Source organism: Kitasatospora sp. NPDC092948 (assembly GCF_044754805.1).
In the GTDB taxonomy this organism is placed as follows: Bacteria; Actinomycetota; Actinomycetes; order Streptomycetales; family Streptomycetaceae; genus Kitasatospora.
Map to the genome: position 1 here is coordinate 1 of NZ_JBIVPU010000020.1, position 54810 is coordinate 54810.

At 72.0% G+C, this 54810-nt stretch carries 59 protein-coding genes (1 of these 59 only partly in view); 25 read left to right on the forward strand and 34 right to left on the reverse strand.

The genetic code is table 11. From position 1 onward, the window contains the following. Positions 1-2581 precede the first annotated feature (2581 nt). A complete protein-coding gene (locus tag ACIQF6_RS33620; RefSeq protein ID WP_400901970.1) occupies positions 2582-3205 on the reverse strand; it encodes a hypothetical protein in 624 nt (207 codons plus the stop codon). 140 nt (positions 3206-3345) lie between these two features. Here ACIQF6_RS33620 and ACIQF6_RS33625 point away from each other — a divergent pair, with 140 nt between their 5' ends. After that, positions 3346-4071 (forward strand): hypothetical protein, encoded by a 726-nt coding sequence (locus tag ACIQF6_RS33625; protein WP_400901972.1) that lies wholly within the window; start codon positions 3346-3348, stop codon positions 4069-4071. Here ACIQF6_RS33625 and ACIQF6_RS33630 read toward each other — a convergent pair. Continuing rightward, entirely contained in the window at positions 4058-4444 is a 387-nt protein-coding gene (locus ACIQF6_RS33630; protein ID WP_400901974.1) for a hypothetical protein, read from the reverse strand. The two genes, ACIQF6_RS33625 and ACIQF6_RS33630, sit on opposite strands and share 14 nt — an antisense overlap. 653 nt (positions 4445-5097) lie before the next feature. On the opposite strand from ACIQF6_RS33630, the gene ACIQF6_RS33635 reads away from it, so the two are divergent. Then, complete coding sequence (locus tag ACIQF6_RS33635; protein WP_400901976.1) at positions 5098-5427, forward strand: hypothetical protein; 330 nt, start codon at positions 5098-5100, stop codon at positions 5425-5427. Positions 5428-5795: 368 nt separating this feature from the next. Here ACIQF6_RS33635 and ACIQF6_RS33640 read toward each other — a convergent pair whose 3' ends face one another. Continuing rightward, a complete protein-coding gene (locus ACIQF6_RS33640) occupies positions 5796-5987 on the reverse strand; it encodes a hypothetical protein (protein ID WP_400901978.1) in 192 nt (63 codons plus the stop codon). 421 nt (positions 5988-6408) lie between these two features. Between ACIQF6_RS33640 and ACIQF6_RS33645 the strand changes: the two genes are divergently transcribed. The 3 genes from ACIQF6_RS33645 to ACIQF6_RS33655 are packed head-to-tail and all read left to right on the forward strand — an operon-like array spanning position 6409 to position 7185. Beyond that, positions 6409-6633 carry a hypothetical protein gene (locus tag ACIQF6_RS33645; RefSeq protein WP_400901980.1) on the forward strand — a complete coding sequence of 75 codons (225 nt, stop codon included), beginning with the start codon at positions 6409-6411 and terminating at the stop codon, positions 6631-6633. A gap of 32 nt (positions 6634-6665) precedes the next feature. After that, the gene (locus ACIQF6_RS33650) at positions 6666-6953 is read left to right on the forward strand and encodes a hypothetical protein (protein ID WP_400901981.1); all 288 of its coding nucleotides are present in this window, start codon (positions 6666-6668) and stop codon (positions 6951-6953) included. A 28-nt stretch (positions 6954-6981) separates the two neighbouring features. Then, a complete protein-coding gene (locus tag ACIQF6_RS33655) occupies positions 6982-7185 on the forward strand; it encodes a hypothetical protein (protein WP_400901982.1) in 204 nt (67 codons plus the stop codon). Between the two features lie 336 nt (positions 7186-7521). Here ACIQF6_RS33655 and ACIQF6_RS33660 read toward each other — a convergent pair whose 3' ends face one another. From ACIQF6_RS33660 to ACIQF6_RS33695, 8 genes are all read right to left on the reverse strand, one after another. Continuing rightward, positions 7522-8520 carry a hypothetical protein gene (locus tag ACIQF6_RS33660; protein WP_400901983.1) on the reverse strand — a complete coding sequence of 333 codons (999 nt, stop codon included), beginning with the start codon at positions 8518-8520 and terminating at the stop codon, positions 7522-7524. Next, a complete protein-coding gene (locus tag ACIQF6_RS33665) occupies positions 8517-8831 on the reverse strand; it encodes a hypothetical protein (RefSeq protein WP_400901984.1) in 315 nt (104 codons plus the stop codon). The genes ACIQF6_RS33660 and ACIQF6_RS33665 overlap by 4 nt, the downstream gene beginning before the upstream one ends. A gap of 84 nt (positions 8832-8915) precedes the next feature. Next, on the reverse strand, positions 8916-9170 hold the full coding sequence (locus ACIQF6_RS33670; protein ID WP_400901985.1) for a hypothetical protein: 255 nt from the start codon (positions 9168-9170) through the stop codon (positions 8916-8918). 32 nt (positions 9171-9202) lie between these two features. Next, on the reverse strand, positions 9203-11548 hold the full coding sequence (locus ACIQF6_RS33675) for a Helicase associated domain protein (protein ID WP_400901986.1): 2346 nt from the start codon (positions 11546-11548) through the stop codon (positions 9203-9205). A 120-nt stretch (positions 11549-11668) separates the two neighbouring features. Beyond that, entirely contained in the window at positions 11669-12376 is a 708-nt protein-coding gene (locus ACIQF6_RS33680; protein ID WP_400901987.1) for a helix-turn-helix domain containing protein, read from the reverse strand. Next, on the reverse strand, positions 12373-14610 hold the full coding sequence (locus tag ACIQF6_RS33685) for a hypothetical protein (RefSeq protein WP_400901988.1): 2238 nt from the start codon (positions 14608-14610) through the stop codon (positions 12373-12375). Before ACIQF6_RS33685 ends, ACIQF6_RS33680 begins: the two co-directional genes overlap by 4 nt. A 7-nt stretch (positions 14611-14617) precedes the next feature. Next, positions 14618-14947 carry a helix-turn-helix transcriptional regulator gene (locus tag ACIQF6_RS33690; RefSeq protein ID WP_400901989.1) on the reverse strand — a complete coding sequence of 110 codons (330 nt, stop codon included), beginning with the start codon at positions 14945-14947 and terminating at the stop codon, positions 14618-14620. Between the two features lie 94 nt (positions 14948-15041). Further along, positions 15042-15953, reverse strand: coding sequence for an RNA polymerase sigma factor (locus ACIQF6_RS33695; protein WP_400901990.1), 912 nt, complete (start codon positions 15951-15953; stop codon positions 15042-15044). 601 nt (positions 15954-16554) lie between these two features. Here ACIQF6_RS33695 and ACIQF6_RS33700 point away from each other — a divergent pair. After that, positions 16555-16881: a hypothetical protein gene (locus ACIQF6_RS33700; RefSeq protein ID WP_400901991.1), complete on the forward strand. Its 327-nt coding sequence runs from the start codon at positions 16555-16557 to the stop codon at positions 16879-16881. 273 nt (positions 16882-17154) lie between these two features. Here the strand turns inward: ACIQF6_RS33700 and ACIQF6_RS33705 are convergent, their stop codons facing one another. Together ACIQF6_RS33705 and ACIQF6_RS33710 are read right to left on the reverse strand one after the other, a co-directional pair. After that, positions 17155-18378 (reverse strand): response regulator, encoded by a 1224-nt coding sequence (locus ACIQF6_RS33705; RefSeq protein WP_400901992.1) that lies wholly within the window; start codon positions 18376-18378, stop codon positions 17155-17157. Beyond that, on the reverse strand, positions 18375-18584 hold the full coding sequence (locus ACIQF6_RS33710; RefSeq protein ID WP_400901993.1) for a hypothetical protein: 210 nt from the start codon (positions 18582-18584) through the stop codon (positions 18375-18377). The genes ACIQF6_RS33705 and ACIQF6_RS33710 overlap by 4 nt, the downstream gene beginning before the upstream one ends. A gap of 462 nt (positions 18585-19046) precedes the next feature. On the opposite strand from ACIQF6_RS33710, the gene ACIQF6_RS33715 reads away from it, so the two are divergent. From ACIQF6_RS33715 to ACIQF6_RS33740, 6 genes are all read left to right on the forward strand, one after another. Next, the gene (locus ACIQF6_RS33715; RefSeq protein ID WP_400901994.1) at positions 19047-19478 is read left to right on the forward strand and encodes a hypothetical protein; all 432 of its coding nucleotides are present in this window, start codon (positions 19047-19049) and stop codon (positions 19476-19478) included. Positions 19479-19681: 203 nt separating this feature from the next. Next, positions 19682-20770 (forward strand): tyrosine-type recombinase/integrase, encoded by a 1089-nt coding sequence (locus ACIQF6_RS33720; RefSeq protein ID WP_400901995.1) that lies wholly within the window; start codon positions 19682-19684, stop codon positions 20768-20770. After that, complete coding sequence (locus tag ACIQF6_RS33725) at positions 20767-21102, forward strand: helix-turn-helix domain-containing protein (RefSeq protein WP_400901996.1); 336 nt, start codon at positions 20767-20769, stop codon at positions 21100-21102. The genes ACIQF6_RS33720 and ACIQF6_RS33725 overlap by 4 nt, the downstream gene beginning before the upstream one ends. After that, a complete protein-coding gene (locus ACIQF6_RS33730; protein ID WP_400901997.1) occupies positions 21099-23072 on the forward strand; it encodes a hypothetical protein in 1974 nt (657 codons plus the stop codon). Before ACIQF6_RS33725 ends, ACIQF6_RS33730 begins: the two co-directional genes overlap by 4 nt. Positions 23073-23140: 68 nt before the next feature. Further along, entirely contained in the window at positions 23141-23815 is a 675-nt protein-coding gene (locus ACIQF6_RS33735; RefSeq protein ID WP_400901999.1) for a DUF1524 domain-containing protein, read from the forward strand. Positions 23816-24003: 188 nt separating this feature from the next. Further along, a complete protein-coding gene (locus ACIQF6_RS33740) occupies positions 24004-24591 on the forward strand; it encodes an RICIN domain-containing protein (protein ID WP_400902001.1) in 588 nt (195 codons plus the stop codon). Positions 24592-24848: 257 nt separating this feature from the next. Here the strand turns inward: ACIQF6_RS33740 and ACIQF6_RS33745 are convergent, their stop codons facing one another. Beyond that, the gene (locus ACIQF6_RS33745) at positions 24849-25184 is read right to left on the reverse strand and encodes a hypothetical protein (RefSeq protein WP_400902003.1); all 336 of its coding nucleotides are present in this window, start codon (positions 25182-25184) and stop codon (positions 24849-24851) included. 1028 nt (positions 25185-26212) lie between these two features. Between ACIQF6_RS33745 and ACIQF6_RS33750 the strand changes: the two genes are divergently transcribed. From ACIQF6_RS33750 to ACIQF6_RS33760, 3 genes are all read left to right on the forward strand, one after another. After that, the gene (locus tag ACIQF6_RS33750; protein WP_400902005.1) at positions 26213-26962 is read left to right on the forward strand and encodes a hypothetical protein; all 750 of its coding nucleotides are present in this window, start codon (positions 26213-26215) and stop codon (positions 26960-26962) included. A 234-nt stretch (positions 26963-27196) separates the two neighbouring features. Beyond that, on the forward strand, positions 27197-27370 hold the full coding sequence (locus tag ACIQF6_RS33755; protein ID WP_400902007.1) for a hypothetical protein: 174 nt from the start codon (positions 27197-27199) through the stop codon (positions 27368-27370). Between the two features lie 110 nt (positions 27371-27480). After that, positions 27481-28449, forward strand: coding sequence for an ATP-dependent DNA ligase (locus tag ACIQF6_RS33760; RefSeq protein ID WP_400902009.1), 969 nt, complete (start codon positions 27481-27483; stop codon positions 28447-28449). Positions 28450-28981: 532 nt separating this feature from the next. On the opposite strand, the gene ACIQF6_RS33765 is transcribed toward ACIQF6_RS33760, so the two are convergent. After that, the gene (locus ACIQF6_RS33765; RefSeq protein ID WP_400902011.1) at positions 28982-29566 is read right to left on the reverse strand and encodes an RICIN domain-containing protein; all 585 of its coding nucleotides are present in this window, start codon (positions 29564-29566) and stop codon (positions 28982-28984) included. Between the two features lie 567 nt (positions 29567-30133). Between ACIQF6_RS33765 and ACIQF6_RS33770 the strand changes: the two genes are divergently transcribed. Further along, the gene (locus ACIQF6_RS33770) at positions 30134-30622 is read left to right on the forward strand and encodes a hypothetical protein (RefSeq protein ID WP_400902013.1); all 489 of its coding nucleotides are present in this window, start codon (positions 30134-30136) and stop codon (positions 30620-30622) included. 86 nt (positions 30623-30708) lie between these two features. On the opposite strand, the gene ACIQF6_RS33775 is transcribed toward ACIQF6_RS33770, so the two are convergent. After that, complete coding sequence (locus tag ACIQF6_RS33775) at positions 30709-31035, reverse strand: hypothetical protein (protein WP_400902015.1); 327 nt, start codon at positions 31033-31035, stop codon at positions 30709-30711. Between the two features lie 373 nt (positions 31036-31408). Here ACIQF6_RS33775 and ACIQF6_RS33780 point away from each other — a divergent pair, with 373 nt between their 5' ends. Beyond that, positions 31409-31672, forward strand: coding sequence for a hypothetical protein (locus tag ACIQF6_RS33780; RefSeq protein WP_400902017.1), 264 nt, complete (start codon positions 31409-31411; stop codon positions 31670-31672). A gap of 527 nt (positions 31673-32199) precedes the next feature. Here ACIQF6_RS33780 and ACIQF6_RS33785 read toward each other — a convergent pair. The 4 genes from ACIQF6_RS33785 to ACIQF6_RS33800 all read right to left on the reverse strand — a co-directional run bounded on the left by ACIQF6_RS33785 (position 32200) and on the right by ACIQF6_RS33800 (position 36528). Beyond that, positions 32200-33642 carry a transglycosylase family protein gene (locus tag ACIQF6_RS33785; protein WP_400902019.1) on the reverse strand — a complete coding sequence of 481 codons (1443 nt, stop codon included), beginning with the start codon at positions 33640-33642 and terminating at the stop codon, positions 32200-32202. A gap of 104 nt (positions 33643-33746) precedes the next feature. Beyond that, positions 33747-35561 carry a hypothetical protein gene (locus ACIQF6_RS33790; protein ID WP_400902020.1) on the reverse strand — a complete coding sequence of 605 codons (1815 nt, stop codon included), beginning with the start codon at positions 35559-35561 and terminating at the stop codon, positions 33747-33749. A gap of 441 nt (positions 35562-36002) precedes the next feature. Next, the gene (locus ACIQF6_RS33795) at positions 36003-36350 is read right to left on the reverse strand and encodes a hypothetical protein (RefSeq protein WP_400902022.1); all 348 of its coding nucleotides are present in this window, start codon (positions 36348-36350) and stop codon (positions 36003-36005) included. A gap of 7 nt (positions 36351-36357) precedes the next feature. Then, complete coding sequence (locus tag ACIQF6_RS33800; RefSeq protein WP_400902024.1) at positions 36358-36528, reverse strand: hypothetical protein; 171 nt, start codon at positions 36526-36528, stop codon at positions 36358-36360. A gap of 194 nt (positions 36529-36722) precedes the next feature. Here ACIQF6_RS33800 and ACIQF6_RS33805 point away from each other — a divergent pair, with 194 nt between their 5' ends. Continuing rightward, positions 36723-37469, forward strand: a complete 747-nt coding sequence (locus ACIQF6_RS33805) for an endonuclease domain-containing protein (RefSeq protein ID WP_400902026.1) — start codon at positions 36723-36725, stop codon at positions 37467-37469. A 250-nt stretch (positions 37470-37719) separates the two neighbouring features. On the opposite strand, the gene ACIQF6_RS33810 is transcribed toward ACIQF6_RS33805, so the two are convergent. Genes ACIQF6_RS33810 through ACIQF6_RS33820 form a run of 3 tightly spaced genes read right to left on the reverse strand, consistent with a single transcriptional unit; the run spans position 37720 to position 38986 of the window. Beyond that, positions 37720-37992, reverse strand: coding sequence for a hypothetical protein (locus ACIQF6_RS33810; protein ID WP_400902028.1), 273 nt, complete (start codon positions 37990-37992; stop codon positions 37720-37722). Between the two features lie 40 nt (positions 37993-38032). After that, positions 38033-38545 carry an NUDIX domain-containing protein gene (locus ACIQF6_RS33815; RefSeq protein WP_400902030.1) on the reverse strand — a complete coding sequence of 171 codons (513 nt, stop codon included), beginning with the start codon at positions 38543-38545 and terminating at the stop codon, positions 38033-38035. A 6-nt stretch (positions 38546-38551) separates the two neighbouring features. After that, positions 38552-38986 (reverse strand): hypothetical protein, encoded by a 435-nt coding sequence (locus ACIQF6_RS33820; protein WP_400902032.1) that lies wholly within the window; start codon positions 38984-38986, stop codon positions 38552-38554. 225 nt (positions 38987-39211) lie between these two features. Between ACIQF6_RS33820 and ACIQF6_RS33825 the strand changes: the two genes are divergently transcribed. From ACIQF6_RS33825 to ACIQF6_RS33840, 4 genes are all read left to right on the forward strand, one after another. Continuing rightward, on the forward strand, positions 39212-40411 hold the full coding sequence (locus tag ACIQF6_RS33825; RefSeq protein WP_400902034.1) for a ParA family protein: 1200 nt from the start codon (positions 39212-39214) through the stop codon (positions 40409-40411). After that, the gene (locus ACIQF6_RS33830; protein ID WP_400902036.1) at positions 40408-41505 is read left to right on the forward strand and encodes a ParB/RepB/Spo0J family partition protein; all 1098 of its coding nucleotides are present in this window, start codon (positions 40408-40410) and stop codon (positions 41503-41505) included. Before ACIQF6_RS33825 ends, ACIQF6_RS33830 begins: the two co-directional genes overlap by 4 nt. 414 nt (positions 41506-41919) lie before the next feature. Continuing rightward, on the forward strand, positions 41920-42114 hold the full coding sequence (locus ACIQF6_RS33835) for an Imm21 family immunity protein (RefSeq protein ID WP_400902038.1): 195 nt from the start codon (positions 41920-41922) through the stop codon (positions 42112-42114). After that, entirely contained in the window at positions 42081-42371 is a 291-nt protein-coding gene (locus ACIQF6_RS33840; protein WP_400902040.1) for an Imm21 family immunity protein, read from the forward strand. Before ACIQF6_RS33835 ends, ACIQF6_RS33840 begins: the two co-directional genes overlap by 34 nt. Before the next feature lie 83 nt (positions 42372-42454). Here the strand turns inward: ACIQF6_RS33840 and ACIQF6_RS33845 are convergent, their stop codons facing one another. The 3 genes from ACIQF6_RS33845 to ACIQF6_RS33855 all read right to left on the reverse strand — a co-directional run bounded on the left by ACIQF6_RS33845 (position 42455) and on the right by ACIQF6_RS33855 (position 44614). Then, positions 42455-43387, reverse strand: coding sequence for a hypothetical protein (locus ACIQF6_RS33845; RefSeq protein WP_400902042.1), 933 nt, complete (start codon positions 43385-43387; stop codon positions 42455-42457). 304 nt (positions 43388-43691) lie between these two features. After that, complete coding sequence (locus ACIQF6_RS33850; RefSeq protein WP_400902044.1) at positions 43692-44105, reverse strand: hypothetical protein; 414 nt, start codon at positions 44103-44105, stop codon at positions 43692-43694. Continuing rightward, positions 44102-44614, reverse strand: coding sequence for a hypothetical protein (locus ACIQF6_RS33855; protein ID WP_400902045.1), 513 nt, complete (start codon positions 44612-44614; stop codon positions 44102-44104). Before ACIQF6_RS33855 ends, ACIQF6_RS33850 begins: the two co-directional genes overlap by 4 nt. 570 nt (positions 44615-45184) lie before the next feature. Between ACIQF6_RS33855 and ACIQF6_RS33860 the strand changes: the two genes are divergently transcribed. The 3 genes from ACIQF6_RS33860 to ACIQF6_RS33870 all read left to right on the forward strand — a co-directional run bounded on the left by ACIQF6_RS33860 (position 45185) and on the right by ACIQF6_RS33870 (position 49497). Then, the gene (locus tag ACIQF6_RS33860) at positions 45185-45595 is read left to right on the forward strand and encodes a hypothetical protein (RefSeq protein WP_400902047.1); all 411 of its coding nucleotides are present in this window, start codon (positions 45185-45187) and stop codon (positions 45593-45595) included. 355 nt (positions 45596-45950) lie between these two features. Continuing rightward, positions 45951-48761, forward strand: coding sequence for a BTAD domain-containing putative transcriptional regulator (locus tag ACIQF6_RS33865; RefSeq protein ID WP_400902049.1), 2811 nt, complete (start codon positions 45951-45953; stop codon positions 48759-48761). A 169-nt stretch (positions 48762-48930) separates the two neighbouring features. Beyond that, entirely contained in the window at positions 48931-49497 is a 567-nt protein-coding gene (locus ACIQF6_RS33870) for a peptidase inhibitor family I36 protein (RefSeq protein ID WP_400902052.1), read from the forward strand. A gap of 269 nt (positions 49498-49766) precedes the next feature. On the opposite strand, the gene ACIQF6_RS33875 is transcribed toward ACIQF6_RS33870, so the two are convergent. The 8 genes from ACIQF6_RS33875 to ACIQF6_RS33910 form a co-directional block, all read right to left on the reverse strand. Further along, positions 49767-50222, reverse strand: a complete 456-nt coding sequence (locus ACIQF6_RS33875; protein ID WP_400902055.1) for a Pycsar system effector family protein — start codon at positions 50220-50222, stop codon at positions 49767-49769. Positions 50223-50332: 110 nt separating this feature from the next. Continuing rightward, complete coding sequence (locus tag ACIQF6_RS33880) at positions 50333-50863, reverse strand: AAA family ATPase (protein WP_400902057.1); 531 nt, start codon at positions 50861-50863, stop codon at positions 50333-50335. Positions 50864-50986: 123 nt separating this feature from the next. Next, positions 50987-51382: a hypothetical protein gene (locus ACIQF6_RS33885; protein WP_400902059.1), complete on the reverse strand. Its 396-nt coding sequence runs from the start codon at positions 51380-51382 to the stop codon at positions 50987-50989. Positions 51383-51526: 144 nt separating this feature from the next. Then, positions 51527-52390 carry a hypothetical protein gene (locus ACIQF6_RS33890; RefSeq protein ID WP_400902061.1) on the reverse strand — a complete coding sequence of 288 codons (864 nt, stop codon included), beginning with the start codon at positions 52388-52390 and terminating at the stop codon, positions 51527-51529. A 43-nt stretch (positions 52391-52433) separates the two neighbouring features. Further along, positions 52434-52934, reverse strand: coding sequence for an AAA family ATPase (locus tag ACIQF6_RS33895; protein ID WP_400902064.1), 501 nt, complete (start codon positions 52932-52934; stop codon positions 52434-52436). A 76-nt stretch (positions 52935-53010) separates the two neighbouring features. Continuing rightward, positions 53011-53814 (reverse strand): hypothetical protein, encoded by an 804-nt coding sequence (locus tag ACIQF6_RS33900; RefSeq protein ID WP_400902066.1) that lies wholly within the window; start codon positions 53812-53814, stop codon positions 53011-53013. A gap of 149 nt (positions 53815-53963) precedes the next feature. Beyond that, complete coding sequence (locus ACIQF6_RS33905) at positions 53964-54440, reverse strand: hypothetical protein (protein WP_400902069.1); 477 nt, start codon at positions 54438-54440, stop codon at positions 53964-53966. Positions 54441-54533: 93 nt separating this feature from the next. Beyond that, positions 54534-54810, reverse strand: the 3' end of a protein-coding gene (locus ACIQF6_RS33910) for a hypothetical protein (RefSeq protein ID WP_400902071.1). Its footprint extends 2378 nt past the window's final position; 277 of the gene's 2655 nt are visible here — the last part of the coding sequence; its start codon lies off the right edge, out of view; the stop codon is at positions 54534-54536.

The window sequence follows — 54810 nt, forward strand, 5'->3', positions numbered from 1 at the left end:
GCGGAAGCCTGCGGCTTGAGCTCCCGCTGGCGCGGGAGCAGCGCCGCTGACGCGGCGTCAGGCGCGGGGGTGACGGCTGCGCCGTCACCGTGCGTGGTGTGGCCTCGGCTGCGCCTCGGCGGGTGGGTGGGTGGTGGCGGGTATTCGCCTGCGGCGAATACGTCGAGCTTGTGCGGGTGGTTGGTGGCGGGCGTCTGGCGTCGCTGCGCTCCGCATTTCCGGTGGCCTTTCTCCGGGCCTACGGCCCGTCAACCGGTCGGCTTTCCGGTCTTGTTGGGCCGGTGTTTTCACGGCCCTACGGGCCGATTGGCTGGGAGGGTTTCCCGGGCTGCGCCCGGGAGTGGGCGTTGACGATGTGACGCGAAATTCGGGTAGTGGCCCGTCCCTCCGGGCGGGCGGGGTGCCGGCCGGGGCCTGCGGCCCTCGGCGTTGACGATGTGTCGCGGACTTCCGGTATCAGTCACAACCTCCCCCTCCCGGCCCCTCCCCCGGTCCTGGCCGGTGGCCGGTCCGCCGCCTGATTGCTGGGCTGACGGCCCATCCGGCGTCCCTGGGGCGGGGCCTGCGGCCCTCGGGGGCAACCTCCGGGCCGCCGGTCCGGCTCGGTCTCCCCCGGCCCCGGTGGCGGACCCTCACGGACGCCCCGCGCGACGGTGACTGACCGGCCCTCGACCGCAGACTCCAAACTGGAATCAGCAGCGAATACGGAAGCGTTCCCATGGCTTCCGTGCAGCTCTATCATGCCGTTCCCTGGCGGATGTCTGAGGCGAACAGGCAACCTCGCGGAAAATATCCATCACGGCTCTATCCCGCCGCACTCCCGGCAGGAATCCGAATCCCCTCCAGCTCCCTTTCCAGCGGAAATCCGAACCCATTTCCGGGCGCAGCGGTAAGGAATCGAATTCAGGCACACCGGAAAGGGGCCTACGGCCCCCGCCTCCGACACGGCGACCACCCTTCCCGACCGCCCAGAAAACCCCTCCCAGCGCCACCCGGGCAATCCCCGGAACAGCGACACCGAACCGAACACCGGACAAGGGCGGGGCGCAGCGGGGCTCGGCACCGGGCGGCCAGGACGACGGCCAGGGCCCCGGCGACGGACCACCGGGGGCGCGGCACCGGGCCGGACACCACCACGGCGGGCCGAGCACGACCGGCCGAGACGGGCACAGCGGGACGGCCTGACGACCGACCAGAACCAGTGCCGACAACAGGCCGGCCCCGAGCGCGACGGCGGGCGACGCGGGCAGGCAGCAGCGGGCCCCCGCCCGCCACCAGACGACCGCCCACCAGGACCAGCCCACCCGACAAGACCGTCCCTCCCTGACGGCCACCAGCACCCGACCGTGCCCCGCCGACCCGGACAGCGCGCCCCGGACAGCGGCCCGGACCACCAGCACCCGGCGGCCGCCGGCCCGGAGACGGCCACCGCCGAGCAGCAGCCACGGCCCCACCCTCCGACACCCCTGTCGCACCCACCCGTCGCACCCCACCACACACAGGGAAATCAGAGGCATCCGCCCACGTCACAACACACGACAACACCCCGACGCGACAGGCAACACGACAGCAGGGCGCAACAACCCGCCGGCCACCCCAGACCGACCGCCGACCATCCCCAGGACGGCACCCACGGCCACCACCGCGACCTCCAGCGCGGCCTGACGGCCACCCAGCCACCCAGCGAGCGGGCGCAGCCGCACAGCGGCGCAGCAGGACGACGGACGGCCCGGGACGACGGCACAGCCAGGCAGACAGCGCGCCGGCCCCGCTGGACGGCGGCGCGACCCGGACAGCGGCGCAGCACCGCCCGGAGCGCGACGGCGGGCCTGGACCGCGACGCGACCCGGACGGGGCACGGCCCCGGACAGCGGGACGGCGACGGCGGCACAGCCAGGCCGGCAGGGCGCCGGGGACGAAGGGCCCGGAACCGCGGCACAGCGAGGCAGGCAGGGCGCCGGGCACCGGGAACGGCGGGAAGAGCGAGCACGGCCAGGACGGCGAACCCGGAACGGCGGGAAGGGCGAGCAGGGGGCGCACCAGGCCCGGACGACAGCGCAGCACGGCAGTGGACGGCGACGGCAGCAGCAAGCACCCGAACAACGGACGGCCGCCCCGCCCGCGCACCGCCCCGGCGACACAGCACCCGGCCAGACCCGGACGACGGCGCAGCACGGCGGGACGGCGCAGCACGGCCGGGACGGACACGGCCGCCGGGGACGGCGGGACGGCGACGGCGGGCCCGGCCCGGGAAGAAACCGAACACCAACCCCCACCACCACCCCCTGACCCGCAAAACCGACCCGAATCCACACCACCACCCGTCAACCAACCCACCAAAACAACCCGGCAAAATACCAGGCGGAATTCAACCCCGAAAACAGACCCACAACACCCCACCGACCCCCGAGCGGCCCCGACCCCACCCCCCAACCCCACCCACCACCACACACAGTCACCAAACCAGCCACCCGACACCACCCGCCAGACACCCCCAACAACCACAACCAAAGGTCCAGACAACCAAGCCAAAACGGCCATTCCACACCCACACCACCAACAGGTCACACCCCGCAGCCCCTCACCGGGCAGAGCCCCGCGCGCAGCAACCACCAACGGGCCCAACTCCCGCGCGGCACAGGCCCGTACACACCCGGGGCACTCCAACCGGACCGGACCGACCGGCTCCCGCAGCTCCAGCTCCGAGCCCTCCCTCCCCCCGATCGAGCCCCGACACGACCAACACGGACGCAGCACGGCGTTCACCGCCCAGGGCCGCCTCCAACCGCTCCTCGGCCTCCCACTCCAGGCGCTCGGTGTGTTCCTGGTGGCAAGGCCAGCAGCGGCCGCCGGGACGGCGGGTCCACTCCACGCGGCGGCCGTCGGGGCCGTAGTGCCAGGTGCTCTCCTCCTCGGGAACGTCGCCGCAGCCGGCGCAGACCAGGGAGTCCATCAGCTCCTGATGGACCTTGTGCTGCTCGTCCTCGCGGACGGCCTGGCGCAGGTCGTAGGCAGCCCGGTTGTCCGGGTTCTCCAGCGCCTCGATGAGGGAGTGCCGGCCCGAGCCGCCGAAGCGCCACCAGATGGGCCCGAGCGGCCCGTGCTCGGCCAGCAGCTCCAGGATGGTCACGACGACGGGCACGGCGTCGTCGCACTCACGCCACCCGTCGCCGTCCCGGTGCACGGTGTACCGCTGCCCACGCACGGAAGTACGTCCTGCGGCGCCGTTTGGCCGCTTCGGCTCATTCCATCCGGTGGCGAGCGGCCCGGCCGGGATCATGCCGCGCCTGACTTGCGGTACTTGATCGTGCCACACCGTCGGAAACCATATGTTTGGAGAGTGGGATGACCGAGCCCGAGAAGCGCGCCGACTCCGACGCCGACACCAGTGGGGGTGACGACTGCAAGTACTGGCAGGGGGTGCTCGGTGAAGCCCTGAAGGATAAACGCGATTGGGGGAGCGCCGCTGCGGCCTGGATCCAGCTTCTCGCGAGAGGGTGCAGCGACACGTTCTGGTGGAAGGGCAGCGATGTCGACCCGACCTCCGACTCCGTGAAGACGTTCGTCATCGTCGAACCCACCAGCAGCGACCAGCCCGTCGTAATGACTGCGAAGCCCTATCCCCACGGTCCGTTCGAGGGCTTCTTCATGAAGGATCTGCCCGACCGGCCCGACCGGACCAGTGAATGGACCATCGCGGACGCGCACTGGGCGAGAGTCCAGATGGACCTCAACAGTCTGGCCGTCGAGAACCGTCTGCTCTTTCACATCAAGGGTGTCGCGGGCTACCACGACGGGGACTACGTCGTAGGCTCCGACGACGGTTCCGGCTCACACGTGCGCGTCACCAGCGACTGCGACCACGAACACTACTGGTGGACTCTTGTCCCGAAGCAGGACGGCGACGGGCTCGGCTACCTGGTGGTGCGAGTACACACGAGCGATGACTACCCTGGCACGAACACCGGCGCTATGGGCTACAACCCGGTGATGTACGACGAGGGCTACTGCGGATGGGCCGACGTCCTTCCCGAGAACTCTCGACACTGGCGCTTCGTCAAAATCTCGTAGCCGAGCGTCCGGCGAGGGCGGCGTGCGATGTCGCGCCGGCCTGCCACGCCTCGGCGTGGACAACGGGCTCGGGCAGGCCACCGCCGGAGCCGGTGCCGGTGCCGAGGACGATCCGGCCCTCGACCAGGGCCACCCATCCGTCCAGGCCGTCGACGTCCTCCTCCACCCAACCGCGGGCCAGGCCGGCACCATGGTGGAGGGTGCGGATGCCGTCATGCCGGGTCCAGCGCAGCCACACCGCGCCGCGCACCAGCGGGGAATCCAGGATCGGGCGGCCCAGGCCCCGGTCCACCGGCGCGGGCCAGCCGCTGCGCGGAGCCAGCTCCAGCCAGCCAGGAGCGGCAGCGGGGTCGGGGCGGGTGGTGCCGGTCATCAAACGGTGCCTTCCGATGCCGGGTGCGAGGAACAGCTTGCCAGCCGCGGCAGCGGCCTGGTGGTCGTCACGCTCCGGCCCGGCCGAGCCGACCAGGTGCGCAGCGCAGCGCCACCGATCCCGCCCAGCACCACCACCCACCACCACAGCGGAGAAGAGGGGCCAAGACAGGGATGTCAGAATTACCGGCCCCCCGGAAGGGGCCCCGAGCTGCACACACGCCCGGCTCCCACCGAGACCAGGGGACCGGCATCAGGACCCACGCCGGAATGCGCGTCAGGACCCAGCGTCCGGCGGGCCGCCGAGCCCAGGTGCTCGACGGCCAGGCCGCCACCGCCCGGCCGGCCGCAGGCGGGTCGGAGGGGCGCTGCGCGGACCCGTGGCGGGCCGGGCCCGCCGGAAGGGGCGGCTAGGGGCCCGGCGACCGTGTGGGGCGACAGGCGACCGACATCACCGCAGTCGACGCAGGCGAGGGTGCGCATCCAATCTCGGTGAACCCGGCGAGCCCGGTGCCGCACGCCGGACACGGCGAACAGGCGATGTTCGCTGCCGGAGCGCCTCCGTGCGGGTTGGCTCTCCCGCCGGCGCGGAGTGTCGGGCCCGGTCCCGGGAACGAATGGCAACCCACGACTCCGCTCCCGAAGGGAACCCCGATGATCACGCGTGCCGCACTGGCCGGTCTCACCCTGATGACCGCCACACTGACCCCGATGCTGGCCCCGGCCGCCTACGCCGCCCCGGCCGCAGCCCCCGGATACCGCTGCTCCTACCTGGCGTGGGACGGCGGACAGCAGTGGATCGGAACCGACGACTGCGTCGCGGTGGGCGGCGCCCCGGAGAGCGGCCCCATCCAGGGCACGTTCACCATCACCGGCCGATCCCCCGCCTCCACCGTCAGATGCACCCAGCCGGCCAACTCGTTCCTGTCCGGCACCGCCGAGACCCCGGACACCGTCACCGGCTACCAATGCAGCCAGGTATGACCGGAATGCGACACCGGCCAGAACGCCGTCCCCCGCAGGTACCGGCGATCTGAGCGCGACCACGCCGACCCACCCCACCTGAGACGGCGAAGTCGGCCGGCCCGCACGCGCCCCGGCCCCGAGCGGCGCCAGCCCAAAGAGAAGTGCCGGCCAGCACCACGTCGGCCGGCACCTCGCACGTTCCGAGACACCGGGGAGCAGTTCTCCCTACTGGACTTCGGACCGGCTGTTCAGCGGCCCCGCTCGGGATCTGTTCCCGGCTCGAACACAACGGCGCCGGGCACATGATGGTCACGGAAGGCCCCACCACCCGGACGCCGCGGGACCCGAGTCCGGCATAGGCGATCAGGCCGGGCCAGTCACCCGCGTCAACCAGGGCAGCACGACGGGCAGGCATAGAACCGGTCGCCGGACTCCCAGTCGAAACCGTCGAACCGCAGCACGAACTCAACGGTGCGGAAGAAGACGATCGCCCCTGGACGCGAGCAGAAGTCGCAGGCCGGCACCGCCCGCGGGGCCGGTGCCGCGCGCGGGAACGGAGGGTCCTCGCTGCTCGGCATGCGCGGCGTCCTACGCGCGCCCCGGGCCGCCGGCCCCTCCGTGATCGGCAGCCAGCCTTTGCAGGCGTCGGAAGCAGGCGAGCCGGGACTGCCTCAAGGCGGTTGCCGCGATGGGATCCCAGCGTTCGTGGGCCGTCGACGCGACTCGCGTCGACGGCCCACGAACAGACCCGGGGGAAGACGGGTCAGTCCGAACCGCGCGAGGCGCGGACCCTTCCGTTTCAACGCTGACAGGCGCACGGTCTCACCCACCCTACCGACTACGGAGCGCAATCGCGCCACTCCGTACAGGTGCGGGCGGCCACTTGAAATGAGACGCTGACAGCGAGCGCAGCCCTGCTCTGCGGGCATTGAACGCGAAAAGCAGGGGAATGCCCTCAATCGGATCACCAGGATTTCAGCACATAGCGGAAGGTCAACGATGGCAGGCAGCGGGGAAGAAGAGAAACTCGTTTCCGATCTCATGACGCCGAACTACGAAGGAGCTCAAGATGAATTCCTGTCCATGTTGACAGGGGATCGCAAGAACTGGTTCAACCAGCAGCCCAAGGCGACACGGGACGAAATTATCAGAGGCTGGGCTGAAATGAGCGTCAAAATGATGCCCGACGCAGTTGTCGACATGTACCGCAGCGACAATTCCTGACCTCGAAGGCGGTTCCCATGTATCGCATTGGCATGCTTGTCGCGGCATCCCTCGGCGCGGCGCTCCTCGCAGCGAGCACCACCGCGTCGGCGGACACCCTCCGGCGGCCCGACCACGCTCCGGCCGCAGCCCAGACACGGGCGGCCCAGGCAAAGGGCTGCGTCAACGCCGACCGGTTCCCCTTCGTCGTCACCAACGACACGCAGGCGCCCGCCATCGTGTTCGACGAGCCCAACTGCACCGGGGACGTCATCGGCGTCGTACCGCCCGGCCAGACCCAGACCTTCGAATTCGGCCAGAGCGCCTACTTCACCGACTGAGCCCCGGCGCCGAGCAAGGAGGCAAGTAGTGGGAAATCCCCAGCAGGGAGTCATCGACGAGTTCACCGGATGGCTGTCGGACGAGCAGAAGGCATGGTTCCGAGCACAGCCTCGGCAGGCCCAGGAACGAATGGCAGGCCAGCTCGCGGGCAGCTTCAAAACGGCCTCTGACATCGTCGAGGAGAACGGCGGCCCGCAGAGCTCCGGCAACCAACTCCCCTCAATGGAATAGACCGCAGTCGGGCGCGTCTGAACAGGTCGACCACTGATTGAACAGACCAAGGTCGACCCGCGTCATGGCCCTACCGCACCCCGGAATGACTCTCCCCACCGGTCGCCGGGGCAGGCGGGGTTCGGCAACTCTCCGCCCGCCGGGTGGTCTCGTCCGGGCTAAACCGGTAGTCCAGGCTCAGCGGGCCGTCGGCCGGGCGGTTTGCCCCAGCTGTCGGCGGCGTGAGCTTGGCAGGGCGCTGTGGTCCTCTTCTTCGTCGTCATGGCGCCGCCCTGGCCGGGGTTGGCTGGGGCGCGCAACCGAAGGGGCAGCGGGCCCGGGGGCCCGTGCGGTCGGTCAGAACTGGCGGCGCCGTACGACGGGCCGGACGGGCGGGGCCTGCTCGGTGCCGCGCGGCGCGAAGGCCGCGGTACGGGAGCGCTCCAGCCAGCCCGCGACCTGGCGCAGCGTGGCGGGGTCGAGGTGGCGGGTGAGCTCACGGACGGCCTGGTGGTCGTCGTCGGTCAGGTGGTGGAGGCCGGCGCGGTCGAGGGCGGTGTAGAGGGGCTGGGCGGCGGTGCCGGCGAGGCGGCGGTGGGCGGTGTCGGACCTCTGGCGGGCCTGGTGGGCGGCCTCGCGGGCGCATGCGGCGACGTCCTGGCGGTGGCGCTCACGGCGCAGCGCGTGCTGGAGGGCGGTGTCGTGGTCGGGGTCGTAGCGCTCGGCCCGGGTGGCGGCGGTGTGGTCGTGGACGCGCTGCCACTCGGCCAGGGCGTCGGCCGCGGTGGTGTAGGCGGCCTCGTGGCCGGCGTCGGCGTACCGATCCGCGTGGCGCTCGTCCTCCCGGGCGCGGTCCAGGGCCTGCTGGAGGTCCTCCAGGGTCATCCCGGCCGCCCGGCGACGGACCCGGCCGCGGACATCGCCGAGCAGCCCGTCCTCCTGGTCGTCGTCCTGGTCGTCGTCCTCGTCCTGGCTGAAAGGAACGCGGGCGGCGGGGTGCTGGGCGAGGGCGGCGTACAGCGTCACGCTGGCCTCCCATGCCTCACCATGGACGACGGGCTCCGGCAGGGTGCCCGGCTGGGCGCCGAGGACGACCCGGCCCTCCACCAGGACCACCCAGCCGTCCAGGCCGTCGACGTCCTTCTCGGTCCAGCCGCGGGCCAGGCCGGCGCCCTGGTGGAGGGTGCGGATGCCGTCATGCCGGGTCCAGCGCAGCCACACCGCGCCGCGCACCAGCGGGGAATCGAGGATCGGTCGGCCCAGGTCCCGGTCCACCGGCGCGGGCCGGCTGCTGTGCGGGGCCAGCTCCAGCCGGTCGGGTACGGCGGCGGGCTGGGGGCGGGTGGTGTCGGTCATCGCGCGGTGCCTTCCGGTGTCGGGTGCGAGGAACAGGTGGTCGGCCGCGGCGGCCCCGGCGGGACGGCGAGACCGCCGTCGCGGGCCTCGACACGGGCCCGCTCGGCGCGCTCGGCGAGGTGAGCCTGCGCGGCATCGCAGCCATCCATCCAGCCGCTGCCGAAGTCGTCGCCGCGCCCGTCGGGGCAGCGCCAGGTGGTGCTCTCGGCGACGGCCACGGCCCAGTCGAGGACGTCGTACTCCAGCCAGGAGATGGCGGCTGACGCCTGCTCGGGCGTGTGGCCGGCGGCCGTGAGGAGCTTGGTCAGCAAGGTGCGGCCGTAGCCGTGCAACGCGGCCTCCAGAGGAGCGAGCGGGGCGGCCCGGTGTGCGGGCCGCCCCGGGGGGCGGTGGTGCTACTGGTCGGTGGTGCAGTCGTGGCCGGCTTCGACGTAGTCGCCGTCCGCGAAGTCGGTGTCGAGTGTCCAGCCGCACTCCCCGCACTCGGCGCGGCCTGCCCACCCGATCTGGTCACCATCGCAGTCGTGGCCGGCGTCCACGATGGTGGCGTCCTCGAACCAGGCCTCGCCCGTGCTACCGCAGTCGCCGCAGTACCAGTCGGCGCACCAGTTCACGGTCGACGGCTTGTAGGTGTGCTGTCGGATCGTCATGGCCTCTCCTCGGAAACTGGGGCCGGCCCGGGTCAGCCGGCGACGGTCTCGGCGTGCCGGGTGAGCGCGTCCAGGAGCGCGGTCTGCTGCTCGGTCAGCTTGCCGTCGGTGCGGGCCTTCGCCTGCTTGCGCAACCAGGTGCCGGGCCGGAACGCGGGGTCGTCGCCGAGACCGGTGCGGTTCGCCGGGCCGTCGAGGGTGCCGCCGGCGGCGAGGTAGGCGAGCAGGCGCCGGTACGACCTGTTCCAGTCCGGCTCCAGGCGCCACAGCTCGTCCAACGCGTCGAGCTTGGCGACCTGGTCGGTGGTGAGGCCTGCGGCCTTGCGCTGGCGGCGCATCCACGCGCCCACCGCGTAGTCGTCCAGCTTCGCCGTCGCGGGGATCGCGAGGTGGCCGTGCTGGCGGTGGAACGCGGCGGCGTAGGCGTAGCCGCGTTCCCACGCGTTGGCGTTCTTCGACCAGATCATGCCGAGCGCGTCCAACTCGCTGCCCCGGGCCGGGTCGAGCAGGCCCTGTCCGTGGAGGTGACGCTGGCGAGCGAGCCAGGAGATCAGCTCCGCGTAACGCGTCTTGTCGGTGGGGTCGAGGTGGCCGTGCTCGATGTGGAACGCGGTGGCGACCGCGTGCATCCGCTGCCACTCGACCGCGCGCGGGTTGAACGCCCGCAACTTCACGGTCTGGAGGATCTTCGCCGCGTGCTGCTTCGCGTTGATCCGCAGCCACTCGATCGGCGACTCCACCGGGGCCGGCTGCTGCTCGCCCTCACCGGCCTCGGTGGCCTCGCCCTCGGCCGGCTTGGCCGCGGTGGTGTGCGCGGTGCCCTGCGAGCGGGAGGCGCGCAGCTCGGTGATCCGGCCGACCACCCGGGCGTCGTGGGCCGCGAGAGCCCGGAGCACGCGCCAGATGGTGCGGAACGAGCTGGCCTCGATCTCGGCGTCGGCCTCGGCCTTCACGGCCTCGCCGGCGTCGTGGACCTCGGCCGGGTCCGCGGTGGCGGTGTCGTCGCCGACCTCCGGCGTCGGCAGGTACACCGGGATGACGACCCAGGACACCTTGCCCTCGCGGTAGGACTGGCGCAGCGCCCTCCCGACTGCCTGGACGATGTCGATGACCGACGACTTCGGGTCCGCGAAGCAGATGGCATCCACACTTCTGACGTCGATGCCCTCGGTCAGGAGGCGGCTGTTGCACAGGATGCCGCACTCCTCGCCGTCCTCGCCGGTGTGGGCCTTGAAGTCGGCGAACGCGGCCCGGCGGTCCTTGAGCCGGTCCGTGCCGGCCACCGCCTTCGCCCAGATCCGCTCGGGGCGCTCCGCGTCCTCCAGCAGCTCCGAGGCCTCCAGCAGGGTGCCGGCGAACTCCCGCGCCGCCGTGACCCGGGAGTGGAACGTGATGACCCGGCGCAGGCCGAGGTCGGCGACCGCGCGCAGCACGGCGATCTGCAGGGCCAGGCGCAGCAGCTCCTCGTTGCTGCGCTGGGTGCGGAGGTCGGCGACGGCCGGGAGGTTGAGCAGCTCGCGCAGGTCCTCGTCGGTGACCACGGGGACGAGGACGCGGTAGTCGGCGAGGTAGCCGTGCTCGATCCCCTGGCCGAGCGTCCAGGTGAAGCAGACCTTGCCGTAGATCTCCTCCGAGTCCATGGAGCAGAGCACGGGCAACTTCTCGGCGCCGTCGGCGTCGGTGAGGTCGGCCAGGCCGTCCTTCGCGCGCCGGTCGTCCGCGATCCGCGGCGTCGCGGTGAAGTACAGCCGGCGCGCGGCGGGGACCTGGTCGTCGGCGTGGATCGCGGCCCACGCCTTCCCCTCCGCACCGGCCGTGCGGTGGGCCTCGTCGATGACCACCAGGTCCCACTCGGGCAGGCCGAACTGCCGGTGGGCCTGGACGATGCGCTCCAGCGAGGCGTAGGTGGCGTAGACGGTCACCGGCTCGCCCGCCTTCTCCTTGGCGACCAGGTCGGCGATCCGTGGGGCCTGGGTGGTGACCTGGGCGTGGACTCGGCCGCCGGCCTCCGCGCTCTCCAGCGCCTCCTCCCGCGAACACGCCGCCACCGCCAGGCCCCGGCGACCGCCCCGCAGCGACCAGGCCTCGGCGGTCTGCTCCAGCAGCTCGATCGTCGGCACCAGCACCAGTACCCGGCCCTTCGCCGCCACGCGCCGGGCGCAGCCGGCCGCGATCAGCGTCTTGCCGGAGCCGGTCGCGGCCACGACCGTGGCGCGGCCGCCGTCCCTCACCTCGCGCACCGCGGCCGCCACCGCGTCCTTCTGGAACCAGTGCAGCGGCAGCGGGTTCACCGTGGCGGTGCCGGACGGCTGCGCCGGTACGGCCTGGGCTCGGAACGCGGTCGGCACGTCGGCCTCGGTGGCGGTGGTGGTCTCCACGGCGGTGCTTCTCCTTCGGATGCTGAGACGGCGGGGCCGGTACAGGCGGCGCTGTGGAAGGGTCAGGGGCGGTCGGCCTCTCCCCGGGGCCAGGTCATGGATGGGGAGAGGCCGACCGGACTACTGCTGGTCCTCGGGGATCCAACCTCTGACCTCGAGGTAGGCGATGTCGGCGCCCTCGACAGCGCGGCCGGTCTCCACCAGCCAGTCCCGCATCGCTTCGGTGACGTCGCCGTGGTGGTCCGCGACCCGCTGGGACCACTCGGCGGCGTCGAAGCCGCCGGTGCTGGCGGAGCCGTAGGTGCGCTCCTCGGTGCCGTCCGCGCGCGGGATGAAGCCGCGCCGGACGCCGCCGGAGTCCTTCTCCGAGCCCGCGCTGTAGACGTACTGGTCGGCCTTCATCCGAACGGTGAAGGCCAGGCGGCCGCCCGCCTGGCCGGTGGCGTGCACCACCGGGGCGAGGTGGCTCGCGCCGGACCTGATGGCCTGCTTCCCGGCCCGGCCGGCCATCGACCCGCCCGCCTCGCCGACGGTGTCCTTGCCGCGCACCCGGGCTTTCTGGCCGGTCCTGGTGCGGCGACGGCTGGTGTTCGCCCCGGCGATGGAGGACAGCGTCTCGGTGTCGCGTTCTCCGCCGCGTACCGCGCGGACCAGCTGGCGCAGTGCGGCGACCATGCTCGCGCCTTTGCCCTTGGTGAAGAACTGGGAGATCAGGGAGGCGTCGCGGCCGAGCATCTTGGCGATCTGGCGTTTGGTGTAGCCCTGGTCCAGCAACTCCTGGGTCAGCCTCGCGGCCTCGTTCGGGTTGTTCGGGTCAACCGGACTCACTGCGGCTCAGCTCCCTTCTCCGCGGCGGCGAGTTCGGCGCGGCCCAGGCCGCGCAGCTTCAAGTACTGCTCCTGAGAGGTCGGGTGCTCGATGGGGCCGGTCAAGTGGCCCTTGAGGAGGTAGTCGCCCGGCTCGCCCCGGTACGGCCAGGGCTGGCGCTCCGTCAGAGCGATGCCGTCCGTGCCGAAGTACACGACCGTGCCGGGCTTCGCGTGCAGCGCCCCGGCGTAGCCGATGACCTCCTTGCCCTGCCGGTACTTCATGTCCAGCAGCGCCGCCCGCGCCCCCGACCACACGTAGGCGGCCCACTCCGGGTGCGCGTACGGGTCACGGGAGAAACCGGCCTGCCGCTGCCAGGTCACCACCGTGTCGTCCTGGCCGAGGATCTCGACCCCGGCGGGGAGCGCCTCGCCGAGCGGGGTGGTGCCGGAGACCAGGCGCGGGCGCTGCGCAAAGCCGCCCAGGCCGAACAGCAGCACCGACCGCACCGCGCGGGACGCGAGGTAAGCCGCGGTGCGCTGGCGCTCGTCGCCGTGCAGCTTGGAGAGGTTGGTCAGGTCCGCCCACGCGGCTTTGAGGCGCTTGCCCCACTCGTCGAGCGGCTTGCCGTCCTCGAACAGCAGCCCGCCCAAGATCTCGACCTTCCACGGCATCAGGTGGTTCGACAGCGCCAGGTGCACCTCCGCGCCGCCCGCCCACGTCGTGAACGTCGTCCCCGGTGTGGCCGGGTAGATCCAGGCACGGTCACCGGTCACCGGGGCGGGGAGCAGCCCGACGTGATCCCAGCCCTGGGGGACGGTCACGCGCACGTTCCAGTGCGAGCACGACATCAGCGCCTTCACCTGCTCCTGCTCGGTCATCGCGGCGAACGCGGCGGCGGTGATGCGGCGCGGGGTGCCGACCGGTGACTTCCACAGGTGCTTGGCGTAGGCGAACGTGCGGTCGTACTCGACCAGGGCGGGCAGCTGCTCGGGGACGCGCGGCGGCAGGATCAGCTCGGTGCGGCCCTGCCCGCCGGTCGCGTGCAGCAGGCCGCGCAGCTCCTCCGAGAGGACCGGGTAGCCCCCGGCCCACTTGCCCTTGGTGGGGATGGTGCGGGTCCACAGGTCCCGGCCGGTCTGCGACGGGGAGCCCATCAGGACGACGTCGTCCCAGTGCCGGCGCAGCGCCTGCCACAGCAGGGTGAACGCCTGGCGGCAGATGGCGACGTCGGCGCCGTCCGCGTCGAACCACTCCCCGATCGAGCGGATCTCGGTGGTGGCGCTGTCCGGGGCGACGGCCGGGGCGTAGCGGCCGACGGGCTGGCGCTGGTGGACGAAGTGTCCTGCCAACTTGTCGCGACCCGCCCCGACGGCGGTGGTCCACCGCTCGGAGGGGGTGTTCAGCCAGGCGGCGACCGCGTCCTTGAGGGTGGAGTACCGCTCGGCGCCGTCGTGCCAGGGGGCGCCGGCGGTGATGTAGATCCGCTCCGTACCGGGCGCGGCGTGCAGGACGGCGTCCAGGATCTCGCCCGGGGTACGGGCGCCAAGGTCGACCCGGACGACCTGGTCGCGGACCGCGAGCATCTCGGCGGCCGCGTCCAGGAACACCGTCGAGCGGGCCTGCTGCGTGAAGTTGGGGCGTTTGGAGACCAGGCCCGTGGTGACGGCCTCGAACCGGGCACCGGCCGGGCCCTCCAGGAGGGTGGGCAGCTCACGCGGCCCGGCCTCGGCCACCGGGCGCGGCGCGGCAGCGACCGGAGCGACAGAGACCGCCGGGACGACCGGCGCAGCAACGGCAGGCGTTGCCGGGGTGGGCTGCTCGGCGACGGCCTGGTCCTCGACCGGCACCTCGGTCGCCGGGGCGGTCGGGGCCGGCTGCTCGAGGACGGGGGCCGGGCGGGTCAGCGCCGGAGCGGCCGCAGCCGCGGGCTCGTCGACCGGCTCGGGAGCCGGGGCCGGAGCGGGCACGGCGGCGGCCTGGTCGTCGGTCTTGGCGGCGCGGACGGCGGCCGGGGTCGGGTCCAGCAGCGGGGCGATCCGCACGACGTCGCCGACCGACAGCCCGGAGGCCTTCGCGACCGGCGCGGCCTGGGCGCCCTCGTACCCCGCCAGCCCGGCAACGCGGCGCGCGCGCTGGGCGGTGAGCCTGTCCAGCTCCTTCTGCGCGGCGGCGACGGTCTTCTCGGCGGCCGTGATCTCGGTGCGCAGCTCGCGCAGGCCGGCGAGCTCGGCGGTGTACGTCCTGCGGTCCATCAGGGTGTCACTTCCCTTCCGTGACGTCGGCGTTGGTGTCGAGGGGGCGGGCTTGGCGGGCGAGGGTGAGCCAGCCGTCCGGGCCCTGCGTGCCGTGAATGTCGGCCAGGCCCGCGAGCAGGAACGCGTAGGCGCCTCGCTTCGGTGCGCGCGGCTGCGCGGTGCCGTTCTCCCACTTGGCGAACGTCTCCCGCCGGGTGCTCAGGGCCTCGGCCACCTCGACCTGCGTCAGACCCGCGGCCTTGCGCAGCCGCTCCCGCTCCGCCGGCTCCGGCAGGTCACCGCCGTCCCGGGCCCTGGCCAGCAGCGCGTCCACCGCCGCGAAAATCTCAGACATCACATACCTCCTATCCGGAAAGATAGCACAGAACACCGCTGTAAGCGCACATTTTTGATCGCACAGATATCTCACTAATGACCACATGTGGTGCTCATCGCCTCAGGCCGGGGCGGTTTCGGTACTGGGTGAGACCGCGGCGGGACACGCACGCCGGGCGCGGCTCGGTTTCGAGCAGCTGCGCCTGCTGGGCCGGGCCGGGGTCGCGTGGGCCGCGGAACTCGCCCTGGTGCGGCGGGAGACCGAGGAGGCGGCGCAGGGATGAGCGCGGGCGCCGAAACGGCCGGGGCCGCCACCGGATCGGTGGCGACCCCGGCCGTTTCGCGGTGGCCGGCGTGGTGCGCCGACGGGCGGGCCAGCGCTTGATCTCCGCCATCCACACCATGACGTGGTGGGTGACGGAGATCAGCGTCACCGAGCCGCCGACGAGCAGCGCCTTGGCGATCCGCCAGAGCAGCTTGAAGGTACGCAGCTTGGCGATGCCCCTGGCCGCGCTGGTCTTGACGGTGGAGGGGCTGGTGCCGTCCTCGGCGGCGACCTCGGCGGCGGGGCGGCCGTTGGCCTTGTGCTCGCGCACGTAGTGGCGGGTCTTCTCCGGGAGCTGGTCGAGGGCCCACTCCATCTGGTCGCGGTCCTCGACGCGGCGCAGCTGATCCTCACCGGCGGGATCGGGCTGCTCGGGGACCTCGACCCCGCCCGCGATCGGCAGAGACCTCTGCTGCTGGCAGATCCGCTCGGCAACCACCCGGTCGGCGACGGCGGACACGATCTTGTGGCGGTCCTGCTCGCGGTCGCCGTAGGTGCGCAGGATCCGGATGTACGTCTCCTGGGCGAGCTCCTCGGCCTCGGCGTGGCTGACGTTGCCCTTCCGCTGGATGCGCCGGGTCACCTGGCCGAAGGTGTCGGTGTAGAAGGCGCCGAAGGGCTTCTTCGACCTGTCCTGGGCTGCGGCCTCGGCGGGGTCGGCGGGTGCCGAGCGGGAGGGGCTCTCGGGGGCGGTGGTCACGGCTGGCTCCTGTCTTCGGGCCGATTTTCGGCCCTTCCCCCTGTTAGTGGGGTCCGGGAGGGCCCGCGGACGACACCGGAGGGCAGAAATCTTCCCGGCCCCCACACGCTGTGCGCGCGGCTTGCACTGCGGGCCCACCGCCGGGGCCGGTGCTATGGCCCGACGGGGCACTGATTGGCCGTCAGCGGGCCATACAGGCCAGGTGTACTGGCCGAGTGGGAGCAGCGGTTGCAGGCGAGGTTCCCGCCCGATCGGCAGTGGCCGGCGGAGCCGGGCCGGGCCGGGGCGGGCGGCCCGGCATTCGGGGCAGCCGGAGCGCGCAGGATTTGGTGCGGCACCTGCAGCAGAGTGAGGTCGGCGGCAAGCGCGTCCGCGGCGGTGGAGGTGGGTCCCTGCCGACGCCATCGGCACCCAGGCGGCACCGGTGGGAGGCTGGTGGTACAGCACGGATGGTGGTGAGTGCGGTGGACACAGCGGAGGTGCTGCACGTCGCGGCGGAGGTACTGCGGCAGCGCGCCAACGCGCGGCAGGCCGGGACTGGGACCGGGAACAGGACCTGGACCTGGACCTGGACCTGGACCTGGACCTGGACCAGCGGAGGATGGTCGACCAGGACGACGACAGCGGCCTGGTCCTCGCTGCCTACCGGCCGGGCGACGTCCGGCCCGGTGAACCGGTGAGCAGCGCGATCCTGGCGTGGTTCGCCTACCCGGAGAGCGTGGGCCGGCACACCCACGCCCGGGCGCTCGCGACGGCGTCCCACGCGGCGGCGCTCGACCCGCTGGCGGCGACCACGCTAGCCGCGCTGCTGGACGCGCTGGCCGGGTTCGCCGTCCAGGTCGACCGTCTGGGCGGCCAGGACGCGGCGGCACCCCTGCTGGGCCCGGCGCTGCAGTTCACCGACATCTACACCCACCGCGGCGAGTGACCGGTCGGGGCAGCGCAGCATCGGGGGATCCGATGGAGGTGCCTGGCCCATCGCGCGGGCGGCTGCCCCCTGCCGTCCGCTCACGGAACCGCCCCGGGCCGGTTCCGTGTCGGTGGCCGGGTCTTCGCCGGTGCAGGCGAATCGGCGAGCTCATCCGTGTCCGCCCGGCCGGGCGGCCGGAGGGGGCGTCAGTTTCTGTGGCCGAGAAGGACGGCGAGGGTGCGCCGTTCCGTCACTCCTCCTCGGCGACAGGTCCGGTGAGCGGGCGGTGTGTCAGCGCTGCGGGGTGGGGAGACGTCGTTGGAGGTAGAACTCGACAAACACCGCGACCTTCGCGCGCAGCGCCCAGGGATCAAACGGTTTGACGATGAAGTCGACGGCGCCGGCGGCGTAGCCGCGCATGGAGTATTCGGGGTCATTGCCGATGGCGGTGAGGAAGATGATCGGGATGTCGCGGGTGCGGGCGCGGCGTTTGATGTGGGCGGCGGTCTCGTAGCCGTCCATGACGGGCATCTGCACGTCGAGCAGGATGACGGCGAAGTCGTCGGACTCGAGCAGGGCGCGGAGGGCGTCGGGTCCGGAGGAGACGCTGATCATGTCGTAGCCGTGGACCCCGAGGACGGCTTCCAGGGCTAAAAGGTTGGCTCCCTGGTCGTCGACCAGCAGGATCTTGGGGTGGATGCCTGCAACCAGCGCGGGGGTGTCGAGGGGGTCGACGAGGCTGACGAGTTCGGGGGCGGGCAGCACGGTGCCCTGTTGTTGTTCAACTAGGACGAGTTGACGCTCGAGGAGTTCGCAGCGGGCTTCGGCAAGAACGGCTCGGCGGCGGGTCTCCTCGAGCTCGGCGGCCATCCTGGCGAGTCCTGCGGCGAGGGTGTTGCGCTCTTCCAGAATCGCGGCGTGGTCCGCAGCCGGTTCCGGGTGGAGGAAGAACTGGCTCTCGAGGCCCGTCTCCAGCTTCTTGAGTCGGTCGTCCAGGTCCGCGATGAGGTGGCGCGCGTCGCCGACGGCGTGGTCGAGCTGCTCTTCCTTCGCGGTGGTCTTGCGGGCCTCTTCGTCGGCGGCTTTCAACTGGCCTTCCAGCTGCTGGACGGCCTGGCTGATCGACGCGTTGGTGCGCAGGGCCGCTAAGTGCAGTTCCTTGATGCGGCTCAGCTCCATGTGGTCGACATGGATCCCGCGGTCGACGGCAACATGGCCGAGAAGGTCTGCGACGAACTTCCAGTGTGGGATGCGGCTGCCGGCAAGGTACCGGGAGAGCGTCCCGGGATTGATGAAGCATCGCGTCGCGTAGCGGCGCACCGTCACGTCCAGTTCGAGGAACAGCCCGCGCAACTCTTCGGCGAAAGCCCTGCATTCGCTGTTGAGGCCCGCATCCAGCGGTTGGAGCCCGCCCATCCCCACCCTTTCGGCCCGCCCCTTCCGGGCCGGCATGTCCCCCACCTCGGGTGCCCGTTCGAGCACCCGCCCCATGTTCTCGCGATCGTGTCCCGTCACGAGGGGGATCCCGGTTCGTCGTCTCCCGGCGCCGCGACGAGCCCGTCGAAGAACGGCACCGCTAAGCCGAACGCCCCGACCGCGTACAGGGCGCACAGCGCGGCGGGTGCACCCGCCAGGCGCGAGAGCACACCGGCACCGATTCCGGTGAGCACCGCCAACGTGAGAACCAGCGCCGACCTCATGGACAGCAGCGAATGCCGCACCCGGACCTCCATAACATGCCGGCCACCCGGGCCGGTCTCCATCCCATCGGCAGGACCGCCGAGTTGGCAGAAGCATGGCGGAGCCGAATCGCGTTGCGCGCCCCGCAACACATCGCAACGGAGGACGGCAACAAGCGGCAACGGCGATCACAGGGGGGCTCATGGCCGGTCACGTCGCCCCGCCCGGGTCGAACTCGTCGACCAGGATGCCGGTGCCCACCGCGGTGGACGCCTCGGAGACCGGCGCCGTCACCGCCGCCGACGGGCCCGGTGCCGTCAGCGCCCGCCACCACAGTGGACTGCCGGGCGGTGTCCGCTCAGCTGTCCGGCCGCAGATACTCGGCGAACCCTGTGACGGCCCGACGAGCGGTCTGATGCCGAGGGTCAATCCGCAGGCCCCGGCGCGCCCACTATCGGGGGCAGGTCTCGGACACCGGCGGAGGTAACCGGTACGTATGCCGCATGATCGCTCCCCGCCGCTCCTGGCGCCGCGCCTCGGCCGTCCTGGTCGCCCTGTCCGCCGCGCTGGTCCCGGCCGCCGTCCAGCCCGCGCAGGCCGCCACCGCACCGGCCGTTGCCCCCTATCGTGCGCTTCCCGAGCCGCCCGCGCTGTCCGTCGCACGCGACGAGTTGGCCGGCCTCACGGTGTCCGAGCCGCACTCCATGGACGGCTACAGCCGGGAGAAGTTCCCGCACTGGGCGACCCAGCCCGGGCAGTGCGACACCCGCGAGGTCGTCCTCGCCCGCGACGGCCAGGACGTCGTCCAGGACAGCGAGTGCCGCGCCGTCGCGGGCCTGTGGACCAGCCCGTACGACGACAGGTCGTTCACCGACGCCAAGCAGCTCGACATCGACCACGTCGTCCCCCTCGCCAACGCCTGGCGAAGCAAGTAGGCGGTGTTGCGTTGGCTGCATCGATGTCGCGCTGGTTGGGCACGGTGATGACCTGCTCGAAGGCGCGCGAGTAGTTTCTTGTTCGGATGGTGTTTGGGTTTCTGACCTTGGTTGATCACTATCCAACGCCACGATGTTGCACCTGATGCAATCGTGGGGTGGTCGTGGGGGCTATTGATGTGCCGGGGGCGTTCCGGTTGGTCATGCCGGGGAACGTACGGGCCCTGGACCCGGCGCCGGCGATGTTCGACGCGATGCTGCGCGGGTGGGAGAAACAGCAGCAGAGCAGGCTGCTGACGAAGAAGACGATCGGCGATCGGCTGAGCCTGGTACGGCGGTTCGCGTTGTTCACGGCGACGTACCCGTGGGAGTGGACCGCAGAGGACGTCGAGGAGTACTTCTCGCACCAGCTCTCGGGTGCCTCGCCGCTGGCGCACTCGACGGTGCGTGGGCAGCAGGGCGACCTGCAGATGTTCTGCGCGTTCATCACGGACGGCCGGTACGGCTGGGCGGCGGCCTGCGAGGAGGCGTTCGGCCAGGTCCCGGTGCAGGTGTGCCACGACTGGAACACCGCCGACCACGTCGCCGAGTACGAGGGCCGGCCCGGGCGGCGGGCGCTGACCTACGACGAGCTGCAGAACCTTTTCGACGCCGCCGACGACCTGGTCGAGCTCAAGCGCAGGAGCCGCCGCAAGGGAATGCTGGCCGCGTGGCGGGACGCCGTCATGATCAAGCAGGTCTACGCCTACGGCACCCGACGGCGCGAGACGGCCATGCTCGACCTGCCGGACCTGCGGCACAACCCGCGGGCGAAGCAGTACGGGCGCTTCGGCGCGCTGGAGGTGCGGTTCGGCAAGGCGTCGCGCGGCAGCCCGCCCAAGCGCCGTACGGTGCTCACGGTGCCGGAGGTCGACTGGATCGTCCCGGTCCTCGAAGAGTGGGTGGACGAGGTCCGCGCCGGTTTCTCCCCGGGCGGGCACCCGGCGCTGTGGGTGACCGAGCGGTGCGGCCGGATCAGCGTACGGCGCCTGGACGAGGTCTTCGCCGCGACTCGCGACCACGCCGGGCTGCCGGAAGAGCTGGAGCTGCACTGCCTGCGGCACACCTACATCACGCACCTGATCGAGTTCGGATACCCGGAGCGGTTCGTCCAGCAGCAGGTCGGCCACGTCTACGCGTCGACGACGGCGTTGTACACCTGGGTGTCGGACGAGTACCGCAACCGGCTGCTGGAGGCGTCGATGGCCCGACGCCTGGAGCGCACGAACACAGAGGGGTTGAAGCCGCGGTGATGAAGAGGATGGGCTTCGAGTGGAACCTGCGCCGGCTGATGGCCAGCCAGGACATGTACCAGACCACGGACTTGGTACCGAAGCTGGCCGAGTACGGGGTGCACCTGTCCCGCGAGCAGGTGTTCCGCCTGGTCACCCAGCCGCCGCAGCGGCTGTCGATGGACACCCTCGCCGCGCTCTGCGGCATCTTGGGCTGCACTCCGGGAGACCTGATCACGGTGAAGGAGGTCCGCCGCCAGGTCGCGAAGCCGGCGGCCTCGGGCGAGACCGTTTCCGCGGCCGAGGTACCGCCCGCGCGGCGGGTCCGGGTGCAACGCCCGGAGGGCCTGTGAGTGCCCGCCGGGCGGGGCCGCCGCCGGAGTGGGTGGAACTCGCCGACCGGATCACCGCGTTCCTGCCAGGCCTGTCCGGGGAGGCGGCAGCCCGGATCGTCGCCGGGATGACACCGTCCGCCCGCGGCCGCACCCGTGCTCACTTCATCCGCCACCCCGACGCCCTCGTCAGCGGGGCGTCGGACGCCCCGCGCTCCGTCCAGGCCCTGATCATCAGACTCGCCGAGGCCGAGGTTCCCGGCGTCCGGCAGCCGGCCTGCCTGCGCTGCGGGCGCGTCCGCCCGCTGCGGCGCGCGGTTCCCGGCGGCCGAGTCTGCCTCGGCTGCGAGGGCACCCTCGCCCAGCGCGGCAACGTCGGCCCCTGCACGGTCTGCGGCGAGGATCGCCCCCGACCCTCCCACCAGATCTGCGCCCGTTGCCGGCGCCTCCAGGTCGCCGCCACCCGGTCCTGTTCGGCCTGTGGGAAGTCCGCCCCGATGGACCCGTGCGTCACATGCCGCCCCAGGCCACTGGCGCCGTGCGCGCTGTGCGCCACCAGCGCGCCGGTGGACGCGCGCTGGCCGCTCGGCCCGGTCTGCAAAACCTGCTACCGCCAGGCCCGCCGTCACCCCGGCACCTGCCCGGCCTGCGAGAAGACCCGCGTGCTGATCGCCCGCCAGAACGGACCGCGGGTCTGCGGCCCGTGCGCCGGCCACCCCGATCCGTACGCCTGCCCCCGCTGCTCGAACCCACGCTCCTACAACGTCCGGGGTCTGTGCGACCGCTGCACCCTGCACGACCACCTCGCCGGGCTCTTCGACGGCCGGCCTGCGGGGCCAGAGGACCAGTACGCGCGGATGCGCTCCGCCCTGGCCGCATGCGACCGGCCGGCGACCGCGCTTAACTGGCTGCGCAACTCCGGTTCCGCCGCCCTCCTGACGAAAGTCCTCGCCGACGGGCGGAAGCTGACCCACGAGGACTTGGACGGCCTGGCGGCCGCCGAGGATCGCGACGGTGCACGGATGGTCGACTACCTGCGCGGCATCCTGCTCGCCCACCAGGCCCTGCCCGAACGCGACGAGCTCCCCGCCCGCATCGAACGTCACCTCGCCCGCGTCCTCCTCCGACGTCCCAAGCAGCACGCCGTGCTGCTGCGGGCCTACGTCCGCTGGTCGCTCCTGCCCCGCGCCCGCCGTCGAGAGCACCGCGACCACGCCTTCGCCAACCGGCTCAGCTGGGCCCAGCAGAGAATCAACACCGCCGCCGACTTCCTGGCCACCGTGGACAAGACCGGTATCGCCCTGGCCGAGGTCACCCAGCACGACCTCGACCGGTGGCTGACCGGTGGCCGCAGCACCCGCTACGAGGTCCGCGACTTCCTCCTCTGGACCGGCCGCCGCGGCCACAGCCGCGACCTCACTGTCCCGCTCCGGCCCCGGCCCGACCCCGTCGCCCTGGACGACGACTCCCACTGGGAGGTCCTCCACCAGTGCCTGACCGACACCGACCTGCCCCTGGACGTCCGCGCCGCCGGCGCGATCCTCCTGCTCTTCGGACAGGAGGTCACCCGGATCGCCGCGCTGCCCACCAACGCCGTGACCGTGCGGGCCAGCGAGACCGTCCTCGTCCTGGACCGCGTGCCCATCCGCCTGCCCGCCCCTCTGGCCCGGCTCCTGACCGACTTCGCCGACCGGCCGCGGCAACCGGGTTGGGCAGCCAACCACCCCAACCCCTGGCTCTTCCCCTCGACCGACCCCGGCCGACACGTCACCGGCGGTTCACTGGTCCGCCGCCTCACCGCCCACGGCATCCCCAGCCGCCCGGCCCGGGCCGCCGCCCTCGTACAGCTCGCCCAGGACATGCCCCCGGCCGTCCTCGCCCCCATGCTCGGCCTCAACCTCATCACCCTCACACGGTGGCGCGCTCGCGCGGCCACCGACTGGACCGCCTACCTCCAGGCCCGGAGCTCCGGCCGGTCCGCGTCAACGTGAGCGGCGGCGCGCCGACCGCCGGGTGACGGTACAACGACCGTCCCATTCTGGCCGGTAGCCCTTGCATCATGATCACCTCTGCATGGTGGCGCCGCAGCGCCACCACCGTCGCCGCACTCGCCCTCTCGCTGGTCCCCGTGGCAACTCCGGCCGCGGCAGCAGCGCCCGCCGCCGCTGTTGTCCAACACCGTCAGCTGCCCGAACCACCTCCTGCCGAGCAGGCCCGTGCCGAGCTGGACAAGCTGGTCGTCGAGGCCCCGCACTCCATGGAGGGGTACTCGCGGGACCGCTTCCCGCACTGGATCAAGCAGTACGACACCTGCGACACCCGCGAGGTCGTCCTCGCCCGCGACGGCCAGAACGTCGTCCAGGACGACCAATGCCGCGCCGTCTCCGGCACCTGGACCAGCCCCTACGACGACAAAACCTTCACCGACGCGAAGCAGCTGGACATCGACCACCTGGTCCCGTTGGCGGCGAGTTGGCGGGCGGGCGCCGACACCTGGACCACCGACAAGCGCAAGGCCTTCGCCAACGACCTGGAGCACTCGCAGCTGGTCGCGGTCTCCGCCGCCTCGAACAGGGCGAAGGCCGACAAGGGACCGGACCAGTGGCGGCCGCCGCTCAGGTCGTACTGGTGCACCTACTCCCGCGCCTGGACCGACATCAAGTACATCTACGGCCTCTCCACCACTCAGGCCGAGAAGAACGCGCTCACCGAGATGCTCGACACCTGCGCGTAGCGGACGTGATCGGCCTGCTCCGTCGGTCCGGTCCTACGACTGGGGCGCCCGCGTGGTCGCGATGGGCCGGACGGGGGCAATGCGGTGACCAGCATTCCAGGGGGCCACCGCAAGCAGTCAGGATGTGCGCGAACCATGGGGCTGCTTCCGGCCTCCTGCCCACGCCTTTGAACGATCGAGGACTCGCCATGCATTCGCCCCGCTCCACCCACCGTCGCCTCGGCGCCCTCGCCGCCGCGACGCTACTGCTCACTCTCGCGGGTACGGCACACGCGGCCGCGGCCGGCACCGCGAAACCGCGCGGCACCTCCGAGAACGCCAAGCGGGACGCCTCGCTCTCCGCACCCGCAGCTGCCGGCCCCTCCTGCCTGGATATCGGCAAGACCCGCAACAACGGCGACCGCGCTCACCTGTGGCAGTGCGGTCCCACCAACAACAACCAGTTCTTCGTGATCGCCGGCGGCATGGTCTACGTGGCCGACACGGTCGCCACCGCCCGGGAGATGTGCCTGGACGCCGGGAGTACCCGCAACAACGGTGACCAGGTCATCATCTGGCAGTGCGGCAGCACCAACGCCAACCAGAACTGGGTCATCCGCGACGGGCAGTTCGTCATCGCCGACACGCTCGGGACCAACCGCGAGATGTGCCTCGACATGGGCAAGACCCGCGGCAACGGCGCTCTGGTCCACCTCTGGCAGTGCGGCAGCACCAACTCCAACCAGCAGTGGGTTGTCCAGGGCGGCTCCATCGTGGCCGCAGACACCCTGTCCTAACGGCTCCGCGGCGCCGACGGGTACCACGAGCGCAGCCCTCTCCGCCTCCATCGACAGCAAGGCGGCCGGCCGGTCCGACACAGTGTCGCGTTGACCGGCCGCTTGGGATCGGTCGGTCGGAAGAACAGCGACAGTCCCGGTGGTGCAAGCCTGAGCGCCGCCCGCCCTTGGTGCCGGTGGGCGGGCGGGCCGGCGTGTCCGCGCTCACGGTCGCCGCTGCGTGCGCGGACGTCGTTCAGTCGGCCGTCACATCCCGGTCACGCCGGGGCGCACTGGTAGCCGGTGACGCTCTCCGGGGTCTCGGCGGTGCCCGACAGGAACGACGCGGGCGGCTGAGTGCATGTCACGGTCGTGCCCGACGAACGACCGGTGATGGTGAAGGTGCCCTGGATGGGGCCGGTCTCCGGTGCGCCGCCCGTCGGCGTGCAGTCATCGGCTCCGATCCACTGGCCCCCGCCGTCGGACGTGAGGAAGGAACAGAGGTAGCCGGGGGCCGCGGCCGGGGCGGCGGAGGCGCAGACGGCCGGAGCCAGCATCGAGGTCAGTGCCGCGGTCATCAGGGTGAGACCGGCCAGTGAAACGCGCTTGATCATTTGAGGTTCCCTTCAGGAGCGACCCGGTGGAATCCGGGTTGTCACTCGTTCCCGGGACCGGGCCCGACACAGCGCGCCGGTGGGCCGAGTCAACTCGCACGGCGGCCGCCCTGGCGGTGAAAGCTCCCCGATCGCCGCGTCTTCGTGGCCTGGCCCGGCCCCGACGCGGAGGCCGAGCCCGAGGGCGCCCGCGAGGCCGTCCTCGAAACCGCCTCATCGGGATCGGGCACGCAGACCGTCCGCCCGGCCTTCGGGAGCCCTGGCCCCTGCCGGCAACCGGGGCCTCGGGTGCGGGATCAGCGCCGGCGCGGTCGCGGGTGGGGGCGTGGGGACGGTCGCTCGTTGCGAGTCATCGTCCTCACGCCCTGTGGCGCCTCTTCGCACGGGGGCCGGCAGCGCCCCGACCAGAACGCCGTCCACAGCACACCGCACCGCCGGGGTAGCCGGTGCGCCGTTCGGCACCGGCTGGAGTACGGCCTGGTCGGCGCGCGTGACCACGGCCGGTTGCGGCAGGGTTCTTCGCCCTCACCCGGGCGCTCGTCGACGGCCCGGCACCGGGTCCGTCGAAGGCCGCCGGCAGGCAGCGGCGCGGGCACTGTGTCGTGGGGGCCTTCGTGCGGCGTGGACGCGACCTGGGGAGGGAATTCCGGTCGCAGTGCCGAAGGGATGTGGTGCAGGTGATGTCGGGCCGGGTTCGGGTTGCGGGGTTGGGGGCCGCGGTGGCGGCCGTTCTGGGATTGACGGGGGTTCAGGCACCGGCTGCTCAGGCGCAGGTGCGGGCCGTTCACAGGTACAAGCTGTTTGGTGTCGGCGCGCACACGTTCACGGTGCCGGCCGGGGTGATCACGGTGACGGCATGGGTGTGGGGTGCGGGCGCCGGGGGTGGCGGCGGAGCGGGTGGCGGGGGCGGCGGGGGCGGCGGCGGTGCGGGCGGCTCCCGTAATGGAGGCGTCGCCGGTGGAGGCGGGGGCGGTGCCGGCGGCGGGGGCGCCGGAGCCGCGGGCCAGACCGGGAACTACGTCAGGTGCGTGCTGTCGGTGACGCCCGGCCAGGTGCTGCCGCTCGCCGTCGGGAAGGGCGGCGCCGCCGGGGCGAAGGGCACCGGCGGAGCAGCCGGCAACGGTGGCGTGAGCCGCTTGGGGTCGAAGTTCGGGGCGGACGGCGGCGGGGGAAAAGCGGGCGCGGACGGGAAGCCCGGCGGTGCCGGCCAGGCCAGCTCGGTCGGCGGTCTCGTTGTCGCCAGCGGCGGGCAGGGCGCTTCGGGCGGCGGCAAGGGCGGCAAGCCCGGCGGTGGCGGCAGTGGCGGAGGTGCGGGCGGCGGGGGCGGAAAGGGCGGTGCCGGCGGGGTGGCGGCGACGGCCAGGCCCGTCGCCGGGAAGTGCAACGCCGCAGTCGTTCCGGCCACAGCCGCTCTCGGCAATGCCGGCGCATCCGGAGGCGACGGCGGAAACGGAGGCAGCCACCAGTCCGCCCCTTCAGGCGCGTTCGACTTGGGCGGTGCGGGAGGAACGTCCGCTGAGGGAGGAGCGGCGAAGGCGGCGCAGGCCTCGGTGCAGGTCAGGATTCCCCACGCCAAGTGCAGGACTCTCAACAGCGTGTGCTCGGCGGGCCGCGGCGGAGGCGGGGGCGACGGTGGCGACAGCAACGGCGACCGAACAGCCTACGGTGCAGCGGTCGATCGTTTTGGCGGTCAGGGGAGTGGTGCCAACGGCCTCTCCGGTGACCCCGGGGAAGACGGAGCAGCCGGGCACAACGGGCTGATCGTCCTCACCTGGTGACACAACCCGCCCTGTCGATCCGATTTCGTCCCCGGACGGCCGCGACGGCCACTGCCGACCGAGCCTGCTGTGTAACGATGCCCGGCCGGAACCGTTGGCCCGAGCCTCACGGCGGGGAATACCGCACCTCCGCAATGACGCTCCCCGCCAGTCGGAGCGGACCTGTGGGACACCAAAACCCGCAAGGCCTTCGCCAACGACCTCTCCGAACCCCAGCTGGTCGCCGTCTCCGCCGTGAGCAACCGGTCCAAGGCCGACAAGGGCCCCGACGCGTGGAAGCCCCCGCTGCACTCCTTCTGGTGCACCTACTCACGGGCATGGATCGAGGTGAAGAGCCACTACCGGCTCAACATCACCGCCACCGAGAAGCAGGCCCTGACCGAAATGCTCGACACCTGCAACCAGTAACAACCGAGCGAGCAGCAGACGCTGACGTTCCGAAGGCCGCCCGAATCCCGCCGCCCCAACCGGGGCGACACCGGCTGCGCACGCCGGCTTGCGCCCTGATCCTGGGAGCCATGACGTCGTGGGCGCTGCCCGAGCCGATGCTCACCGAGCCGGTGAGCAGCCCCGACCTGCCCGCCGGCTGGGCGGCGGAGCCGAAATGGGACGGGTACCGGGCGCAGCTGGCGACCGGTCAGGGCGGTCGGGTGGTGCTGCGGTCGCGGCGCGGCGCGCAGATGGCGGCGGCGTTCCCGGAGATCGTGCGGGCCGCCCGGCAGTTGGATGAGGGGTGCGCGCTGGACGGTGAGCTGGTGGTGTGGGAGGGCGGGCGGTTGGCGTTTGAGCGGCTGCGGCACCGGCTCGCCTCGCGCGGGGCGCGGGCGGAGCAGGCCGCGAAGGAGTGGCCGGCGCACTACGTCGCCTTCGATCTCCTGCACGACGGCGAGGAGGACCTGACCGGGTGGCCGTACTGGCGGCGCAGGGCCGCGCTGGAAGGGCTGTTCGCCGCTCTGCCGGCGGCGGGGCCGCTGGCGCTGTGCCCGTCGACGACCGAGCCAGCGGTGGCGGACGAGTGGCTCGGGTGGACTGCGGCCGGGCTGGAGGGCCTGTGCTTCAAGCGATCGGACGAGCGGTACCTGCCGGGCCGACGGGCCTGGCGGAAGTACAAGGTCCGCACGACCGCCGAGACCATCATCGGCGCGGTCACCGGCAGCATCGCGGCACCGGGCACGGTGCTGCTCGGCCGCCGGGACCCGGACGGACACCTGCGCTACGTCGGCCGCACCATCACCCTGAACCCGGTCCTGGCCCGCGACGTCGGCGGCTGGCTGACGCCCGCCCAGGCCAGGCACCCCTGGACCGGGTGGACGTTCTCCGCCAGCTGGGGCGGCCGCGAGACCCTCGACGTCCGCCTCGTCGATCCCGAGGTGGTGCTGGAGATCTCCGCCGACACCGCCCGCGACAGCACCAGGCGCTGGCGCCACCCCGTCCGCGCTTACCGCGTCCGCACCGACCTCGCACCGGGCGACCTACCGCCGCCCTGACCCGGCCAAGCACGGCGGGGGCTCGCGCCGCTGCCCGGGGCCGGGCGGCCGGGCGCTGCTTCGCCGGCTGCTGAGGTGGGACGGGGTCGCCCGTCGCAGCGCTTAACCAGTCGCGCCACTCCGGGTGACGCAGCATCAGCGGTGCCGCCCCCTCGGACACGGACGCGGCGTCGCTTTCGTGTAAGCAGACGGCCGTGCGGCCGTATTCGCCCGAGCAGCGGAGACGCTGCGGCGGACGGCCGGTGCCGGCGGCCAAGGCCCGTCCTGCGATCGCACGTGGAGGTGCTGGAGCAAGTAGTAATAGTAGTGCTCGGATTGCGATCAGCGTCGTGGGTACAGTGCTGGACGCCGCGCCGATGTCCCCATCGTGCTGGCCGGCCGTCACCGGTCGACCCCGGCGGCCTCTCAAGAACCCCGAGCTGCACCGAAGGCCCTGTCTTGGTGCCTGGACAGACCGAAGGTCGCCCGGCCGAGCCGCCGTGTTCTACCCATGCTCACCGAGATTGGTACGGCAACGGCGTCTGGCACCCTGTTACGCCCGCGATTCGGTCCAGGTCTGTCCCCGGCTGCCCGTCGGGTCCCACTGGATGGCGTGGGCGCCGTTGTCGGTGCTGCTCGACCCGATCGCCAGGTCCTTGCCGCTGCCGTTGACGATCTCTGATCCGATGCGGTACCACTCCTGTCCGGGGCTGTTGTCGAGGCAGTCCCACTGGATGGCGTGGGCGCCGTTGTCGGGGCTGCTCGACCCGATCGCCAGACACTTGCCGCTGTGGTTGTTGACGATGTGGTCTCCGCTGAAGTACCACACCTGTCCGGGGCTGTTGGCGAGGCAGTCCCACTGGATGGCGTGGGCGCCGTTGTCGGTGCTGCTCGACCCGATCGCCAGACACTTGCCGCTGCCGTTGACGATCCTGTAGAGGGTGGCGTCCGGCATGAGGCCCGACTCCGACTCCTGTGCACGGGCGAACTGTGCGGGGGTGAGCCGCTTGGCCGCCGAGCCGACGTCCGCGCGCGAGTCCGGCTGGGCAGTGGCGTTCGGGGCACCGTAGGCGGGGGCCGTCACCGCGCAGAGCAGGACGGCGACCGCGGCGCCGAGGGACCTGGAGATACGAGACATTGTTGTCCTTTCCCTATCAACGTCTGGAATTGGGATGATGAGAAGGCCGACTCCGGCCTGTTCGACTGTCAGCAGGCCCAGGTGCAGGAGCGGATGAAGACGCCGGCCCCGCCGTCCGGTGTGGTTCGCGTCGGGAATGGTGGCCACCGGCGCGCCGAGGTGCCGTGGTTGCAGATGGACTGCACTCGGGTGGTGGACGACCAGCCGCACACCAGCGAGCCCGCCTGCCAGTCGGCGTCGTCAGCCGACCAGTCGCACCGGAAGCCGGTGCCGTTGACCAGGACACTTGCGGCCGCGACCCCGACGCAGACCGCGAACATCCGGATCCGACTGCACCACGCCCCCCACCGGCATTTGTTCCCCCTCGAAGGCCCTTGCACCGCCGCAGATTGAGGCGATGCGGCCACAACCTACGAGACTGGGCAGGGGCATGACAGGGCGCACGAAGGGTGTTCGTGCACCTAGGACAGCGCGACGGCGCACGTTGTGCCGGTCGGCCGGTGCGACTGTGCAGCGTGCCTACTTGTGTGCGACGGCTCTGCGGGGCTCTCCGGATATCCGGGGCGCGTGACTGGTCCCTCGGCGGGGCGTAGCACGAGCAGCACCGACCGTCTCCAGGTACGGTCAACGGATTCTGGCTCGACCGCTGGAATCGACCTCGCCCAGCAACTCCTCACCGGCCTCGACCTGCGCGCCACCACCCTCGCCGTCCACACCGCCCAACTCCTGCGCGACGCCGGTGCCGACCGCATCGACGACCGCATCGAAACGCTGCGCGCCGACGCCCGCGCCTCCGGCATCACCGTCGCGCAGGCCGCCGCCGCCTTCCACCACGCCATCCGCCGCGACGACGCCGGACACACCGCCGCCGTCGCCCGCCTGCGCGACCTCGCCCGCGCCGGCGACTACGCCTACTACACCGACATCGCCCACTACATGGCCGACCAGGACCCCGACATCCCCCCGGCCGCCCGCTGGAGCGACGACGAGCAGACCGTCCGAACCCGCTGGCGCACCCTGGTCACCGACCGGCGGGCCAGCCTCCCGCAGCTGTGAGCACCGACCGCGCGTCACATGCGCACATGACGCGTCGCCTGACTCCCGCCGGCGCGCAGAACCGGATATCCCCGGGGTTCTCCCTCTCAGGTTCTCGGCGGAGGCGGATTCCGCCGGTCTCTCCAGTGGGCGAACAGTTCCGGCCAGTGCCACCGGGCGACATGGAAGAGCGCCCACCTCCGATCCGGCAGGTCGTCGCCCAGGTCCTCCAACGCGAGCCGCACCGCAAGGTCCAGCCATCGGGAGGAGTACTTGTCCCCGATCAGCTCTCGGAGTCCGTCCGGCGTCTGCGGCGGCTTCTCCCCGGGGTCCCAGTGCGCGGTCAGGAACTCCTCGGCCGTCAGCGGCCGGGACAGCAGCACGGGCACGGCCAGGTCCACGAAGTCGCGGTGCTTCGCCTCGTACTCGCTCATGTCCGCCGGGCGGGTTCGTGGGGGTCCGTCAGTTCCAGCCGGAGTCGGATACAGGGCGGAGACCGCCCCCATACGTGTCACCGAACAGGCCTCCCCAATGGGTGTCACCGTTCGACGTGGCACCGCCCCAGCTGCTGTCGGATGCCAGCGTGCCCCAGCACACTTCCCCCGTCGGCATGACGCCGCCCCGCGTACTGTCGGTCCGGTAGCCCCAGATGCTGTCGGTGCGCCGCATGGTGTGCCTCGTTCCTGTGGTGCTGGTGGGTCGTGTGCAGGCGACCGTAGACCCGATGTGACCTGATGTCACCCCCCCCTTTGACCGGACGGATCTCCCAGGTGGCCGCCCGCAGTCGGCGGGGCGAGGCTCGACACCATGGCGATCATCGTGCTGTTCGAGGTCCGGCCCGACCGGGATACCGGGCTGGACGGCACCGGGCCGGTCGTGACCGCCGTGCACGTCGCCGGATCCGACCCGGACGTACCCGAGGACCCGCTGCCCGCCACGCTCTGCGGCCGCGATACCGCGCCCATGGAGCACGCCCACTACCAGCGCACCGCCCCCGGACAACCCTGGTACCCGCCCGCGTTCGCCACCGTCCGGTGCCCGGAGTGCGAGCGGGCGCTGCGCGGGCTGTAGGAGCGGGTGGTCGTGGTGTCGGAGGCGGCGAAGGTGTTGGAGTGGCGGGCGGCGGCCGCGGACGAGCCCGGGACGCGGTGGATGGTCGATCAGGGCGACGACGGTGCGCTGGTGCTCGCGTCCTACTGTCCCGAGGACGCAGTCCCCGGCGAGCTGGTGAGCACTGGCACCGTGGCCGTGTACGCCTACGCCGACCACCCCGATCGGTACGCCCCCGAGGGGGGCGCTCGCGGCTGCCGCGCACTGCGCCGGCTTCGACCCGGTCACCGCACTGGCTCTCGCCGCCTGGCTTCGGACCACCGCCGGCTTCGCCGACTGCGCCGAGGAACTCGGCGGCCTGGCCGGATTCGGGTTCCTGCGCGCAGGACTCCCTCGGGCTGGTGCCAGCCTCCGCGCCGCGCAGCCCGGGGTCCGGTCTTTCCGTCTCCCGACCGGGGGGTTCGCTGCAGGCCTCGGCCGGGGGCGGGATGGGACGCCGATGCCCGGGCCGTGGGCCCGGGCATCCCTCCTGGTGGTGCGGGTGTCGGTTATTGGGTGACGGTGGGGATCTTGGCCGTGAGGGCGGTGGGGACGTTGACCACGTCGCCGAGGCTGAGCTTGCCCGGGCCGAAATCGGTGGCGGCCAGGGCCTTCTTGCTGCCGTTGTTGACGCTCTGCCAGACGGTGGTGCTGTCGGGCGACAGGAGCAGGGTGCCGTCCGCCGGGGCGGTCCTGGCGACGGCGGTGGCCTCCCAGGCCCCGGGAACGGGGGTGATCGGGCGCTTGTCGTAGCCGAGGCCGGTGTAGTCGGCGTAGGTGAGCGGGACGGCCATGCCGCCGGCCATCACGTAGACGCTCGGGTCGGCACCGGAGGCGTCCTTGACGACGGAGCCGTTGGCCACCTGGCGGGCGGCGGTCGCCTTGAGCCATTCGCCGGGCACGCCCATCAGGGTGCGGGTGTTGTAGCCGTCGGCAGTCCACTCGGCACCGGAAATGTGCAGGGCGGCGCCGCCAGCCATCACGTAGCGGTTGCTGTCGGCGCCGGACTGGTCCATCAGCACGATGCCGTTGGAGGGGGTCTTCGCGGCGGCGGCCTTCAGCCAGTCGGTCGGGACGCCCATCAGGGTGCGGGTGTTGTAGCCGTCGGCGGTCCACTCGGCACCGGAAATGTGCAGGGCGGCGCCGTCGACCATGACGTAGCGGTTGTTGTCGGCGCCGGACTGGTCCATCACCACCAGGCCGGTGGGCAGGGTGCCGGCGGCGGCGTTCGCGAGCCAGGAGGTGGGCACGCCCATGTCGGGGCGGGTGTTGTAGCCGTCGGAGGTCCAGTCGGTGCCGGAGATCGGCAGGGCGGCGCCGGTGACGACCACGTAGCGGGCGGCGCCGCCGGCCTGGTCGTGGACCACGGTCCCGGCCGGCGGCGCGGTGGGCAGGCTGTTGAATGCCGCGTCGTCGATGGTGACGACGCTGCCCAGGTTGTAGCCGTCAGGGGTGACGTCGGAGCCGGCGACCGCCAGGCCCGCGCCGCCGATCAGCACCTTGACGGCGGGGCCGGTGGGCGACTTGACCAGCGTGCCGCTGGGCAGCGAGGACGGGGCGGGGTAGGTGGCGGTGGTCGGGTAGGGGACGGCATGGTCGCTGCCCAGGCCGGCGAGCGGGCCGCAGGTGGGCCAGGCGTTCTGCCCCTGGGCGGCGAGGACCTTCTCGGCGGTCAGGATCTGCTGCTGCTTGGTGGCCTGGTGGGGGTACTGCGCGTACTGGCTGCCGCCGTAGGCGAGCCAGGTGCTCTCGGAGAACTGGAGGCCGCCGTAGTATCCGTTGCCGGTGTTGATCGACCAGTTGCCGCTGCTCTCGCACTGGGCGACCTTGTCCCAGGTGGAGACCGAGGCTGCGAATGCCTGGCCGCCGGCGGCCAGCGGGGTGGCGAGGGCGAGCAGTGCGGTCGCGGCGATGACGAGTGCGGACTTCTTAGTACGGGTGGCGGCGGTCATGGCGGGTTCCCCCTGGGCGGCGGCGGTCGGTCTGCGGTCGGGTGCCGGGCGGTGCGGCCGGGGCAGCCCGGTGTGCGGCGGGGCTGCCCCGGTTCGGGCGGTGGTTACTGGATGGTCGGGAGCTGCGCGGTCAGCGCGGTGGGCACCGCGACCACGTCGGCGGTGTTGTAGCTGCCGGCCACGGCAGCCTTCTTGCTGCCGCCGTTGACGACCTGCCAGACGGTGGTGGTGTCCGAGGACTTCAGGAGGGTGCCGTCTGCGGGGACGGTCTTGGCGACGGCGGTGGCCTCCCAGGTGCCGGGGACACCGCGCAGGGGCTGCTTGTCGTAGCCGAGGCCGGTGTAGTCGGCGTAGGTGAGCGGGACTGCCTTGCCACCAGCCATGACGTAGATGGAGGGGTCGGCGCCGGAGGCGTTCTTGATGACGGTGCCGTCCTTGAGGGGGCGGGCGACGACGGTGGCCTCCCATGCCTCGGGAACGCCCGCTACGGGGCCGGAGGCGAACACCGAGGTGTACTCGGCGTTGGTCAGGAGCAGGGCGGTGCCGTTGGCCATCACGTAGACGCTCGGGTCCGCGCCGGACTGGCCCTTGACCAGAGTGCCGTCGGCGACGTCGGCGCCAGTCCGGCCGGCGAGCCATTCGCCGGGCACGCCCATCAGCGACTGCCCGGCGTAGCCATCGGCGGTCCACTCGGCGGCGGAGATGTGCACGGCGGCGCCGCCGATGATGACGTAGCGGTTGCTGTCGGTGCCGGACTGGTCCATCACCACGGTCCCGGTCGAGGGTGCCTTGGCGGCCGCGCCCTTGAGCCAGATACCGGGGACGCCCATGAGGGTCTGAGTGTTGTAGCCGTCGGCGGTCCACTCGGCGCCGGAGATGTGCAGGGCGGCGCCGTTGACCATGACGTAGCGGTTGTTGTCGGTGCCGGACTGGTCCATCACCACCAGGCCGGTGGGCAGGGTGTTCCGCAGGGCCTGCTGGAGCCAGGAGGTGGGCACGCCCATGTCGGGGCGGGTGTTGTAGCCGTCGGCGTTCCACTCGGTGCCGTCGATCGGCAGGGCAGCGCCGCCGACCACGACGTAGCGGGCGGCGCCGCCGGCCTGGTCGTGGACCACGGTCCCGGCCGGCAGGGAGTTGGGCAGGGCCCAGAACTTGGCGTCGTCGACGGTGACGACGCTGCCCAGGTTGTAGCCGTCGGGGGTGACATCGGAGCCGGCGATCGGCAGACCCGCGCCATTGATGATCAGCTTCACCAGCGCGTTGTTGGGCGACTTGACCAGCGTGCCGGTGGCCAGGGTCGCGGGGTCGGGGTAGCCCGCCGGGGCGGAGGAGTCGACCATCTTGTTGTAGCGCAGGCCGTAGTAGCCGTTGCTCGACAGGTAGGAGCGGGAGTACTGGGCGTAGCGGGTCGGGTAGGCGGTGCCTGACTCGGTGTAGACGTTGGCGGTGGTGTGGCCGCTGTCGGCCCAACCGGCGAACAGGACGACGTGGGTGGAGCTGTTGATCGCGTCGCCGGGCTTGAGGTCGTCGAAGCTGCCGAGCCGGGTCGACACGCTGGGCAGGCTGTCGGTGGTCAGGCTGCTGCTCAGCTGCCAGGCCATCGAGACCAGGCCGGAGCAGTCTTCGCGGTAGCGGCCGCCGGTCGCGTTGTCGGCCCACCAGCCGTAGGGGGAGTTGAGGCCGTACGGGCTGTACGGAACGGCGTTGTTGACCCAGTCCTGGGCCCGCTGCAGGGCTTGCGAGCGGGACACGGTACCGCCCGGGGCCGCACCGTTGCCCAGGGTGCCAGTCGACGTCACCGACTGGTAGGAGGAGACCACGGTGTCAGCATGGGCGGGAAGGACAGACAGGACCGCGCAGGCCAGACCGGTCGAGGCGAGGACGGCGACAGCGGCGGCAGTGCGCTTACGAACAGACATGATGGCGGATCTCCGTCGAGAAGAAGTCCTGACACGCGGTCAGGAAGGCAGATGTGTGGGATGAGGCCGACCCGGTACGGACGGCTGCCCTGCAGGAACAGCCGGGACGCCGGGCACTGCGCGGTTGGCCGCCGGGATCGGCGCGAACCGGTGGAGTGAAGGACAGGCGGAGCGAAGGACAGGCGGAAAGGCAGTTGTTCGCAGGGATGGCGGCGGTGGTAGGGCGCCGAGAAGAAGAGCGGGCGCGCCCGGGGATCGCGGCCGCCGGATCGGCGGCGGACGGCTGCCCTGCAGGAGCAGCGGTCGGTGTGGTGCAGCGGCAGAGGGGCGGGGCGGGTGTGACTGCGGCGGTCGGCCGGCAGCGGTCTGCCCTGGGAAGTACGGGTACAGGGAGCGAGAGGTACGGCGTACAGGGTGGGTCGGGCGGTACGGGGTGAGAGGTCAGCGCGCAGTGGGCGGGATCGGCGGCTGGTAGCGCCGGCGCAGTATCGGCGATGCCTCGTGGCTGCGGGTGATCAGGTCGTGCGCGACGGCCAGCGGATCCTTCGGTCCGGTGTTAGAAGGTGCCCGGGCCGGGAGGCCGCCGGCGGCAGGAGCAGCGGCGGTGGTGGGGCGGGTCAGTAGGTAGAGCAGCAGGTCGACCTGTTCCAACTCGCAGCGGACGGTGATGTGCTGGAGCGCGTCGGCGGGTCTGGCGTGGGCGCACAGGATCCCGACGACCTCGCTCGCCTCCGGTGCCGGGGCGGGGCCGGGCTCTTTGCGCCGCAGGTTTGCGTGGACGACGTCCAAGAGGGTGTCAGCCCCAGCTGAGGCTGTCGGTGGTGGCGGAGGGGAGCGGGGTGGGAGTGGTGGAGACCGCGGCCGCGTCGGGGGCGGAGGCGGTGGCAGCGGTGGCGGAGGTCAGGAGCAGGGCGCCGAGCGAGACGGTGAGGACCGCGGCGGTCTTGGCGATGCGGGTGCTGATCATGGTGGTCTTCCTTCGGATGTGACGGGGGGTCGGCTGGCCGGTCCGGTCGAGGAGTCCCGCGGTTGACCCTCTTCCGGTCACCACCCGGTTTTTGTTCTCCCTGGCGGCGATCACTACTTTCGCCGTTCCGGGACCCCCTCGAAAAGACGTTCCGGCTGTCGCCGATCGGACTGTCCGGAAGCAGACACGAAGGCATGCTCATGCCAGAAATGTGCGTCCGGACACCCGGCACCCTGGGGCTGCCGTGGACGGACCTGAACCGGGGCTGCCGCTTCGACGACGACTGGCGCCTGGCCGTGCAGGGCGAGCCCGTCGACCGCGCCGCCCGGGCCCGCCGCCGCGCGCCGGCCGCCGACCTCCTCGACAGCGGGCTCGCCCCTGCGGCGCAGCGCCTGGCGGTGAAGGAGCTCGGCTGCCTGCTGGGAGGTGTCCGGGAGCCGGATGGCCGTGACCCGCTGGTGGTGGCCGGTGTGGTCGTGATGGAGGTGGTGCGCCGCCGGGCCGGGGTGTGGAGCATCCCCTCGCGGTGGGCGGAGGTGCTGGATGGGTGGCGTGCCGAGCACGTGGCGCTGCTGGCGCGGGCGCAGCGGTGCGCGGGGTGCGGTGCGGTGGAGGACTTGTCCTTGCGGACGGCGGCGGCCCGGGCGCGGCAGAACCGCGACTGGCGGTCGTCCGGCGCGGACGGCTGGATCACCCGGTGTCCGGCCTGCGCGGGCGGCGAGCATCCCCTGTACGGCGGTTCGATGCGGGGCGTGCGGTACACCAGCGAGCGGCGGCGGGCGACGCGCGCCGACGGCTACCTCTGCGCGGTGTGCGGGCTGCGGCAGGCCGCTGTCTGGGACCACTGCCACAAGCCCTTTCACGACTTCGTCCGCGGGCCGGCCTGCGCGAGCTGCAACCAGGACGAAAGCGCACAGAAGGGCATCTGGCGGACCTTCTAGAACCGCGGCCCGGCGGTACGGCACCTGCTGGAGTGCAGCGGCTGCCGCACCACCGGCACCCTTCCGCCCCGGCACCTGTCCGTGCTGGCTGCCGTCCGGCTCGGCGCCACCACGCGGCACGGCCGGTGCACCGCCGAGCCCTCGGCCGTCCTTGAGCACCTGCCGGGACAGCCCTGGTACCCGCCCGCCCTCGCCACCGCCCGGTGCCCGGTGCCCGGAATGCGAACGGGCGCTGCGCTGGCTGTGAGGGCTACGCGCTGTCGACCGCCCAGTCCCACCGGAGCGGGTCGGCGGGGCGCGGCTCGTAGTGGGCGCGGCCGCCGCCGTAGTGGCCGAGCTCGGTGATCAGCGCGGTACCGCACTCCAGCTCGTCCGGGGCCCAGCCGGTGACGTCGACCAGCTGTCCGTCCAGGGGGCCGCCCACCAGCTCGCGGTACTCGTGTCCCGGCTCGGGGCCGGGGTCCTCGCCGGGCTCGGAGCCGTAGACCCGGCGCTGCGGCAGCTGCTCGTCGTGCTGGTCCATCGGGCCAGCGTGGCACTGCCGGTCGGCAGCGCGCGGGCAATCAGCGCCACTGGTAGCTGGCATCCGTCATCGCGGGCAGCAGCACCGGGGCGGCGGCCGCGGGCGCGGCCTGGGTAGCGGCGGCGACCAGGTGCTCGCCGATGTCCGGGTAGAGGTGGCTGCCTGCCAGGTCTGCCGGGGCCGGCCAGAGGACCTCGGTGGTGTCGGCGGCGTCGAGCTCGACTAGGGCGACGCCGTCGGCGAGCGCCTGCGGGAGGTGGACGACGCAGACGAGGTGGCGGCGCAGGAACAGCCGGCTGCCTCCCGGGCGGGTGGTGGCCTGGTGCTGCTCGAACCGCGGGGCCGGGTCGACGTCGGCGGCGACCAGGTCCAGGCCGAGCTCCTCCCGGATCTCGCGGCGCAGCGCGTCGGCCGGCTGCTCGCCGTCCGCGAGCAGGCCGCCGGGGAGTGAGTGCTGTACGCCGCCGGGGCGGTGACGGCGGATCACGCACACCCGGCCGTCCGGGGAGACCAGCAGCGCGCACACCCGCACCGGGACGGTGTCCCCGGTCACTGCGGCTCAGTCCTGGTCGGGTCGGCCGAGGCTCCAGCCGGAGACGGCGGCGAGGGAGCCGCGCCACAGCGGCAGGGTGTGGGCCGTGCGGCCGACGCGGTGGGTTACGTCGCGCATGTGCAGGAAGCGCCGGTCGATGTCCTGTCGGTGGCGGCCTTCGTCGGCGGCCTGGTCGAGGTGGCCGACCGCGTCCCGGACGATCCGGCGAAGGGTGTCGTCGTGGCCGCTGAGCCGACGCAGGTGCAGGCGCTCCCACGTGTCGGTGGAGATCACCGTGCCGGTCACCAACGCGCTGCCCAGTACCAGGGTGACGGTGACATCGCGGGCGTCGATGTCCTGGTGCTCGGCGCCCAGGCGCAGGATCTCCAGGTGCGGGTCGATGTGGTCGTCCCGCTGCAGCAGCATCCGCAGGGCCAGTGGTACCGCGTCTCGCCACGACACTGTCGTCTCCCCTCGAGGCCGCTTGGCCTTCCACGGTATGCGTGCGGGGCGCGCCGAGTGTGGCGTTCCGTCACATATGGCCGTGTTCGTAGGGCAGGTGGCGAACTCAGCGTCCATGCCACCCACCTGGGCCACGAGATGTCCGAGACGGCTCCGAGGCGATGCACGACGCGCCGCGCTGCCGGCAATGCATCAAATTCACTCGAACGCCACTATGGTGACGCCATGGCATCTCCATATTCCGGTGGAGAGCGGGAAAAGGTTGCGTCGAAGCTCCCCCCGGCTCTCCGTCAAGCGCTGAAGACCCGGGCTGCGCAGCTCGGCGTCGACATGCAGGTCGCGGTGACCGAGGCCGTCGAACGATGGTTGTCCCGTGAGGTCGGCCAGGATTCGGCGGTCGACACGTCAGGTGCCGACAGCTTCAACACGTGGCTGCCGGCCGGCTTGTACGACACCTTCAAATCCGAGTGCACCGCGCGGGAGATCTCTTTCGTGCAGGGGCTGGCGCAGGCGGTCCGCGCGTGGGTGGACTCCCACGCAGCTCCGCTGTCGGACCTGACGATCCCCCGCGTCACCCGGCGCTTCATCGTCTGCAACCAGAAGGGCGGCGTCGGGAAGACCACGGTGGCCGCCGGTCTCGCACAGGCCATAGCTCTTGGGCTGCCCGCCACAACGGGCTCGTCGAAGCTGCCGGCGCTCCCGGGCCTGCGCACCCTGCTCGTGGACTACGACCCGCAGGGCCACCTCACCGAGCAGTTGGGGTGCAAGCAGATCGCGCCGGGTACCGAGAGCCTGGTGACGCACATGGTCGAACGTGAGCGGGTTGTCGGCTCGCTGATGGATCACGTCGTCCCGATCGCTCCCGAGTACTTCGAGGACCGGCTGTTTCTGCTGCCGTCCTCGTTCGAGGCGTTTCTGCTGGACTCGAGGCTCGGCGGCGTCCGGGGCCCGCGAGAGGCACTGTTGCAGCGGGCTCTGGCCGCCCTCGAGGAGCACTTCGACGTCATCGTCATCGACGCTCCGCCGAACCTGGGCCTGGCCATGGACGCCGGCATCTACTACGCACACCGACGCAAGAACGAGCCGAGGGGAAACTCCGGCGTCGTCATCCCCGTCGAGGCGGAGGACTCCTCCGCGCACGCATACATGATGCTCGAGAGCCAGATCAACACCGTCTCGCTCGACTACGAGGTCGACATCGACCGCCTCGGACTGGTCGTCAACAAGTACGACGTCCGCAAGGGCTACGTGGTCGTCAACGCCTTGCAGCAATGGGAGGGCCTTCAGGACCCGCCGGTGCTCAGCATCCTGCCCGACCTGAAGGAACAGCGTGAGGCGGTGCATGTGAAGCAGCCCCTGCTGCAGTACGCGCCGTCCTCCATCCAGGCGCAGCGTATGCGCGAGATCCGTAGGAGGCTCGGATGAGCATCGCCAAGAAGCTTGCTGGCGGCGGGTCGGCGTTCGGCAGTCTCAGTGCTTCGCGGGGCGGTGACATGGCGTCCGCCGAGGCCCGCAGTGAGGCCCTTGGCCGGCCGCGCAAGGCGTCGAGCATCCCGTTGGCGGACGTCGTCTTCAACCCTCGCAACCATCGCAAGACGTACAGCGAGGAGGCGATCGACGAGACCGCGGCGAGCATGCGGGAGATCGGGCAGGTCACCGCTGTCACCGTGGTGTCGAGGATGGCGTTCCTCGACGCCCACCCCGAGGTCGCCGAGGATCGTCTGGGTGACGCGTCGTTCGTCGCTCTCGACGGCAACCGGCGCCTGCGGGCCGCCGACCGGGCGGGACTCGAGCGGATCCGCGTCGACCTGCAGGACGACCTCGCGCCGACCGCTGCCGCGATGCTCGAAGCCGCGCTGATCGCCAACATCCACCGCGAGAACGTCCCGCCGGTCGAGGAAGCCGAGGCCATTCAGGAACTCCTCGACACCGTCTACGACGGCAACCAGGCCGCCGTGGCCCGCCGCCTGGGGAAGACGCCCGCGTGGGTCGGCCAGCGACTGGCGCTCCTTCACTTGACTCCCGAGGTGAAGGAGATGGTCGAGGCCAAGGAGATCGGCGTCAAGGACGCCCGGCGGCTCGGTGCCGCGACGCGGGCCGGCACCATGTCGGCCGACGAGCAGGTTGTCCAGGCCCGCACGGCCCGCGACAAGCCGAAGACGAAGCTGGCCCGGCCCCGGACCGAGCCGCAAGTAAACCCGGTTTACACCTCGGCTGCGGCGGACTCCCCCTCGTCCGCTTCCGGTGTCGGGGTAAACCCGGTTTACCCCGACACCCAGCCGCCGACGGACCCGCCGTCCACGACGGCAGTCGACGGCTCGAGCACCGCACCGCCGGACTCCGCCGGAGCCGAACCGCAGGTGCTGACGCTGACGATCGAACCGGTCGACCCGGAGGCGCTTGCCCGGAGCATCCACTCGGCGTTGACCTCCCGTCAGGCCGCTGCGGTCGCTCGGGCGCTGATCGAGCTGCTGGACTCCGCACGCAGTACCGAGACGGTGTCGGCGGAGCCGATGTAAACCCGGTTTACTCCGCCATGCGCACCCAAGGCCGCTTTGACGGGCCCGCACAGTAAACCGGGTTTACACCGAGCCCTCGGGAAGCCGGCTGCAAGGACCGGCACCCCCTGACGGGTACGAATCGGATCGTCCCGTTGAGCACAGAGAGGCCCGTACCCAGCAATGGGTACGGGCCTCTCTGTGTCAGGTGGCGGCGGTGATGAGCGCGGCTACGGCAAGCACGATCAGGGCCGCGATGGAGGCACCGGACGCCCACCGCAGAAGGATCATCTTGTAGCGCTGGGACCGCACAGGTGAGGAGTGGTGAGCGGGTTCCGCAGCGCCGTCTTCCGTCGACCTCGGCGGAATGCCGCGTCGCCGACGAACAAGCCGCAGCGCCCTCTCGTTGCTTCGGATATCTCCACCAAGGACGGCATGATCATCGGTGACAGCGACCAGACGGACGACTACGACCGGGCCTGCGGGGTCGAGGGCCTGGCCGAGGTGATCGGCCTGCGCGGCTGCAGCCACGTCTCGGCACTGGCGCTGGGCGACGAGCCCGCCACCACCTGCTACCTGCCCGAGCAGAGGGCTTCGTGCGCTGGCTCGCCGCTGCCGAAACGGCGCTGAACGACCCAGCGACGCCGTGGGAGGAGTGCGGTCTCTGGGAGACCGACGGGCCGGCAGTCCTCATGAACTCCGCCGAGGCCGGCAAAAACCTCGGCGTGCTTTACCCGGACGGCAGGGGCGAGCCGGACCAAGCCCCCGTTCACCTGCCCGCAGGACGCTGGAGGGTCCGCGCGTTCCAGAAGACCGGCGACTCCCCTTGGATCAACGTGGTTCAGCTCCTTCTACAGGTCGACGGCCAGTCGACAACGGCCCCTTGACTCGCACACCGCGCTCGCACCCGCAACCCCAGAGGCACGCACGCTGGGACGGGTCCGAAGTCCCCCCAACGCCCAACGGGCGCTCACGATCGGTACGCGGCGTCGTGATACCTGCGCAGCCGGGGGCCACGGATCTCGGGCAGCCCGACCAGGGTGTCCCTGAAGGCGCGGTCGTGGGGTTCCAGTAGCCGCCAAGGGCGCGATGGCGTTGGGTAGTCGTCGCGCAGGACGCCCGCCGGGAGCGCCCCGGTGGCAGGCATCGGCGAGGTCTCCCCGGGGCTGGTGAGGTAGGCCCAGACCCCGCTGTCCAGCGGCACCACCGTCGCCTTGAGGCCGGATGGGCGCCACGGCTCGCCCGTGCCGGGATGGCGGGGGACGAGCAGGACGTCGGGGAGGGGCTGGGGCTCGGGGATGCCCGGGCCGGCCAGTTCCACCGTGCGGGGGTTGGGCCCGGGTGGGAGGTAGCGGGCCACGGCATGGCCGAGCAGTTCGGCGACGGGGCCGGAGGGGAGAGTCACCGGGTGGTTCTCGGTGGCCGTCACGAGGTGGGCCAGCATGACGCCGACCGCGGCCTCCCAGCGGCGACTCCACGACCCGTCGGGTTCGACGGGCGGGACACGGTGCTCGGCACGCTCCAGGTCCGCCCAGTCGGGCGGTGGCCTGTCCGGAAGCTCCGAGGGGCGGCTGACGACCGCGTCGGGCTCCAGCCACACCGTCTGCCACGAGCCGCAGTCGTCGATCCGGGTCGCCACGGCCCGTTCGCACCCGGTGCAGGCCAGGTTGGGCCCGGCCCGGCCGTCCACGCCCCGGCAGTAGCCCTCGCATCTCTCCGGGATCAGAGTCATCGACCTGGAGTCACCCGGCGCGATGACGATCCTGCCCCGCGCGCCGAAGGAGACGGAGTACACCGGGGCGTACACGCCCTGGCGGGCAGCCGCTTCCTCTCCGACTTCCTGCCACAACCGCCAGGGCGGCCCGGTGGGCCGGGGGTCGACGGCGTACGTCCCCGGCTCCATCAGCGGAGGGTGAAGTTCCTCCCAGGCACCGTGGTGGGTGTGGACGGGTAGTGCGACCCGGGACACCGGTGCCGTCAGCTCGGTGCAGCACTCGGCACACGCGAACACGTCCAAACAAGCTCCCCCGCTGCGGTTCACCGGGATTGTGCCTCGCCCGCGGCAGAGGATCCATCGGATTTCGGAGCGGATCCAGGGGCTTCCGGGGGCGCTTCGTCGCTGGGTTGATGACGGGTCGGGGCCGACCGGGTCGACGACCGCACCAGGCCGGGGCAGCAGGTGGCTACTTCGGGGTCATGCGGAGCCTTCAGTTCTGTCCGTCGTCCGCGTTGTGGCGGCGGCGTTCGGCAAGGTTGGTCACCCCGCTCAGCGCTTGCAGCTCGTCCTCCAGGGCGGCCTTGTCTCCGGTCAGCTGGCGGATCGCTTCGGCGTAGATGCGGACCAGCTTGCGCAGGTCGCTGTTCTCCCGCCGGAGACGGGCGTTCGCGTCATCGGCCCGAGCGCTGTTCTTCGGGGTCGTGGCCGAGCGGTGCCGGTCGGCGAGCCGGGTCTTGAACCAGGTGATCAGTTCCGGGTAGTTGCGGTAGAACGTCGCGTGGGTGACGCCGAGGCGCTTCTCGACGTTGGTGACGGTGCCGCGCCGGGCGGCTGCCTCGCTCTCTGCGAGTTCGGATTCCATCGCGGCCCGGACCTGCTCGTCGGTGGGCAGTCGGGGGCTCACGGGTTCTCCGTCTTGGTGTCCGGGCCGGTGACGGCGGTTTCGGTGAGGAAGTCGGCAAGCTCCTGTCGGCGGGTTTGGATCCGGTGCCGGACGAACGGCGCCAGCTGGTCCGCGCGGGCGAGTTCCCGGTCGTGGGCTTCCAGGGCCGCTCGCAGGTGGTCGGTGTTCTCGGCGGACAGGGCGACGTTGCGGCACCGTAGGAGCCGGCAGTCCGGCAGTGATGGGCCGGCCTTGCCGTCGTCCCGGCGGCACAGGGCCCGGTCCGGGTTGTGGACGCAGGTGACGTACCGGCCCGGGCAGATATGGGGGTCGTGGCGGATGTGGCGTTGGAGCCGCTTGGCGTCGTTGATGACCTTGCCCTGGAACTGGACATGCCGCTCGAACTCGGCAAGACGGCTCTCCGCCTCGGCCGCGGCCGGTCCGGTGAGGCGGTGGAACTCATCGCTGGTGATCAGAACCCTCGCCTGGCACATCGCCCGCCGCCCCGGCGGCCTGGTCGCCCTCGCCATCCAGTACGGCCACCTGCGCACCGCCCTCGACACCGAGACCTCCGGCCGCTACGGCAACCGCGCCCGCGGTGGCGTCCACAGCCTGATCGACGCGGAAACCGCCCTGAGCGTGGCCGAGACCGCCGCCGATCCCCACGAGCACTTCACCGCCGGCGGCGGTGTCTCCGGCCCGGCCGCCCGCCGCGCCCTCCTCCAGGCCGCGACCGCGCCCCGCTTCGAGGGCCGCCGCCGCCCGCTTCGCCCGTACCTTCCTCGCCCGCGACGGCGCCGTCCTCTACGACAACCCGCACGCCCTGCTGCTCTGCCTCTGCCGGCACGACACCGCACTGTGCGTCCGCGACGACGTGCGGGAGGTGCCTGCCCTCGACCGGTGCGTTCCCGGCTGCGGCAACACCGTGCGGACCGACCGCCACGCCAGCCGACTGCGCGAACGCGCCAGCCAGCTCGGCCAACGCGCGCCGCACACGCCCGGCCCCGTCGCCGAACGCCTGCGCGCCAACGCCGACCGCCTACGCTCCTGGGCCGACGAACCGACCGCACCCGCTTCACCACTCCGGAGGCGACAGCACCATGACCCCCACCCACGACGAACGCGACCGGATCCGCGCCGCCATGCAACGCATCCTCACCGACACCGCGCGCAACTCCGACGGCGCGCTGACAGTCGTCGCCCTCGCCCGAGAAGCCGGCGTCCCCCGCAACGCGCTGCCCCAGAGGCACCCCGACCTGCGCAACGAGTTCTACGACCACGTCCGCCGACGCGGCGCCGTCCCGGACACCGAAGCCCGCCAGCGCGCCACGATCGCCAAGCTGAAGAAGAGCGTCGCGGCGAAGAACCAGGAACTCGGCCGACTACGGGCCGACGTCCTCGCCCTGGTCCGCGTCGTCAACCAGCTCACCGTGGAGAACCAGCACCTCCGCAGTCAGGCCACTGCAGACGATCCCACCGTCGTACAGCTCAAGCGCCAACCACCTCGTTAGCGAAGCACTCCAGTCAGCTCACGTCCTACAGCGAGGTCAGGGATTGACGAGGCGGGCACAGCGAACTGCTGAACCAAGTCAAGAGCCAATCCGCGGATCAGCTCCTGTCGACGCGCCGCAGTGCTAATGATGCTTGCCAGCGGGGCCTCAGCGAATACCGCACGGAGAGGCCATGGCAAAACGCTGTTGGGCACAGGTTGTTCGTCCCTGATCGCCGGATGGGGCCGGGTCAACCGGGTAGGCGGCTCTGCGGAGGGCAGAAGGACAGGCAGTGGTCTGACGGCCGCCCGGACTTGAAGTTGGCCGTCAGCGTGGCTGGTGTCCCGACAGAATCAGCGGGGGAGAGGGGTGAGCGATGGTGCGCTTCGGAGTGCTCGGCACGGTGGAGGTACGCGTCGGCGACCAGGTGCTGTCGGCGGGCCACGCCCGGCAGCAGTGCGTTCTGGCCGCCCTACTGGTGGACGCGGGTCGGCTGGTGACCACGGACCAACTCGCCGAGCGGGTGTGGGGGGAGCGGCAGCCGCAGCGAGCCCGCGCCGCCCTGCACAGCTATGTGTCGCGGCTGCGGCGCATCGTGGCGCGGGCGGGCGACACTGCGGTGGAGCGGCACGGCGGCGGCTACGTCCTGCGCGTGGACGCCGCCGCCGTCGACCTGCACCGCTTCCGCGACCTGAACACCAGGGCCCGGGCGGCGGACGACGGTCACGCCGTGGCGCTGTACGACGAGGCCCTCGCGCTGTGGCGGGGCGAGCCCCTGGGCGCGGTGGAGAGCGCCTGGGCCGACGAGCTGCGCGCCGACCTGCGGCACGAGCGGCTGGTGGCCGAGACCGAGCGGAACGACCGGGCGCTGCGGCAGGGCCGGCACGAACATCTGCTGACGGAGCTGACCGCGCGTGCGGCAGAGTATCCGTTGGACGAGCGGCTGGCCGCACAGCTCATCCTCGCGCTCTACCGGTCGGGCCGTCCCGCGGAGGCGCTCGACGCCTACCAGCGTGTCCGCCGCCAGTTGGTGGAGGAGCTGGGCATCGACCCCGGCGAGCCGCTGCAGCGGCTGTACCAGCGGATCCTCGCGCGGGACACCACCCTGACCGTGCCCCGCCGCCCGGAGGCCGTAGCCCCCGCGGTGACACGGGCCGCCAGTCAGCTCCCGCCCACCGTGCGGCACCTGATCGGGCGCGACGACGAACTGGCCTACCTGGACGCCCGGTTGGAGACCCTGAAGGACGGTTTCGGCTGCAGCTCCGGTTCGGCTCTGGTGATCACGATCACCGGGGGCGGAGGGATCGGGAAGACCACACTGGCCCAGTCCTGGGCCCGTCGGGTCGGCAAGCACTTCCCCGACGGCCAACTCCACCTGGACCTCCGGGGCTTCGGACCCGGCGAGTCACCGCTACCGGCCGCCGAGGCCCTGCACCGGCTGCTGGATTCCCTCGGCGTCGGCCCCGACCGCCTGCCCGCCGCCACGGACGACAGGACAGCGCTGTTACGGAGCCTGACCGAGAACCGGCGATTACTCGTGGTGCTGGACAACGCGCACAACACGGCACAGGTCAGACCCCTGCTGCCCGGTGGCGGCGAGTGCCTCGTCCTGGTGACGAGCAGACGCCGGCTCCCGGGACTGATCGTCCACCACCAGGCACAGCACCTGGCCCTGGACGTGCTGGCACCGCAAGCCGCCCGGGACCTCGTCGTCGGCCGCCTGAGCGAGACACGCGCAGCCGCCGACCCCCAGGCCCTCGACGACCTCGTCGCGCACTGCGGCGGGCTGCCGCTCGCGCTCGCCATCGTCGCCGCCAGGGTGCTCACGAACCCGGCGATGCCGTTGCGCTCCCTCCTCGACGAACTGCGCGACCAGCACGTCGGCTTGCAGGCCCTCAGCGTCGACGAAGGCCCCGACAGCGATCTCGTGGCCGCCTTCTCCTGGTCCTACCGGGCCCTCACACCCCCGGCGGCCCGCATGTTCCGCCTGCTAGCCCTGCACCCCGGGCCCGACATCGTCCTGCCGGCCGTGGCGTCGCTGGCCGCGGAGACCTGTTCGGCCGCGCGGGCGCTCCTGGAGGAACTGGCCGATGCCAGCCTCCTGCAGCGCAGCGGCACGGACCGCTACCGCCTCCACGACCTGCTGCGCGCCTACGCCGGAACCCGCCTCACCGCCGACGAACCGGCAGCCCCGCGTCGCGCGGCCGAGCTCCGGCTGCTCGATCACTACCTCCACACCGCCCGGGCCGCGGACCGGCTCCTGGACGAACACCGCGACCCGATAGCCGTCCTGCCGCCGCGCCCCGGCACCCACATCGCCGCACCCACCACGCACGACGAGGCGGTCGCCTGGTTCACCGCCGAGCACGCCGCCCTGGTCGCGGCCGTGTCCCAGGCGGCGGACGCCGGATGCAACGACCACGCCTGGCGCCTGGCCTGGACCCTCACCACCCACCTTCAGCGCAGGGGCTCCTGGGACGAGTGGCGACACATCCAGCGCACCGCACTGCAAGCGGCACTCCAGGTGGGGGAGCACGACGCCCTCGCCCACAGCAGGCACGGCCTGGCCCTCGCCTGTGCCTGGACCGGCCGCTACGACGAGGCCCGCGCCCTGCTCGACCAGGCCATGGAGAGCTACGCGCTGACGGCCGACCGGACCGGACAGGCCCACACACAGCGCGCCCTGTCCTGGGTGAGCCAGAAACAGGGACGGCACCCGGAAGCGTTGACCCACGCCGTGGCGACCCTGCGCCACTACACCGCGGCCGGGTTCCTGCCCGGCCGCGCCAGCGCCCTGAACGTGATCGGCTGGTGCCAATCGCTGCTGGGCCGCCACCGGCAGGCCCGCACCGCCTGCCGACGCGCCGTCGAGCTGTTCCAGCAGGTCGGCAACCGCACCGGCCAGGCCTACAGCTGGGACAGCCTCGCCCACGCCCACGTGGGCCTGGGCGAACACGGTGACGCCATCACCTGCTACCGCAATGCCCTGAACCTCTTCCGGGCCCTGGACGACCGCTACCAGCAGGCGGAGACACTCGTCGGTCTCGGCGAAGCGCTCTGCTCCGTCGGCGACCACGCACAGGGCCACGCCTCGTACCGCGACGCCCTCCACCTCCTGGAGGAACTCGGCCACCAGGACGCGGACCAGGTCCGAGACCGCCTCCTCGCCGCCGACGACCACCACTGACACCGCCCGCGAGCTGCGGATTCCAGAACCGTGCAAGGTCTGCCGAATGACGGCTCTGTAGGTTCCGGCACAGCACCACAGACACCCCGTGTGACACCTATCGCACGCTTCGTGGGAATCAGAGAGGAAGCGCTCAGTGAAACTTCGATCGCATATCTCGGCAGGCGTAGTGACGGCACTGCTGGCAGGTGTCGGAGCCCTGGCCACGCCCGCCGCCACGGCCGCGACCACGCCCACCACACACCAGGCGTTCGCCACTCAGGCGAGAGGGGCCGGACTGACCGACGCGCAAAGCACGGAACTGCAGCGGCAGGTGGACGCCACCCTCGCCGAGTCCGGGGGCCGGCAGACGGCGGCGAACATCGTCGACCTGGGGAACGGCACCTCGATACGGCTCGTCGTCCCCGGCGAGAAGCGGGTCCGCGACCTCTCGACCACGCGCGGCCCGGCGACCGGTCCCGCACTGCAGCAGTACGTCTGCCCGTACGGCGACTTCTGCGCCTACACGGAGCCCGGTTACAACGGCAAGGAGCAGCGGTTCGGCGCGTGCAAGAACCAGCCGCTGCTGGGGTCCGGCTGGGGCGGAGCCGGGTCCTGGTACAACAACCAGACCCGGTTGTGGATGCTGGCCCAGATGTTCGGCAAGACCGGCAACTGGGTCTTCACGGACAACGGGCCGCGCGACCACGACCTGAACGGCAACTGGAAGCCCGTCTGGTCGATCACTCCCTGCTGACCCGCACTTCCCGACCGACCCCGGGGGGATGGTGGCGGAGGGGGAAACGCAAGTCCGTCACCATGGGGGCACCAGCCACCATCAGCAATCGGCTGGTCGTGCGCCAGGAGCGGCGCAGGGGGCGGGTGTCTCAGCCCCATAGTTTGCGGGTGAGCTCCCTCGCCCACTCGACCGCCGGCCGCACCGGACCTGGGCGGCATGGCGGGCGGGCGCAGCGGTGGGCGGCGCGGCCGCCCGGTCAAGCGAAGCTCCAGGTGGCGCGTGGGTGGTCAGGTGGCGGATACGAGAACGGCCGCCGCGACGGTGACAACGGCGACGACGTTGAGGCGGGCGGCCCAGATCAGGTGGCGCATCTTGCGCTCGCACAGGACTGACAGCTTGTACAGCCGATAGGGCCGGATGTCGTGGGCGAGGGCCTGAAGCAGCTGGTCCGGGTTGGGGCAGACCGCCCAGCGGGAGAATCCGTCGCACCGGGTCGGGTCCAGGCGCGGCTTCACGACGAGGACGGCGAGCACGGAGGCGGTGACCATGGCCGCCGTGCCGATGGCGGCCAGGGCGAGCGCGTAGGCGGGGGCCTTGCCGAGCGTGGCGACAGCGGCGACGAGCACGCCATCCAGGGCGAGGAGCAGGCTGGCTTTCGAGTCGGTGCGCGCAATTTCGTTGGCAACCGCGGTGATCTCGCGGTCGAGGGCCTGGTCGGTCGCGGTGTCGGTGGTGATGTCCATCGGTGTTGCCCTCCCTGTCGGTGTCCGGCCGGGTGCCGGCCCCGCGAACCACGGCGCCCCGACTGCCGGGCCTGGCTGGCACCGGAGGCGGGGCGCCGTGGTTCGCAGGGTCAGCGCCCGGGGGTGTGGTGGTGGCGAATCTCGTCGAAGCCTTCGCGGGTGAGAAGTTCGCGGGCGTCGCGGGCCATGCGGTGCTGTCGGCGCAGTTCGTCCTCCGGTACCCGCTGGTGGTCGGGCCGGGCGGCGTTCCGTGCGAGGCAGAGGGGCAGCGGGGCGTCCGTCAGGACCGCGACCGCGCGGCGTCCGTGGAGGTGGGCGAGGTCGACCAGTTGGAGCCGGTGGTGGCGCTCGCAGCTCACGTTGTCGACGAACGTCGTGAGCCCGCGTCGCAGCCGCATGCTCAGGATCTGGTGCTGGAGCAGGAGCGCGTCGGCGGTGGCGTCCTGGTCGCCTGGTTCCGAGGCGAGGGCGCGCAGTCGGTCGAGGCTGACGATCTGGTGCGACGGCACGTTACGCAGCAGCGTCGACTTGCCCGAGCCGCTGGGGCCGACCATGACGACGACGACGACGTCGCCAGGTTCGACGGGGTCGAGGGTGTGGGTTCGGGCGGTGGCGGGGGTGTTCATCGGGTCGGTGCTCACGGTCTTCCCTCCGGTGGCGGGTGTCGGCCGGGCGGCCGCGCCGCGCACCACGGCGCCCGCCGCACCGGCCTGGATGGCAGGGGCGGCGGGCGCGGTGGTGGGCAGCGTCGGGGCCCGGAGGGGTCAGCGGTCCTGGAGTTCGGCGGTGCTCTCCTCGGCCGGCAGGGCGAGGAGGGCCGCAGCGGGCAGGGCGGCGCCGGTGGAGCCGTGGGCGACGGCGGCGACGAGGCCCGCGACGGTGGGCGGCACGGCGTCCAGGTCGATGTTCGAGGCACGGACGTGGTCGCCGTCCACGCGCAGGCCGAGGGCGGTGGCGCGGGTGCCAATCAGCCAGGCGGACCCGTTGTTGACGACCAGGCCGCCGACGGCGTTGCTGGGCACCTCCACGGCGACGGAGCCGCTCTCGTCGCTGATCGTCAGGGTGCGCGGGTAGACGTCGCGGGAGACGCGGGTGATGACGCCGTGGACGGCGACGAGGGATTCGGAGGGGGCGGCGGCGAGGCGGCGCAGGTTGTCCATGGAGTGGTGTCCTTCCGGTTGTTGGTGCTCGGGTCGGCTGGGACGAGTGGTCCGGGGCCGGCGGCGACGGTCCGCTCGCGGCAGGACCGGGCCGGCCCTGCGGGTCAGGTGGCGCGGACGGGCGGGGCGGACGGGCGGGGCGGGTCAGGCGTGCAGGTCGAGCGCGCCGCCGATGTACTCGGCGCGGGTGAGCGGGTAGCCGGCCATCTCGACCACGGCGTGGCCGGGAACGTCGGCCAGGACGGCGAGGAGGTCCTCAGCGGTGAGCCGGCCGGTGCGCTCCGAGGCCCGGGTGAGGTGGCCGGCGCCGGTGTCCGGGGTCGGCTGCGCGGGCTCGGGGGCCGCCTGGGCGGGGGCGCGGTTGATGCGCGCGCCGTACAGGTAGCGGCCGGCTTCGATGTCGCCGTCGTCCGGTCGGTTGCCGGACGCGCCGTCCTGGGCGGGTGCCGCGTCCGGGGTGGGGACGAGGGTGTCCTGGCCCGGCGCGGCGGGGCTGATGTCCGAGTTCTTCGCGGCGAGATGGGCGGGGTCCGGCTCCGGGCAGACCAGCTCACCGCCGGGCAGGATCCGCCAGCCGCAGGACCGGGCCGCGGCGACGACGTCCTCGGGGGACTCGTAGTAGCCGTACTCGTCGTCCAGCGGCTCGTTGCACATCACGCACCAGGCGGAGTGCACGATGTGCGGACGGACGCTGCCGGCCCGGGCCGAACGCGGGCGCCGCCACGCGGTGCCGTGGTGGAGGACCACGGCGTGCACGACCGCGTTGCAGGGCGAACCGTCGTCCATGTCGGCGGCGACGGCGTTGTGCTCGGTGGCCTCGATCAACGCCTCGCCGAGGCTGGGCATCGGGACGATCTGCTCGATGCCGGTCAGCCACAACGCCCAATCCTGGGACGGGTCGCCGACGACGGCCGGCTGCTCGGCGAACAGGCCTCGGCGGGCGATGGACTGGGCGGCAAAGGCGATCACCGGCGCGGGCGCGGTCGGCCCGGCGGAGGTGGTGTTCACGGTGGTGTCCTTCCTGAAGGGTTCGGTTCGGGCGGGTGGCGGGTCAGCGACCGGCGCGGGCCGGTTCGAGGTCGACCGGGGTGGTGAAGAGGTCGACGCGTGCGAATCCCTCGGCGAGCAGCCGCTCGGCGGTCGGCATCAGCTGCTCCTGCTCACACAGGACGTGGTCCGGGACCACCCGTTCCCGGGCGGCGTTCAGCGCGCGGCGGCCCCCGAGTGGGACATCGAACAGCACTGCGGCGCAGGGGCGCTGCCAGTAGCGGGCGCGGGCGAGGAGGTGGGCGCGCCAGGGCTGCTCGAGGGCGGTGGAGTCGATGACGGTGGTCAGGCATCGGGCGAGGCGGGCGTCCAGAAGGAGGTCGAGGACGTTCGCGGCGACGGTGCTGGCGCTCTGGTCGGCAGCCGAGTCGGTGGCCATCGCTCGGTAGTCGTCGAGGGAGAGGCACTGGGTGGCCGGCCAGCGGCGGGCGAAGTGGGTCTTGCCGGCGCCGGAACCGCCGACGAGGACGATCAGCGTGCCAGGGGCGAAATCGGTGGGGTTCACGGGGTCCTTCTGTGGTTGGCGTGGTGGGTGGCGGCGGGCGGGCCCGGGGCGGTGGTCACCCGGCCCCGCCGGTGTGTCAGCGGTTGAGGCGGACCGGCATGATCACGTACCGGTAGGGCTGCGCCGCGATGTCGTCGTCGGTGCCGGTGCGGGCGGTGATGGCGGCGGGCTTGGGGTTGTCCCCGACATGCAGGACCGCCTCGGCCGCGCCTGCGGCCTTGATGCCGTCGGCGAGGTCGTTCGGGTTGAACGCGATCGTGTACTCGCCGGTGAGGTCTCCGTCCGCGTGGACCTCGATGCGCTCGGAGCCGTGGGCGTTGTCGCCGCTGCCGGCCTCGATGCGCAGCAGGCCGCCGTCGAGGGTGAGTCGCACAGGGGTGTTGTCGCGGGCGACCAGGGCGACGCGCTGGACGGCCTGGTGGAGTTCGGCGGCCGGGGCGGTGATGGTGGCGGTCGTCTCGGGGATCGTGGAGCCGCAGGAGGACCAGCCCCAGCGATCGCCGTCGCTGTGCAGAGTCAGCGGCCGGTCGGCACCGTAGGCGCGGGCGAGGTCGCCGAAGACCTTCGTGGGGACCAGTGCCTCCAGCGGCGCGGCCGGTCCGTCCGTCTTCTTCTTGCCCTCGGCCGCGGGGCCGGGGCTGGCTGGACTGTGAGGCGGCGGGAGCCAGCCGGGAACGAGGATGCGGCCGTCGTCGGCGACCTCGGCGTAGACACGGTCGGTGGCGTAGACCTCATAGTCGCTGGCGGACAGGTGCAGGCCGTCGGCGGCGGTCTCCAGGAGCAAGCCGGCCATCACGGACACGACGGGCTTGGCGGAGATCGCGCGGACGGTGTGGGTGACGGCGGCCGTCAGATGCTGGACGGGCAGGCGGAGCTTCACGATCGGGTCCTCTCAAAGGCGGGGTGCGCGATGATGGGTGCGGGCTCCTGGGTGCTTGCTTCACCCAGGAGCCCGCCCGGGCCGATTCGGCCCGCACGCGCCGGGGCCCCGAGGAGAAAGCGATCTCCTCGGGGCCCCGGTGCGTTGTCTCAGAGCTGCGGCTGCTGCCGTTCGGCTCGGAGCTCGGGGTGGTCGTCTTCGAAGCGCTGGCGGATGCGCTGCAGGGTGGCGCGGGAGATGCCGGGGTCGATCAGGCCCCTGCTGGCCAGGGCCTCGCGGATCTCCTCGGCCCCGGGCCGGCGGCGCAAGGTGGTGTAGAGCCGGCGCAGGGCTGTGGGGGTGTCCTCCTGCGGCGACGCGGCGACTGCGGTGTCGGCGTTCTGCGCGGGGATCGCGATCACCGGGACGGCCGGGACAGGCGGGGCAGCGGTGTCCGCGCCGCGGTCGGCGGCGATCAGATCGGCCAGGTCGTGCAGTTGGTCGGCGGTGAATTCGAGCCGGGTGTAGCCGATGGTTCCGGCGGCGTCGGTGGTGAAGGCGACGAGGGCGGTAGTGCCGTGGCGGTACTCGACCGCGAACTGGGTGACGGCGCCGACGACCTGGGCGGTGGCGGGCATGGTGTCCATCCGTTCTTGGGGCAGTGGTCCGGTGTTCAACGAGGCCCGGATGCGGGAGCGCTTGCTTCGCTCCCGCATCCGGGGTCTCGGCCTCACGTTCGGCTACGCGGAGTGGAGGTTGCGCAGAGGGGCTAGGCCGGGTTCGCGGGCTTCGAGGGCGTCCCTGACGCGCTGGCAGGTGGAGCGGGAGGTGTTGCGGTCCGCGAGGCCGCGCCGCATGAGCTCCTCGTGGATCTGGCTCGCGGTGGGGCGGGCGCCCAGGGTGTCGTACAGCGGGCGGACGGCCGCCTGCCGGGCGAGGCTGAGTGCCTGGTCGCTCATGGCTCCGACCTCGTGGGCGGGCACCGCCCACGAGGTGCCCGCTTCGAGTTCGCGGCGG

What these genes read in the sequence shown, in the direction of transcription:
- ACIQF6_RS33625 (WP_400901972.1), top strand. Translation starts at nt 3,346, where the DNA reads ATGACCGAGCCCGAGAAGCGCGCCGACTCCGACGCCGACACCAGTGGG.
- ACIQF6_RS33630 (WP_400901974.1), bottom strand. Translation starts at nt 4,444, where the DNA reads ATGACCGGCACCACCCGCCCCGACCCCGCTGCCGCTCCTGGCTGGCTG.
- ACIQF6_RS33635 (WP_400901976.1), top strand. Translation starts at nt 5,098, where the DNA reads ATGATCACGCGTGCCGCACTGGCCGGTCTCACCCTGATGACCGCCACA.
- ACIQF6_RS33640 (WP_400901978.1), bottom strand. Translation starts at nt 5,987, where the DNA reads ATGCCGAGCAGCGAGGACCCTCCGTTCCCGCGCGCGGCACCGGCCCCG.
- ACIQF6_RS33645 (WP_400901980.1), top strand. Translation starts at nt 6,409, where the DNA reads ATGGCAGGCAGCGGGGAAGAAGAGAAACTCGTTTCCGATCTCATGACG.
- ACIQF6_RS33650 (WP_400901981.1), top strand. Translation starts at nt 6,666, where the DNA reads ATGCTTGTCGCGGCATCCCTCGGCGCGGCGCTCCTCGCAGCGAGCACC.
- ACIQF6_RS33660 (WP_400901983.1), bottom strand. Translation starts at nt 8,520, where the DNA reads ATGACCGACACCACCCGCCCCCAGCCCGCCGCCGTACCCGACCGGCTG.
- ACIQF6_RS33670 (WP_400901985.1), bottom strand. Translation starts at nt 9,170, where the DNA reads ATGACGATCCGACAGCACACCTACAAGCCGTCGACCGTGAACTGGTGC.
- ACIQF6_RS33685 (WP_400901988.1), bottom strand. Translation starts at nt 14,610, where the DNA reads ATGGACCGCAGGACGTACACCGCCGAGCTCGCCGGCCTGCGCGAGCTG.
- ACIQF6_RS33690 (WP_400901989.1), bottom strand. Translation starts at nt 14,947, where the DNA reads ATGTCTGAGATTTTCGCGGCGGTGGACGCGCTGCTGGCCAGGGCCCGG.
- ACIQF6_RS33700 (WP_400901991.1), top strand. Translation starts at nt 16,555, where the DNA reads ATGGTCGACCAGGACGACGACAGCGGCCTGGTCCTCGCTGCCTACCGG.
- ACIQF6_RS33715 (WP_400901994.1), top strand. Translation starts at nt 19,047, where the DNA reads ATGATCGCTCCCCGCCGCTCCTGGCGCCGCGCCTCGGCCGTCCTGGTC.
- ACIQF6_RS33720 (WP_400901995.1), top strand. Translation starts at nt 19,682, where the DNA reads ATGCCGGGGAACGTACGGGCCCTGGACCCGGCGCCGGCGATGTTCGAC.
- ACIQF6_RS33735 (WP_400901999.1), top strand. Translation starts at nt 23,141, where the DNA reads ATGATCACCTCTGCATGGTGGCGCCGCAGCGCCACCACCGTCGCCGCA.
- ACIQF6_RS33740 (WP_400902001.1), top strand. Translation starts at nt 24,004, where the DNA reads ATGCATTCGCCCCGCTCCACCCACCGTCGCCTCGGCGCCCTCGCCGCC.
- ACIQF6_RS33745 (WP_400902003.1), bottom strand. Translation starts at nt 25,184, where the DNA reads ATGATCAAGCGCGTTTCACTGGCCGGTCTCACCCTGATGACCGCGGCA.
- ACIQF6_RS33760 (WP_400902009.1), top strand. Translation starts at nt 27,481, where the DNA reads ATGACGTCGTGGGCGCTGCCCGAGCCGATGCTCACCGAGCCGGTGAGC.
- ACIQF6_RS33765 (WP_400902011.1), bottom strand. Translation starts at nt 29,566, where the DNA reads ATGTCTCGTATCTCCAGGTCCCTCGGCGCCGCGGTCGCCGTCCTGCTC.
- ACIQF6_RS33775 (WP_400902015.1), bottom strand. Translation starts at nt 31,035, where the DNA reads ATGAGCGAGTACGAGGCGAAGCACCGCGACTTCGTGGACCTGGCCGTG.
- ACIQF6_RS33780 (WP_400902017.1), top strand. Translation starts at nt 31,409, where the DNA reads ATGGCGATCATCGTGCTGTTCGAGGTCCGGCCCGACCGGGATACCGGG.
- ACIQF6_RS33785 (WP_400902019.1), bottom strand. Translation starts at nt 33,642, where the DNA reads ATGACCGCCGCCACCCGTACTAAGAAGTCCGCACTCGTCATCGCCGCG.
- ACIQF6_RS33790 (WP_400902020.1), bottom strand. Translation starts at nt 35,561, where the DNA reads ATGTCTGTTCGTAAGCGCACTGCCGCCGCTGTCGCCGTCCTCGCCTCG.
- ACIQF6_RS33800 (WP_400902024.1), bottom strand. Translation starts at nt 36,528, where the DNA reads ATGATCAGCACCCGCATCGCCAAGACCGCCGCGGTCCTCACCGTCTCG.
- ACIQF6_RS33805 (WP_400902026.1), top strand. Translation starts at nt 36,723, where the DNA reads ATGCTCATGCCAGAAATGTGCGTCCGGACACCCGGCACCCTGGGGCTG.
- ACIQF6_RS33810 (WP_400902028.1), bottom strand. Translation starts at nt 37,992, where the DNA reads ATGGACCAGCACGACGAGCAGCTGCCGCAGCGCCGGGTCTACGGCTCC.
- ACIQF6_RS33825 (WP_400902034.1), top strand. Translation starts at nt 39,212, where the DNA reads ATGGCATCTCCATATTCCGGTGGAGAGCGGGAAAAGGTTGCGTCGAAG.
- ACIQF6_RS33830 (WP_400902036.1), top strand. Translation starts at nt 40,408, where the DNA reads ATGAGCATCGCCAAGAAGCTTGCTGGCGGCGGGTCGGCGTTCGGCAGT.
- ACIQF6_RS33835 (WP_400902038.1), top strand. Translation starts at nt 41,920, where the DNA reads ATGATCATCGGTGACAGCGACCAGACGGACGACTACGACCGGGCCTGC.
- ACIQF6_RS33845 (WP_400902042.1), bottom strand. Translation starts at nt 43,387, where the DNA reads ATGGAGCCGGGGACGTACGCCGTCGACCCCCGGCCCACCGGGCCGCCC.
- ACIQF6_RS33855 (WP_400902045.1), bottom strand. Translation starts at nt 44,614, where the DNA reads ATGGCGAGGGCGACCAGGCCGCCGGGGCGGCGGGCGATGTGCCAGGCG.
- ACIQF6_RS33860 (WP_400902047.1), top strand. Translation starts at nt 45,185, where the DNA reads ATGACCCCCACCCACGACGAACGCGACCGGATCCGCGCCGCCATGCAA.
- ACIQF6_RS33865 (WP_400902049.1), top strand. Translation starts at nt 45,951, where the DNA reads ATGGTGCGCTTCGGAGTGCTCGGCACGGTGGAGGTACGCGTCGGCGAC.
- ACIQF6_RS33875 (WP_400902055.1), bottom strand. Translation starts at nt 50,222, where the DNA reads ATGGACATCACCACCGACACCGCGACCGACCAGGCCCTCGACCGCGAG.
- ACIQF6_RS33885 (WP_400902059.1), bottom strand. Translation starts at nt 51,382, where the DNA reads ATGGACAACCTGCGCCGCCTCGCCGCCGCCCCCTCCGAATCCCTCGTC.
- ACIQF6_RS33905 (WP_400902069.1), bottom strand. Translation starts at nt 54,440, where the DNA reads ATGGACACCATGCCCGCCACCGCCCAGGTCGTCGGCGCCGTCACCCAG.